General features: G+C 71.8%; 52 protein-coding genes and 1 riboswitch (2 of these 53 running past the window's edge). Of the genes, 29 read left to right on the top strand and 23 right to left on the bottom strand.

Features of this window, described 5'->3' with window-relative positions:
• A protein-coding gene (locus ACTVAJ_RS21555; RefSeq protein ID WP_470390023.1) for a L,D-transpeptidase crosses the window boundary here: on the top strand, nucleotides 1-925 show its 3' portion. It extends 389 nt beyond the left edge of the window; 925 of the gene's 1,314 nt are visible here — the last part of the coding sequence; its start codon lies off the left edge, out of view; the stop codon is at nucleotides 923-925.
• 46 nt (nucleotides 926-971) lie between these two features.
• Here ACTVAJ_RS21555 and ACTVAJ_RS21550 read toward each other — a convergent pair whose 3' ends face one another.
• From ACTVAJ_RS21550 to ACTVAJ_RS21530, 5 genes are all read right to left on the bottom strand, one after another.
• Complete coding sequence (locus ACTVAJ_RS21550) at nucleotides 972-2,111, bottom strand: glycosyltransferase family 4 protein (protein WP_470390022.1); 1,140 nt, start codon at nucleotides 2,109-2,111, stop codon at nucleotides 972-974.
• Between the two features lie 48 nt (nucleotides 2,112-2,159).
• Nucleotides 2,160-3,224: a C40 family peptidase gene (locus ACTVAJ_RS21545; RefSeq protein WP_470390021.1), complete on the bottom strand. Its 1,065-nt coding sequence runs from the start codon at nucleotides 3,222-3,224 to the stop codon at nucleotides 2,160-2,162.
• Nucleotides 3,225-3,560: 336 nt separating this feature from the next.
• A complete protein-coding gene (locus ACTVAJ_RS21540; RefSeq protein WP_470390020.1) occupies nucleotides 3,561-4,562 on the bottom strand; it encodes a C40 family peptidase in 1,002 nt (333 codons plus the stop codon).
• 341 nt (nucleotides 4,563-4,903) lie between these two features.
• Nucleotides 4,904-6,304, bottom strand: a complete 1,401-nt coding sequence (locus ACTVAJ_RS21535; RefSeq protein WP_470390019.1) for an NYN domain-containing protein — start codon at nucleotides 6,302-6,304, stop codon at nucleotides 4,904-4,906.
• The gene (locus ACTVAJ_RS21530) at nucleotides 6,301-6,582 is read right to left on the bottom strand and encodes a hypothetical protein (protein ID WP_470390018.1); all 282 of its coding nucleotides are present in this window, start codon (nucleotides 6,580-6,582) and stop codon (nucleotides 6,301-6,303) included. The genes ACTVAJ_RS21535 and ACTVAJ_RS21530 overlap by 4 nt, the downstream gene beginning before the upstream one ends.
• 133 nt (nucleotides 6,583-6,715) lie before the next feature.
• Here ACTVAJ_RS21530 and ACTVAJ_RS21525 point away from each other — a divergent pair, with 133 nt between their 5' ends.
• Genes ACTVAJ_RS21525 through ACTVAJ_RS21515 form a run of 3 tightly spaced genes read left to right on the top strand, consistent with a single transcriptional unit; the run spans nucleotide 6,716 to nucleotide 9,547 of the window.
• A complete protein-coding gene (locus ACTVAJ_RS21525) occupies nucleotides 6,716-8,476 on the top strand; it encodes a DEDD exonuclease domain-containing protein (RefSeq protein ID WP_470390017.1) in 1,761 nt (586 codons plus the stop codon).
• A complete protein-coding gene (locus ACTVAJ_RS21520) occupies nucleotides 8,454-9,218 on the top strand; it encodes a rhomboid family intramembrane serine protease (RefSeq protein WP_470390016.1) in 765 nt (254 codons plus the stop codon). The genes ACTVAJ_RS21525 and ACTVAJ_RS21520 overlap by 23 nt, the downstream gene beginning before the upstream one ends.
• A gap of 53 nt (nucleotides 9,219-9,271) precedes the next feature.
• Nucleotides 9,272-9,547 carry an Lrp/AsnC family transcriptional regulator gene (locus ACTVAJ_RS21515; protein WP_017600027.1) on the top strand — a complete coding sequence of 92 codons (276 nt, stop codon included), beginning with the start codon at nucleotides 9,272-9,274 and terminating at the stop codon, nucleotides 9,545-9,547.
• Between the two features lie 317 nt (nucleotides 9,548-9,864).
• Here the strand turns inward: ACTVAJ_RS21515 and trpD are convergent, their stop codons facing one another.
• A complete protein-coding gene (trpD, locus tag ACTVAJ_RS21510) occupies nucleotides 9,865-10,953 on the bottom strand; it encodes an anthranilate phosphoribosyltransferase (protein ID WP_470390015.1) in 1,089 nt (362 codons plus the stop codon).
• Between the two features lie 226 nt (nucleotides 10,954-11,179).
• Nucleotides 11,180-11,617, bottom strand: coding sequence for a hypothetical protein (locus ACTVAJ_RS21505; protein ID WP_470390014.1), 438 nt, complete (start codon nucleotides 11,615-11,617; stop codon nucleotides 11,180-11,182).
• 482 nt (nucleotides 11,618-12,099) lie between these two features.
• Between ACTVAJ_RS21505 and ctaE the strand changes: the two genes are divergently transcribed.
• The 4 genes from ctaE to qcrB are packed head-to-tail and all read left to right on the top strand — an operon-like array spanning nucleotide 12,100 to nucleotide 16,542.
• Nucleotides 12,100-12,726, top strand: a complete 627-nt coding sequence (gene ctaE / locus ACTVAJ_RS21500; RefSeq protein ID WP_470390013.1) for an aa3-type cytochrome oxidase subunit III — start codon at nucleotides 12,100-12,102, stop codon at nucleotides 12,724-12,726.
• A gap of 17 nt (nucleotides 12,727-12,743) precedes the next feature.
• Complete coding sequence (locus ACTVAJ_RS21495; RefSeq protein ID WP_470390012.1) at nucleotides 12,744-13,715, top strand: cytochrome c; 972 nt, start codon at nucleotides 12,744-12,746, stop codon at nucleotides 13,713-13,715.
• A complete protein-coding gene (qcrA, locus tag ACTVAJ_RS21490) occupies nucleotides 13,708-14,895 on the top strand; it encodes a cytochrome bc1 complex Rieske iron-sulfur subunit (RefSeq protein ID WP_470390011.1) in 1,188 nt (395 codons plus the stop codon). Before ACTVAJ_RS21495 ends, qcrA begins: the two co-directional genes overlap by 8 nt.
• A gap of 3 nt (nucleotides 14,896-14,898) precedes the next feature.
• Nucleotides 14,899-16,542 carry a cytochrome bc1 complex cytochrome b subunit gene (gene qcrB, locus ACTVAJ_RS21485; RefSeq protein ID WP_470390010.1) on the top strand — a complete coding sequence of 548 codons (1,644 nt, stop codon included), beginning with the start codon at nucleotides 14,899-14,901 and terminating at the stop codon, nucleotides 16,540-16,542.
• A 314-nt stretch (nucleotides 16,543-16,856) separates the two neighbouring features.
• Here the strand turns inward: qcrB and ACTVAJ_RS21480 are convergent, their stop codons facing one another.
• The gene (locus tag ACTVAJ_RS21480; protein WP_470390009.1) at nucleotides 16,857-18,656 is read right to left on the bottom strand and encodes an AMP-dependent synthetase/ligase; all 1,800 of its coding nucleotides are present in this window, start codon (nucleotides 18,654-18,656) and stop codon (nucleotides 16,857-16,859) included.
• Nucleotides 18,657-19,049: 393 nt separating this feature from the next.
• Here ACTVAJ_RS21480 and ACTVAJ_RS21475 point away from each other — a divergent pair, with 393 nt between their 5' ends.
• Both ACTVAJ_RS21475 and ACTVAJ_RS21470 read left to right on the top strand, forming a co-directional pair.
• Complete coding sequence (locus ACTVAJ_RS21475; protein ID WP_470390008.1) at nucleotides 19,050-19,481, top strand: hypothetical protein; 432 nt, start codon at nucleotides 19,050-19,052, stop codon at nucleotides 19,479-19,481.
• A gap of 142 nt (nucleotides 19,482-19,623) precedes the next feature.
• Complete coding sequence (locus tag ACTVAJ_RS21470) at nucleotides 19,624-20,571, top strand: ROK family glucokinase (RefSeq protein ID WP_470390007.1); 948 nt, start codon at nucleotides 19,624-19,626, stop codon at nucleotides 20,569-20,571.
• A 240-nt stretch (nucleotides 20,572-20,811) separates the two neighbouring features.
• Here the strand turns inward: ACTVAJ_RS21470 and ACTVAJ_RS21465 are convergent, their stop codons facing one another.
• On the bottom strand, nucleotides 20,812-21,663 hold the full coding sequence (locus ACTVAJ_RS21465; RefSeq protein ID WP_470390030.1) for a lysophospholipid acyltransferase family protein: 852 nt from the start codon (nucleotides 21,661-21,663) through the stop codon (nucleotides 20,812-20,814).
• 384 nt (nucleotides 21,664-22,047) lie between these two features.
• On the opposite strand from ACTVAJ_RS21465, the gene ACTVAJ_RS21460 reads away from it, so the two are divergent.
• The 3 genes from ACTVAJ_RS21460 to macS are packed head-to-tail and all read left to right on the top strand — an operon-like array spanning nucleotide 22,048 to nucleotide 24,914.
• Nucleotides 22,048-22,845, top strand: coding sequence for an alpha/beta hydrolase (locus ACTVAJ_RS21460; protein WP_470390006.1), 798 nt, complete (start codon nucleotides 22,048-22,050; stop codon nucleotides 22,843-22,845).
• The gene (locus tag ACTVAJ_RS21455; protein ID WP_470390005.1) at nucleotides 22,842-23,702 is read left to right on the top strand and encodes a hypothetical protein; all 861 of its coding nucleotides are present in this window, start codon (nucleotides 22,842-22,844) and stop codon (nucleotides 23,700-23,702) included. The genes ACTVAJ_RS21460 and ACTVAJ_RS21455 overlap by 4 nt, the downstream gene beginning before the upstream one ends.
• A gap of 3 nt (nucleotides 23,703-23,705) precedes the next feature.
• Nucleotides 23,706-24,914 (top strand): MacS family sensor histidine kinase, encoded by a 1,209-nt coding sequence (gene macS, locus ACTVAJ_RS21450; RefSeq protein ID WP_470390029.1) that lies wholly within the window; start codon nucleotides 23,706-23,708, stop codon nucleotides 24,912-24,914.
• Between the two features lie 12 nt (nucleotides 24,915-24,926).
• Here macS and ACTVAJ_RS21445 read toward each other — a convergent pair whose 3' ends face one another.
• Entirely contained in the window at nucleotides 24,927-25,562 is a 636-nt protein-coding gene (locus tag ACTVAJ_RS21445) for a molybdopterin-dependent oxidoreductase (RefSeq protein WP_470390004.1), read from the bottom strand.
• Nucleotides 25,563-25,950: 388 nt separating this feature from the next.
• Between ACTVAJ_RS21445 and aroF the strand changes: the two genes are divergently transcribed.
• Nucleotides 25,951-26,997 (top strand): 3-deoxy-7-phosphoheptulonate synthase, encoded by a 1,047-nt coding sequence (gene aroF / locus ACTVAJ_RS21440; protein ID WP_470390003.1) that lies wholly within the window; start codon nucleotides 25,951-25,953, stop codon nucleotides 26,995-26,997.
• A gap of 118 nt (nucleotides 26,998-27,115) precedes the next feature.
• On the opposite strand, the gene thiI is transcribed toward aroF, so the two are convergent.
• From thiI to thiO, 7 genes are all read right to left on the bottom strand, one after another.
• On the bottom strand, nucleotides 27,116-28,399 hold the full coding sequence (gene thiI / locus ACTVAJ_RS21435; protein WP_470390002.1) for a tRNA uracil 4-sulfurtransferase ThiI: 1,284 nt from the start codon (nucleotides 28,397-28,399) through the stop codon (nucleotides 27,116-27,118).
• 213 nt (nucleotides 28,400-28,612) lie between these two features.
• Nucleotides 28,613-29,638 (bottom strand): 6-phosphofructokinase, encoded by a 1,026-nt coding sequence (locus ACTVAJ_RS21430; RefSeq protein ID WP_470390001.1) that lies wholly within the window; start codon nucleotides 29,636-29,638, stop codon nucleotides 28,613-28,615.
• Between the two features lie 112 nt (nucleotides 29,639-29,750).
• A complete protein-coding gene (locus ACTVAJ_RS21425) occupies nucleotides 29,751-30,413 on the bottom strand; it encodes a response regulator (protein WP_470390000.1) in 663 nt (220 codons plus the stop codon).
• Between the two features lie 90 nt (nucleotides 30,414-30,503).
• The gene (pknB, locus tag ACTVAJ_RS21420) at nucleotides 30,504-32,498 is read right to left on the bottom strand and encodes a Stk1 family PASTA domain-containing Ser/Thr kinase (protein ID WP_470389999.1); all 1,995 of its coding nucleotides are present in this window, start codon (nucleotides 32,496-32,498) and stop codon (nucleotides 30,504-30,506) included.
• A gap of 264 nt (nucleotides 32,499-32,762) precedes the next feature.
• A complete protein-coding gene (locus ACTVAJ_RS21415; protein WP_470389998.1) occupies nucleotides 32,763-33,533 on the bottom strand; it encodes a thiazole synthase in 771 nt (256 codons plus the stop codon).
• A gap of 2 nt (nucleotides 33,534-33,535) precedes the next feature.
• Complete coding sequence (thiS, locus tag ACTVAJ_RS21410) at nucleotides 33,536-33,751, bottom strand: sulfur carrier protein ThiS (RefSeq protein ID WP_470389997.1); 216 nt, start codon at nucleotides 33,749-33,751, stop codon at nucleotides 33,536-33,538.
• A complete protein-coding gene (gene thiO, locus ACTVAJ_RS21405; protein ID WP_470389996.1) occupies nucleotides 33,742-34,977 on the bottom strand; it encodes a glycine oxidase ThiO in 1,236 nt (411 codons plus the stop codon). Before thiO ends, thiS begins: the two co-directional genes overlap by 10 nt.
• A riboswitch (TPP riboswitch) is annotated at nucleotides 34,976-35,088 on the bottom strand. It overlaps the preceding gene by 2 nt.
• Before the next feature lie 101 nt (nucleotides 35,089-35,189).
• Here thiO and ACTVAJ_RS21400 point away from each other — a divergent pair.
• Together ACTVAJ_RS21400 and thiE are read left to right on the top strand one after the other, a co-directional pair.
• Nucleotides 35,190-35,567, top strand: coding sequence for an Rv2175c family DNA-binding protein (locus ACTVAJ_RS21400; RefSeq protein WP_470389995.1), 378 nt, complete (start codon nucleotides 35,190-35,192; stop codon nucleotides 35,565-35,567).
• A gap of 176 nt (nucleotides 35,568-35,743) precedes the next feature.
• Nucleotides 35,744-36,436: a thiamine phosphate synthase gene (thiE, locus tag ACTVAJ_RS21395; RefSeq protein ID WP_470389994.1), complete on the top strand. Its 693-nt coding sequence runs from the start codon at nucleotides 35,744-35,746 to the stop codon at nucleotides 36,434-36,436.
• A gap of 23 nt (nucleotides 36,437-36,459) precedes the next feature.
• On the opposite strand, the gene ACTVAJ_RS21390 is transcribed toward thiE, so the two are convergent.
• From ACTVAJ_RS21390 to ACTVAJ_RS21375, 4 genes are all read right to left on the bottom strand, one after another.
• Nucleotides 36,460-37,353 carry an SDR family oxidoreductase gene (locus tag ACTVAJ_RS21390; RefSeq protein WP_470389993.1) on the bottom strand — a complete coding sequence of 298 codons (894 nt, stop codon included), beginning with the start codon at nucleotides 37,351-37,353 and terminating at the stop codon, nucleotides 36,460-36,462.
• Between the two features lie 68 nt (nucleotides 37,354-37,421).
• Nucleotides 37,422-38,693: a DUF418 domain-containing protein gene (locus ACTVAJ_RS21385; protein WP_470389992.1), complete on the bottom strand. Its 1,272-nt coding sequence runs from the start codon at nucleotides 38,691-38,693 to the stop codon at nucleotides 37,422-37,424.
• 123 nt (nucleotides 38,694-38,816) lie between these two features.
• Nucleotides 38,817-39,905, bottom strand: a complete 1,089-nt coding sequence (locus tag ACTVAJ_RS21380; RefSeq protein WP_470389991.1) for a polyprenyl synthetase family protein — start codon at nucleotides 39,903-39,905, stop codon at nucleotides 38,817-38,819.
• Between the two features lie 67 nt (nucleotides 39,906-39,972).
• Nucleotides 39,973-40,776 (bottom strand): DUF817 domain-containing protein, encoded by an 804-nt coding sequence (locus ACTVAJ_RS21375; RefSeq protein ID WP_470389990.1) that lies wholly within the window; start codon nucleotides 40,774-40,776, stop codon nucleotides 39,973-39,975.
• Nucleotides 40,777-41,004: 228 nt separating this feature from the next.
• Here ACTVAJ_RS21375 and metF point away from each other — a divergent pair, with 228 nt between their 5' ends.
• Nucleotides 41,005-41,865, top strand: a complete 861-nt coding sequence (gene metF / locus ACTVAJ_RS21370; protein ID WP_470390028.1) for a methylenetetrahydrofolate reductase [NAD(P)H] — start codon at nucleotides 41,005-41,007, stop codon at nucleotides 41,863-41,865.
• Here metF and ACTVAJ_RS21365 read toward each other — a convergent pair.
• Together ACTVAJ_RS21365 and bldD are read right to left on the bottom strand one after the other, a co-directional pair.
• On the bottom strand, nucleotides 41,786-42,391 hold the full coding sequence (locus tag ACTVAJ_RS21365) for a GNAT family N-acetyltransferase (protein ID WP_470389989.1): 606 nt from the start codon (nucleotides 42,389-42,391) through the stop codon (nucleotides 41,786-41,788). The genes metF and ACTVAJ_RS21365 overlap by 80 nt on opposite strands.
• A 280-nt stretch (nucleotides 42,392-42,671) precedes the next feature.
• Nucleotides 42,672-43,166: a transcriptional regulator BldD gene (bldD, locus tag ACTVAJ_RS21360; protein ID WP_017576791.1), complete on the bottom strand. Its 495-nt coding sequence runs from the start codon at nucleotides 43,164-43,166 to the stop codon at nucleotides 42,672-42,674.
• A gap of 499 nt (nucleotides 43,167-43,665) precedes the next feature.
• Between bldD and pyrR the strand changes: the two genes are divergently transcribed.
• The 12 genes from pyrR to coaBC form a co-directional block, all read left to right on the top strand.
• Nucleotides 43,666-44,316 carry a bifunctional pyr operon transcriptional regulator/uracil phosphoribosyltransferase PyrR gene (gene pyrR / locus ACTVAJ_RS21355; protein WP_470389988.1) on the top strand — a complete coding sequence of 217 codons (651 nt, stop codon included), beginning with the start codon at nucleotides 43,666-43,668 and terminating at the stop codon, nucleotides 44,314-44,316.
• Entirely contained in the window at nucleotides 44,316-45,224 is a 909-nt protein-coding gene (locus ACTVAJ_RS21350) for an aspartate carbamoyltransferase catalytic subunit (RefSeq protein ID WP_470389987.1), read from the top strand. Before pyrR ends, ACTVAJ_RS21350 begins: the two co-directional genes overlap by 1 nt.
• 125 nt (nucleotides 45,225-45,349) lie before the next feature.
• The gene (locus tag ACTVAJ_RS21345) at nucleotides 45,350-46,651 is read left to right on the top strand and encodes a dihydroorotase (protein WP_470389986.1); all 1,302 of its coding nucleotides are present in this window, start codon (nucleotides 45,350-45,352) and stop codon (nucleotides 46,649-46,651) included.
• A 50-nt stretch (nucleotides 46,652-46,701) separates the two neighbouring features.
• Nucleotides 46,702-47,847, top strand: a complete 1,146-nt coding sequence (gene carA / locus ACTVAJ_RS21340; RefSeq protein ID WP_470389985.1) for a glutamine-hydrolyzing carbamoyl-phosphate synthase small subunit — start codon at nucleotides 46,702-46,704, stop codon at nucleotides 47,845-47,847.
• Nucleotides 47,848-47,859: 12 nt separating this feature from the next.
• Nucleotides 47,860-51,162 (top strand): carbamoyl-phosphate synthase large subunit, encoded by a 3,303-nt coding sequence (gene carB / locus ACTVAJ_RS21335; protein ID WP_470389984.1) that lies wholly within the window; start codon nucleotides 47,860-47,862, stop codon nucleotides 51,160-51,162.
• Nucleotides 51,163-51,261: 99 nt separating this feature from the next.
• Nucleotides 51,262-52,161: a dihydroorotate dehydrogenase electron transfer subunit gene (locus tag ACTVAJ_RS21330; protein ID WP_470389983.1), complete on the top strand. Its 900-nt coding sequence runs from the start codon at nucleotides 51,262-51,264 to the stop codon at nucleotides 52,159-52,161.
• Between the two features lie 26 nt (nucleotides 52,162-52,187).
• Complete coding sequence (locus tag ACTVAJ_RS21325) at nucleotides 52,188-53,129, top strand: dihydroorotate dehydrogenase (RefSeq protein ID WP_470389982.1); 942 nt, start codon at nucleotides 52,188-52,190, stop codon at nucleotides 53,127-53,129.
• A gap of 316 nt (nucleotides 53,130-53,445) precedes the next feature.
• On the top strand, nucleotides 53,446-54,159 hold the full coding sequence (pyrF, locus tag ACTVAJ_RS21320) for an orotidine-5'-phosphate decarboxylase (RefSeq protein ID WP_470389981.1): 714 nt from the start codon (nucleotides 53,446-53,448) through the stop codon (nucleotides 54,157-54,159).
• 351 nt (nucleotides 54,160-54,510) lie between these two features.
• The gene (gene mihF / locus ACTVAJ_RS21315) at nucleotides 54,511-54,834 is read left to right on the top strand and encodes an integration host factor, actinobacterial type (protein ID WP_470389980.1); all 324 of its coding nucleotides are present in this window, start codon (nucleotides 54,511-54,513) and stop codon (nucleotides 54,832-54,834) included.
• A 239-nt stretch (nucleotides 54,835-55,073) separates the two neighbouring features.
• Entirely contained in the window at nucleotides 55,074-55,664 is a 591-nt protein-coding gene (gene gmk / locus ACTVAJ_RS21310) for a guanylate kinase (protein ID WP_470389979.1), read from the top strand.
• Nucleotides 55,665-55,744: 80 nt separating this feature from the next.
• Nucleotides 55,745-56,011, top strand: a complete 267-nt coding sequence (gene rpoZ / locus ACTVAJ_RS21305) for a DNA-directed RNA polymerase subunit omega (protein ID WP_116244364.1) — start codon at nucleotides 55,745-55,747, stop codon at nucleotides 56,009-56,011.
• 100 nt (nucleotides 56,012-56,111) lie between these two features.
• Nucleotides 56,112-56,268, top strand: the 5' end (the start) of a protein-coding gene (coaBC, locus tag ACTVAJ_RS21300; RefSeq protein WP_470390027.1) for a bifunctional phosphopantothenoylcysteine decarboxylase/phosphopantothenate--cysteine ligase CoaBC. Its footprint extends 1,028 nt past the window's final position; 157 of the gene's 1,185 nt are visible here — the first part of the coding sequence; the start codon lies at nucleotides 56,112-56,114; the stop codon falls past the right edge of the window.

Raw genomic sequence — 56,268 nt, 5'->3', positions numbered from 1 at the left:
GTACGCCACGGCCGAGGACGGGACGGGCCGCGAGACCGAGGTGGTCTCCCAGTTCGCCACCGCCGACGTGGGCGGCGAGCACCGGCTCGCACTGGCCGCGAACCTTCCCCGGACGGGCGACGTCGTGGGTGTGGGCATGCCCGTGGTCGTCACCTTCGACCAGCCGGTCGAGTACAAGCGCCAGGTGGAGAACTCCATGGAGGTCACCTCGGAGAAGGTGACCGAGGGCGCCTGGAACTGGATCGACGACGAGACCGCGGTGTTCCGGCCCAGCGGCTACTGGGAGCCCTACCAACGCGTCCGCGTCGACCTGCGGCTGGCCGGTGTGGAGGCCGCGGAGGGCGTGTACGGGACGCGGGACCGGCGGATCGACTTCGAGGTCGGCCGTGAGCTCGTGGCCACCATGCACGTTCCCGACCACCGCATGGAGGTGGCGGTGGACGGTGAGACCGTGCGCACCATCCCGGTGAGCAACGGCAAGGGCCTGCGCCGTTTCAACACCACGACCTCCGGGATCCACGTGACCATGGAGAAGTACGCGACGCTGGTGATGGACTCGGCCACGGTCGGCATCCCCCAGGGGTCGCCCGGCTACTACCGCCTCGACGTCGACTGGGCGGTGCGCACGTCCAACAGCGGTGAGTTCACCCACGCCGCCCCGTGGAACGCGGGCAACCTGGGCCGCGCCAACGCCTCCAACGGCTGTACGAACATGTCGGTGACCGACGCCCGGTGGTTCTACGAGCGCTCCCTCATGGGTGACCTGCTCGTGACCACGGGTACCTCCCGTGAGCTGGAGTGGGACAACGGCTGGGGGTTCCACCAGCGCTCGTGGGAGGAGTGGCTGGAGCACAGCGTCACCGGAGAGCCGCAGACGACCGACGGATCCGGTACCCCCGGCTCCGTGCACGGTGACGATCTGTAGCGGTGCGCTGTGCGGCCCGCGGCGCGGCCACACCCGCCCCGTGCGCTCAGGGGGCGCTCAGAAGCTCGTCGAGGTGCTGTGAGACCCGCTCCCAGCTCCACTCCCGCGACACCCACTCCCGGCCGCGTGCGCCCATCCGGGCGGCCCGTCCGGGGTCCCGCAGCAGGCGGATGAGCGCCCGTGCGGTGGGCCCGGGCAGGGAGCCGTCGACGACGTACCCGGTCTCGTCCGCCAACACCGCGTCCGGGGCTCCGCCGGAGTCACCGGCGACCACGGGCAGCCCGGTGGCCGACGCCTCCAGGTAGACGATGCCGAGGCCCTCCACGTCCAGCCCGCCCCGCCGGGTCCGGCACGGCATGGCGAACACGTCCCCCGCGTCGTAGTGTGCGGGCAGCTCCTCCGCGGGCACCGCTCCGGTGAGGACCACCGAGTCCGTGCCGCGCGCGGCCGCGCGCAGCCCGTCCGCCTCGGGGCCGTCCCCGACGATGAGCAGCGCCGCGTCGGGCACGTCCGCCAGGACGCGCGGCCAGGCGCGCAGCAGGGTGTCCTGCCCCTTGCGCCGTACGAGCCGGGACACGCACACCACCACCGGGCGCCCGCCCAACCCGTGGCGGGCGCGGACCGCCTCGCCCCCGGCGCCGGGGCGGAAGCGTCCGGTGTCCACACCTGGAGCGAGGCGGCGCATGCGGTCGGCGGCCTCCGGGGACAGGGCGCGGGCCAGTCGGCGGCGGGTGTACTCGCCCAGGTAGGTGACGGTGTCGGTGGTGTCGCCGATCCGCCTGAGCGCCCCGCGGGCCCCCGGCAGCGCGGACCAGCCGGTCTCGTGGCCGTGGGTGAGGGCCACCTGGCGCCGAACGGTGCCGTGGCCGCGCAGGGTGCTGGCCACCAGGCCCAGGGGTGCGGCCGCGCCGTACAGGACCGCGTCGCACCCCTCCAGGTCGGCGATGGCCCGGGCCCGTGCCGCCACCCGGGGGGTGGGCAGCAGGACGCGTGCGGTGTCGCGCACGACGGGGAAGGGCTGGCGCAGGTCGAAGTCGGGATCGGCCCGGGCGTCGCTCTCGGAGGGGGAGGAGCAGTACACGACGACCGAGCCCTCCGGGCGGCGCAGGGCCAGTTCGTGGACGAAGGACTCGATCCCCCCGGGGCGCGGCGGGAAGTCGTTGGTGATGATCAGGGTTCGCGGCACGGACGCGAGTCTAGGGTCGAGGCCCGGCCCGTGCCGCGCGGAACCGCGCTAGGGGCGCACGGCGATGTAGAAGTTCTGCCGGTAGTAGCTGTTGAGGGTCACCGTGCCGATCGGCTTGCTCGACGTCGAGGCGTGGACCATGACGTTGTCGCCCGCGTACAGGCCGACGTGGCTGGGGCTGGACCCGTAGAAGAACATCAGGTCGCCGGGCCGCATGTTGTCCCAGGACACGCGGGTCCCCGCGTTGACCTGGTCGTAGGTGGTGCGGGGGAGGTTCACGCCCGCGGCGGCCCAGGCGGCCTGGGTCAGGCCGGAGCAGTCGTAGCCGTTGGGGCCGGTGCCGCCCCAGACGTAGGGCTTGCCGATCTGGTCGTAGGCGAACTGGAGGGCCACCTGGGCGTTGCCGGAGGCCGGTCCGGTGTACTCGACGCCGCCGTTCCCGGACGACCCGGTGTCGCCCGCGTCGCCGCCGCCCCCGCCGCCGGCGGTCGTGCCGCCGTCGGTGTTGGCGACGTTCTCGGTGGCCGCGGCGCGCTCCTCCTCGGTGAGCTCCTCAAGGAGCGCCTCCTGCTCGGCGATGGCCTCCTCGGCCTCCTCGGTGGCCTCCTCCGCCTCCTCCAGGGCCTGCGCGGCCTCCTCCTCGACCTCGGCGGCCTCCGCCTCCAGCGACTCCAGGTACTCCAGTTCCTCGGAGTAGCGCGCGAGGTCGTGGTCGTTCTGCTCGGAGAGGTAGGTCAGGTCGGCCTCGTGCGCCAGGACCTCCTCGGGGCCGGTGGCGCCGAAGAGCTGGGCGGGGGAGGTCAGGTCGACGCCGGTGTAGGTGAGGTTGGCCAGCGCGCGCACGCTCAGGCCGAGCTCGGCGACGGTGTCGCGGGTGTTCTCGAGGTCGGTCGTGATCTCGTCGAGCCGTTCCTCGGCGGCCTCGTGCGCCTCCTCCGCCTCGTTGTAGTCGGCGTTGAGCTGGCTGAACTCCTCCTCCAGGGACTCGATCTCCGCGCGGACGTCCTCGGCGGTCGGTTCGGCGAGGGCGGCGGAGGGGGCGAGGAGGGCGGCGGAGGCGAGGGAGGCGACCACCGCGGCGTGGCGGCCGCGGGCGCGACGGGATCCGGACACGATGGGGTAACACCTTTCCCCCCTCGGTCCGGTCCTGCTGGGGAACCGAGGGGCTGCACCGGGGGTGGGTCTGGGGCGTCCGACGGCTGGACCGAAACGGTGTGGGGGTGCGCCCGACCCGGGCGGGGCCGTCACCACCAGGGGAGTGGTGAAGAGGAGCGACCACGCTCGGCGATGAACACTAGTGCATCCGTCGCTCCGCTCTCAACTGTTTCGTTACCTTCGCTTGGATTGCTCCAAGTGTCCGAAAAGACCATTGATGGCCCTAATCCGGCACGGCACGGGGGCCGCCACCCGTTCTCGGGTGACGGCCCCCAATGGCGGCCTGACGCGGGGTCAGGGGCGCACGGCGAACTGGAACTGGCTCGCCCAGTAGGCGGCCAGGCCCACGACCTCGATGTTGCGGCCGGTGCGCGGGGCGTGCACCATCTGCCCGTTCCCGGCGTAGAGCCCGTCGTGGCCCAGGTTGCTGAAGAACATGATGTCGCCCGGCTGGAGCGCGTTCATGTCGTAGATGCGCTGGCCCACCTCGGCCTGCGCGTAGGTGGTCCGCGGCAGGTTCACCCCGCCCGCGCGCCAGGCGGCCTGGACCAGGCCGGAGCAGTCGTAGCCGCTGGGGCCGGTGCCGCCGTAGATGTAGGGCTTGCCGACCTGGGCGTAGGCGAAGTCCAGCGCGGCGCCCGCGCTGCCCGAGGCGCCGCCGGTGTAGGAGGCGCCCCCCGTGTCGTTGGCGTCGGCGTCGGCGGTGGGGTCGGCGTCGGGGAACTGGGCCAGCAGTTCCTCCTGCTCGGCGATGGCCTCCTCGACCTCGGTCTTGGCCTCCTCGGCCTCCTCCAGCCGCTCCTCGGCCTCCTCCAGGGCCTGCTCAGCCTCGTCCTTGAGCGAGAACAGGCGCTCGGAGGACTCGCCGAACTCGTCCAACTGGGCGAGCTGCTGCTCCGACAGGTAGTTCAGGTCGTCGTTCTGCTCCAGGAGGGCCTCGGGGCCCTCGGAGGTCAGGATGTTGGCCGTGGAGTCCAGGTCGCCCGACTGGTAGGCGGCGCTGGCGAACTGCTGGACGCGCTCGCGCAGCTCGTTGTAGCGCTCCTCCTCGTCCCCGACCTGCTCGTCCAGCTCCTCGTACTGGGTCTTGGCGGTCTCGTGGTCCTCCTCGGCCTCGTTGTAGGCCTGGACCGCCGTGTCGGCCTCCTGGTTGAGCTCCTCGATGCGGTCCTCGACCTCCTCCTGGGTCGGCTCCGCGTGGGCGGTTCCGGGGGAGATGAGGGTTCCGGCGACGACCACACCGAGACCGGTCGTCGCGAGTCGGCGAGCCGTACGCCGACCACCGGCGTTCTTCATGGCGGTCCACGCTCCTTGGGGTAGGGACATCCGCACGGGGGTGCTGGGGAGACAACGGGGAGGTCGTCCGCGCGGGGGCGCGGACGCGCGTGAGCGGGGGGATCCGGCCGGGCGGTGGGCACAGGTGTCGCGTTCTACCCGGTAGAGCACTCACGCTCCGGGAAGAACCTAGCGGACCGTGCCGCCCCCCTCAACCAGGGGGCCCGACACACACACGGCCGCGCGCGCGGTCCACCGGATCCCACCAGCGGTGTTGTTCCAGGCAGACGCACGCGCGCGAGTCATGGTCACGAAGAGGCAACGAACCTGTGCGACTGCCGGTCGCCGCCGTGCCCGGCCGCTCAGCCCTGCCGCTCCAGTCTGCGCAGGAAGATCGGCGACGGCACCGCCCGCGCCCCGGCCGCACGCACGGCCGTCACGATCTCCCGGTCCGAGGTCACGACCGCGATCGGCCGCCCCGGGGGTTCGGCGCGCACCAGCCGGACGATCAGTTCGTCGGCGGTCTCCCCGGGCGCGCTGAACAGCAGCCGGACCCGGCGCGGCCGGGCGACCACCGGAGGTGTGTCGACGTCCGCACCGTCGAAGACGCACGTGATCTCGGCCTTGGTCCGGCTCGCCAACCCCTCCAGCGAGCCCAGCAGCCGGGTGCGCTGGTCGGCCAGCGGCAGCGTTCCGTAGCCGGTCTTGGTGACGTTGTAGCCGTCCACCAACAGGTGCACGCGCGGAACGGTCAGGAGGTGCTCCAACAGTCCCGGGTCGTCGTCGGGCAGTCCGCCCAACGGCACCCGGCGCTGCTCCCGCGCGGCCGCGGCGACGTGGTCGGCGGGGCTGTCCAGGGACGTGGGCAGGGCCAGTTCGCGGCGCAGTCCGTGTGAGGCCTCCACCAGCACGTCCAGGAGCACGCGCAGCCGCGCCTCGTCGGCGTTGCGCTCCGAGCGCACCGCGCGGCGGGCGCTCTCCACCTGGGCCTCGGCCTCCGCCAGTCTGGAGCGCAGCCGCCGGTTCTCCGACTCCAGGGCGCCGACCTGGGTCGCCGACTCACTCTCCCGGTCCGCGGTCTCGGTCAGGGCGCGTTCGGCCCTGACCCTGGCCTCCTTGGCGCGCTGGCGCTCGGTGTGGACCTTGCGCCGCAGCTCGGAGATCTCGGCCCGCTGCTCCCGGAGCTGGCCGCGCAGCCGTTCCAGGTCGGCCTGGTGGCTGTGCCTGGTCTCGTCCAGCTGCCGACGCACCGAGTCCAGCGCCTCGGCGGCCTCGTCGGCCTCCTTGGCGCTGCTCTGGCGCTCCAGTTCGGCGTGGACGCCCTCGATGATCCCCGGCCACCCCCGGGGGCGGAGCAGGTAGGCGCAGGCCGCCACCGCCACCGGATCGGCGGCGGGCGGGACGACACCCGAGCGCAACCCCTCCGCCAGCTCGGGCCAGACCTGGTCCACGCGTGCGGCCACCCGCTCCCGGAAGCCGTCGTCGGTCTCCAACTGCGCGGCGATCTGCGGTCCGGCCAGCCTGGCGCGGCGGCGCGGTTCGAACCGCGCCACCCGTCGCAGCAACGGGGGCAGTTCGCTCGTGGGCATGCCGCCCAGCACGTCGGAGCCGTACTCGACCACTCTCGCCCGCACCTGCTCGGGCAGGGGCCTGCGCAGCCGCTCGTCCTCGGCGTCGTCCCGACCGTCGCGGTCCGACCCCTCGTCCCGGCCGAGCGGCTCCGTGCCGTCGGAGTCGCCGCCCGCCTCCGGGCGGGCGCTCATGCCCGACCCGTCGTGCTCTCAGCCGAGGTGTCGGCGGCCGAGCTGTCGGCGTCCGGGCGGGGGACGATCTCCACGCTGTCCGTGGCGCCGCACCAGCGGCACCGGACCCGTTCCACCGTCTCGGTGAGCACCGACCGCTCCTCGACCAGGCCGCGACCGGCCAGGTCCTGGTGGACGAAGTCCTCGGAGCGGACCGTGCGGGTCACGTCGAACCGCGTGAGATTGCCGCACCCGGTGCACCGCCACCGCTCACTGTCACCCGGCATCGCGATCCCCACGGTTTCCTCCTTCGATCGTGCTCATCCCGGGGCGCAGGGAAACTTCCGCCCCTTCACCCCCATCTTTCCATGTCGGGCAGGTCAGCCCGTATTCGTCTGCCGTTCGGTCGCCGGCGCCGACTACCCTGACCGCGTGGGTCCACAGTCCTCCCCGTCCACCGGCGTCCAGACGAGCATCGTCGACCTCGGCACCCCGCTGGCCGCGACGACGTTCGTCGTGGTGGACCTGGAGACCACCGGGACCAGCGCGAGAAGGTCCCGCATCACCGAGATCGGCGCGGTCAGGACGCGCGGCGGAGAGGTCCTGGACGAGTTCTCCACGCTGGTCGACCCCGGCACGCCCATCCCGGCCAACGTCACCCTCCTGACGGGTATCACCCAGTCCATGGTGGCCACGGCCCCCTCCCTGGAGGAGGTCCTGCCCGACCTGCTGGCCCTGCTGACCGCCGACCCCGACACCGCGCTCGTCGCGCACAACGCCGCCTTCGACACCGGATTCCTCCGGGCCGCCTGCGAACGGCTGGGACAGCGCTGGCCCGACCCTCCGGTCGTGGACACCCTGCGCCTGGCCCGCGCCGTGCTCGACCGCGGCCAGGTCCGCAACCACCGGCTCGGCACGCTCGCCGCGCACCTGGGCGTGGCCACCACCCCCACCCACCGCGCCCTGGACGACGCCCGGGCCACGGTCGGCGTCCTGCACGGACTCATCGACCGCCTCGCCCCCGCCGGAGTGCGGAGCCTGGAGGAGCTGCGCACGGTCACCAAGCCCGCCAGCCGAGCCCAGCGGGCCCGGCGCCACCTGGCCGAGGACCTGCCCGAGGAACCGGGGGTGTACGTCTTCACCGACGCGCGCGGCGCCACCCTCTACGTCGGCAAGAGCGCCAACCTGCGCCGCCGTGTGCGGTCGTACTTCACCGCGGCCGAGAACCGCCAGCGCATACGCGAGATGACCGCGCTCGTGGAGGGCCTCACCCCCATCGTCTGCACGACCGAACTGGAGGCCTCGGTCCGGGAGCTGCGGATCATCGCCGAGCGCAAACCGCCCTACAACCGCAGGTCGCGCAACCCCGAACGGGTCTTCTGGGTCAAGCTCACCACCGACGCCTACCCCCGGCTCTCGGTGGTGCGCGCCGTCCGCGACGACGGCGCACCCCACCTGGGCCCCTACTCCTCGGCCAAGGAGGCCGAACGCGCCAGGGAGGCGCTCCTGCACGCGTTCCCGCTGCGCCAGTGCACGCACACGTTCACCCCCGTCCCCGGCGGACGCCCCCTGGCCTCCCGAACGGGGGACCGGCTGGTCGAGCCCTGCGTCCTCGCCCAGCTCGGCCGGTGCGGAGCCCCGTGCGACGGCACCGAGAGCCACCCCTCCTACACCGTCCACGCCGACGCCGCCCGCTCGGCGATGACCGGTGACCCGGAGGCCGTCGTGACCGCCCACACCGACCGCATCGCCGAGCTCGCCGCCGACCTGCGCTACGAGGAGGCGGCCACGCACCGCGACCGGCTCGTGGCGTTCCTGCGCGGCGCCCGGCGCGCCCAGCGCCTGTCCGCCATCGCCGCCGTCCCGCACCTGGTCGCCTCGCGTCCCGGCGGCACCGGATGGGAGACCTGCGTCGTCCGCCACGGCCGCCTGGCCGCCAGCGCCGTCCTGCGCCCCGGTACCGACCCGGGGGCCTTCCTGGCCTCGCTCACGGCCACCGCCGAACGGGTCCCGGCCGGTGTCGGACCCACACCGCGGGCCACGGCCGAGGAGACCGAACTGATCCTCGACTGGCTCGTCCACCCCACCACCAGGCTGGTCGAGATCGAGGGCGAGTGGACCTGCCCGTTGCGCGGAGCGGAAGCCCACACCGGGATGACACACTGGGCGCATGGCCGCGCTTCCGCTGAATGACGACTACCCGGTCCGCCGCGCCCCCGTGGTCGCCTACACGCTGATCGCGGTCAACGTGCTCGTGTACCTGGCCTCGCCGCTGGCGATGACCGCCGTCTGGTACCCGGTCGAACTCGCGGAGCGTTTCTGCGCGATCGACCACTACTTCATGCGCTGGGGCGCGGTCCCCGACGAGATGCTCGGCCGCACCGACCTCGCGCCCCCCATGACCCCCGAGTGCGGCGGGCTCGACGGCAAGTCCGTCTGGCTCTCCGTGTTCACCTCGATGTTCGTCCACGGCGGCGCGGCGCACCTACTGGGCAACATGGTGTACCTGTTCGTCTTCGGCCCGGTCGTGGAGGACCGGATCGGACGCGTCCGCTTCCTCGCCCTCTACCTGCTCACCGGCCTGGCCGCCGCCTACGGGCACGCGCTGGCCGACAGCGAGGGCGTCATCCCCATGGTCGGGGCCTCCGGGGCGATCTCCGGTGTGCTCGGCGCCTACCTCGTCGTGCAGTTCCGCAGCAGGGTGACCACGCTGGTGTTCGTCGCCATCCCGATGCGACTGCCCGGGTGGGCCCTGGTGGGCAGCTACTTCGCGGTTCAGTATCTTCTCTACGTCACCACTTCCACCACCCCGGGAGGCGGGTCCAACGTCGCCTACGCGGCGCACGTGTACGGATTCCTCGCCGGAGTGGCCGCGGGAGTGGTGGTCTACCGGTTGCGATGGCGCTCCGGGACGCGGCTGTCCGACGTCTACTGACGGTGCGCCCTTCGCCCGGGGCCCGTCCCGCGCCGACCCGCCATGGAGGCACCGTGATCACCGCGATCGTCATGATCAAGGCCGACGTCCACCGCATCCCCGAGGTCGCCGAGGCGATCGCCGACATCGACGGTGTCAGCGAGGTCTACTCGGTCACCGGCGGCGTCGACCTCATCGCCATGGTGCGGGTGCGCCGCCACGAGGACCTGGCGGAGGTGATCCCGGGGCGGGTGAACAAGGTGCCCGGCGTCATCTCCTCCGACACCCACATCTCCTTCCAGGCCTACTCCAAGCACGACCTGGAGTCCGCCTTCGCCCTGGGCTGGTAACCCGGGAGACGCTCGGGGGCGCGGAACCGGCAGCGACCGGTCCCGCGCTCCTGTTCATGCGGCCTCGCGGGCTCGGCCGGGGTTCGGGGCGCGGGGTACGGGGGTGTTCGTCCTCGGCGGCGCCTGTCGCTCGTTCCTCGCTTCGCGGCTGGCCTCGTCCTGCACACCCCCGTGCGCCTCTCGCTGTGTTCATGCGGCCTCGCGGGCTCGGCCGGGGTTCGGGGCGCGGGGTACCGGGCTCTTCGTCGTCGCTTTCGCCTGGCTCGTTCCTCGCTGGCGGCTCGGCTCCTCCTGCAGAGCCCGGTGCGCCCCTCGCGTCAGGCCTGCTTGGCGAGGCCCTGGCTGGTCTCCACCCACGTGGCCAGCGTCCGCTCGGCGGCCCCGCTGTCCACGGCCGCGGCGGCGCGCTCGTAGCCGGCGCGCACGGACTCCACCAGGGATTCCCCCACGCCGTCCACCGCCGCCAGTGCCGCACCCGCGTTGAGCAGAACCGCGTCGCGCACCGGCCCCCGCCGACCCGCCAGCAGGTCACGCACGGCCTGGGCGTTGAACTCCACGTCGCCTCCGCGCAGCGCGTCCGGCCCGGAGCGCTCGATCCCCAGGTCCGCCGGGTCCAGCCGCTCCCGGCGTGCCTCGCCGTCGCCGACCACCCACACCGTCGACGAGGTCGACGTGGTCAGTTCGTCCAGGCCGTCGTCCCCGCGGAACACCAGAGCCGAGGCGCCGCGCCCGGCGAACACGCCCGCGATCACCTCGCACATGCGCTCGTCGAACACCCCGATCGCCGAGGTGGTGGGCTGCGCGGGGTTGGTCAGCGGCCCCAGGAAGTTGAACACCGTGGGCACGGCCAGCTCGCGGCGCGGCTTGGCGGCGTAGCGCAGGGACGGGTGGAACAGCGGCGCGAAGCAGAAGGTGATGCCCGCCTCCTCCGCGACCCGGGCGGTCAGCTTCGGCGGCAGGTCCAGCACCACGCCCAGGCGCTCCAGCACGTCCGCCGTCCCGCACGAGGAGGACGCGGCGCGGTTGCCGTGCTTGACCACGCGCGCGCCCGCGGCCGACGCCACGATCGCGGCCATCGTCGACACGTTCACGGTGTGCGCGCGGTCGCCACCGGTACCGACGATGTCCAGGGTCGGTCCGGGGACGCCGATGCGGACGGCGTTGTCGAGCATGCCCCGGGCCAGGCCGGTCACCTCGGACACGCTCTCGCCCTTGGCGCGCAGCGCGACGGCGAACCCGGCGATCTGGGCGTCGGTCGCCGAACCGGACATGATCTCGTTCATCGCCCAGGTCGTGTCGGCGGCGCTGAGCGTCACCCCGCCCAGCAGGGCGGTGATCAGGTTCGACCAGGTCCGCTCGGTGACGGCGGACTGGTCGTCGGAGGGGTTGGGTGGGACGGTGTTCATCTTCGCTTCGACTCCACGGTGCGCGTTCGGACATGGGGCGTACGGAGACGGTGGCGCGCGACGGCGGCCGACCGGTGCTCAGCGCCCCAGGGGACGGGACGGGGCACAGCCACGCCATCGCCCGGTGTCCGCACCGTGGTTGAGTGCTCCGTGCACGACGGAACGCCGACGCATCTCCCTGTCGGCGTTCTCGCGGTCGCTCAGAGTCGTGGGGGTGCCCACCGGGTCACCCGCTGAGGGCTGCGGCGCGCTGACGCATCAGCTCCGCCAGCGACTCGGCCAGCGCGACGGGGTCGATCGGGTGGCTGACCACCTGCTCGGCCTGGGACCAGGTCGCGAGCCAACCGTCGTCGCGGCGGCCCACCAGGAGCAGGACCGGCGGGCAGCGGAAGATCTCGTCCTTGAGCTGGCGGCACAGGCCCATGCCGCCGACCGGGGAGGCCTCGCCGTCGAGGATCGCCACGTCGACGCGCTCGGCGGGGTCGGTCGACTCCAGCCTGCGGATCACGACGGGCGCGGTCGCGCACTCGACCAGCTCCACGCGGGGCACGTCGGCGGCCGGTCGGCGGCCGACGGCCATGCGCACCTGCTCCCGGGTCTGCGCATTGTCGCTGTAGACCAGCACGCGCATCCGGGCACCCGTGTCCGTACCGCTGACCACCATCGCGCAACCGTCCCATCACGTCGGTCCTCGGCCGCCGTCGAGGGGGTACGGCCGGGCGTTCGTTGGTTCTCTCGTCGTCGACTCTATTGCCTCACGGTCCCGGTGCCCAGAGCCTCCGTGCGACGGGGACCCGGGCTTGAGACCTTCGACACCTCCAGGATGCCAGCACTCCCCGGGGGCGTGCTCACCCGTCCCACGCGTGCCGTTGTGCAACGGTGATCGTTTCGATACCTGCGCGTTGGCGGGGGTGGGTTGGGGCGGTCTCCAGCGGGGTACGGATCGCCTCAGCCGCCCAGGATCACGCCGGTCGGCGGCTGTGGGCGGGTCGCTGACGCGCGTCCGGCGGCCGAGTGGGTACAGTAACGCCCGAGTCACGGTGAACGCCCCGGTCCGGGGCGCCTGGATGGTCGAAACCGGTACTGATCCGCCCCCTTACGGGGGGTCGAGTACGGGTCTCCGCGAGATGCCGTAATAATGCTCCCGTGGCGACAGCAACCGCGAACCTCAAAACAACACCGACACCAGAGCATGGTGCGGCAAAGCGTCCTGACCTGGTGAGCGTTGGCACCATCGTGTGGTTGGCCAACGAGCTCATGTTCTTCGCAGCGCTGTTCGCGATGTACTTCACCATCCGATCGGTGACCAACGGGAACCCCGAACTCGGGCCGTGGCCGGCCACGCACCTCAACGTGCCGTGGGCGTCCACCATCACCATCGTGCTCGTGGCTTCGAGCTTCACCGCGCAGGCCGGCGTCTGGGCCGCCGAGCGCGGCGACGTCAAGAAGCTGCGCGCGTGGTTCTTCCTGACGTTCTCCATGGGTCTGTTCTTCATCCTGGGGCAGGCCTACGAGTACTACGAGCTCATCGTGCACGAGGGCCTGACTCTCCAGTCCAGTGCCTACGGGTCGATGTTCTACCTGACCACGGGCTTCCACGGGCTTCACGTCACCGGTGGGCTGATCGCGTTCCTCATCATGCTGGGACGCACGTACGCCGCGAAGCGCTTCACCCACCAGCAGGCGACCAGCGCGATCGTCGTGTCCTACTACTGGCACTTCGTCGACGTCGTCTGGATTGCTTTGTTCTTCACCATCTACTTCATCCAGTAACCCGAAACGGGGAAACCGTGAAATGGATTACCGCGCGGCGACGGCATCCCCTGGCGGGGTATGTCGTCGTCATCCTCGCGCTAGCCCTGTTCGGGGTGGGGTACGCCGCAGTGGCCCCCACCACCGACCAGGCGCAGGCGCAGACCCTCGCCGCTGACGCGCCGTCCCCCGAGGACGTCGACGTCGCCGAGGGCCGGGAGATCTTCGACCAGACGTGCGCCACGTGCCACAACTACGACGGTTCGGGGAGCGAGACCGGCCCCGACCTGCGTGAGGTCGGCCCTGCGGCGATCGACTTCCAGGTCAGCACCGGCCGTATGCCGTCGATGAACCCGGACGCGCAGATGCCGCGCAAGCCCATGGCCATGTCCGAGGAGGACCTGGTCAACCTGATCGCGTACTACAACGCGGAGATCAGGGAGGGCCGGAGCGGCGCGGACGTGCCCTACCACGTCCCGGACGCCGCGCCCCAGCAGGACGACTTCCGGGTCAACCGCGCCGACTTCGACTCCGACGAGGAGTACGAGGAGGCCGTGGAGGCCGCCGAGGCGGAGTACGAGGCCGCGCTCGAGGAGTTCGAGGCCGAGTACGAGGCCTACATCGCCGGTGCCGAGGACACCGAGATGGGCATGAAGCTGTACCTGACCAACTGTGCGCACTGCCACAGCTGGTCCGGTGGCGGCGGCGCCCTCACCGACGGCCGCTGGGCCCCCGAGATCCGCGACGCCACCGCGCGCGAGATCTACGAGGCCATGGTCACCGGCCCCGGCGCCATGCCGATGTTCTCCGACATGGTCATCACGTCCGACGAGAAGCAGGAGCTGATCTCGTACGTGAAGACCCTGCAGGACGAGCCGAACGCCGGCGGCGTCTTCGACCTGGCGCGTGTCGGCCAGGTCGCCGAGGGCTTCATCTCGTGGACCATCGGCCTGGCACTGATCATCGCCTGCGCGATCTGGATCACCGCGAAGCAGCGTGCACATGACTGAGAACAACAAGAACGACAACACCGAGGCCGGAGCCGAGGGTCCCGAGCGCGTGCTCGGCACCCCGTCCTCCGAGGCCGAGGAGAGCGTGGTCTCCACCACCGCCGCCGCCGAGGCCGAGCACGAGGGGCCCTACCCGGCCTCCGAGACCCACGCGCAGCCGGAGGAGGTCCAGCGCCGGGGTGAGAAGATCGCCTCGCTGTGGTTCGTCATCGCCTTCCTGGGCGGTATCGGCTTCCTGGTCTCCTACTTCCTGTTCCCGCCGAACGCGGAGGACGTCCCGGCGATCGCGGACCCGCAGATCGGCCAGTACTCGAACATGTTCCTCGGTGCCACGCTCACCGTCGCGCTGTTCGGTATCGGTGCCGGTATGACGGTGTGGGCGCGCAGGGTGATGCCCCACTACGAGGTCTCCTCGCCCTACGACGACCTGCCCTCCAGCGACGAGGAGAAGAGCTCCTTCGGCGACTTCTTCATGAAGAGCGCCGACGAGAGCGGCTTCACCAAGCGCCCGCTGATGCGGCGGACGCTCATCGCGGCCATGCTGCCGCTGGGCCTGGCCCCGATCGTGCTGCTGCGCGACACGGGTCCGCTGCCCGGCGACAAGCTGAGGGACACCCCGTGGGCGGACGGCGTCCGCATGGTGGTCGAGGGCACCGACAGGTTCATCAAGGCGGAGGACCTGGAGAACTCGCCCAACGGCATGATCTCGGCGCTGCCCTACGCCCCGCACGAGGGCGAGCACGGCGAGGGCGGTCACGGCGAGGGCGAGTCCTCGGAGTACGCTGAGAACTACCACCTGAGCCTGAACGACAAGGCCAAGTCCGTCATCCTCCTGATCAAGATCCCGGAGGGCGACTACAAGTCGGGCATGACCGACACGGTGGAGGGCCAGGACGAGCCGCGGATCAACTGGACGCACAACGGAATCGTCGCCTACTCCAAGATCTGCACCCACGTGGGCTGCCCGGCGGCGCTGTACGAGCGCACGACGCACCGCATCCTGTGCCCGTGCCACCAGTCGACCTTCGACGCGGCCAACGCCGCCAGGGTCGTGTTCGGTCCGGCGCACCGTCCCCTTCCGCAATTGCCGATCGGCGTCGACGACGAGGGCTACCTCGTCGCGACGGGCGACTTCACCGAGCCGCCCGGGCCGACGTTCTGGGACTACGCGAAGGACTAGTCGATGAGTAAGACCACGCAAGCACCCAAGGCGCTGCGCGGCGTCGGCAACTTCATCGACGACCGCTTCCACCTCGCCAAGACCGGTGAGAAGAACCTGCGCAAGGTTTTCCCGAACCACTGGTCGTTCATGCTGGGCGAGATCGCGCTGTACTCGTTCATCATCCTGCTCATCACGGGTGTCTTCCTGACCCTGTGGTTCAAGCCGAGCATGGCGGAGATCGTCTACGACGGCTCCTACGAGCGCCTCCAGGGCGTCGAGATGAGTGAGGCCTACGCCTCCACCCTGCACATCGACTTCGATGTGCGCGGCGGGTTCCTCGTCCGGCAGATCCACCACTGGGCCGCGCTGATCTTCGTGGCCTCGCTGGTGGTGCACATGCTCCGTGTGTTCTTCACCGGCGCGTTCCGCAAGCCGCGCGAGATCAACTGGCTGATCGGCGTCGGTATCTTCACGATCGCCATCGTCGAGGGCCTCTTCGGCTACTCGCTGCCGGACGACCTGCCCTCCGGCATGGGCGTGCGCATCCTCCAGGGTGTGATCATGGCCCTCCCGCTGGTCGGGAGCTACGTCTCGATGTTCCTCTTCGGCGGGGAGTTCCCCGGCGATCTGATCATCCCGCGCCTGTACATGCTGCACATCCTGCTGCTGCCGGCCCTGCTGCTCGCGCTGATCGTGGCGCACTTCATGATCCTGTGGCACCAGAAGCACACGCAGTACCCCGGGACGGGCAAGACGAACAAGACCGTGGTGGGAACGCCCATGTTCCCCGGGTTCGCGGTCAAGGCGGGCGGGTTCTTCTTCTTCACGTTCGCGGTGGCCGCAGGCCTGGCCGCGTTCGTCCAGGTCAACCCGATCCACCTGTTCGGTCCGTTCACCCCGACCTCCATCACCTCCGGCCTCCAGCCGGACTGGTACATGGGCTTCCTGGAGGGCGCGCTGCGGATCTTCCCGAACCTGATCGACTTCCAGATCTTCGGGTACGCGGTCCCCATGGCGGTCCTCGTCCCGGGTCTGGGCCTCATGGGGCTGCTGTTCGGCGGTCTGGCCGCCTGGCCGTTCCTGGAGGCGTGGATCACCGGGGACAGGCGGCCGCACAACGTGGCCGACCGGCCGCGCAACGCCCCGGCCCGCACGGGGCTGGGCGTCGCGGGCGTCACCGCCTACGGCATCCTCTGGCTCGCCGGATCCAACGACATCCTGTCGGAGACGTTCTCGATCGAGCTGTACGTGACCACGTACATCTTCCGTGCGGCGATCATCGTCGGCCCGGTCATCGCGTTCATCGTCACCAAGCGGATCTGCCTGGGTCTGCAGCGGCGCGACCGCGAGACCCTGGAGCACGGGTACGAGAGCGGTGTCATCCAGCAGCTGCCCAGCGGTGAGTTCATCGAGGTGCACAAGGAGAGCTCGCAGGACACCGTGGACGCTCTCCTGAGCAAGCCGACGATCACCTCCACCGCTCTGGGGGAGGAGACCGACGACAAGGGCGTGGAGAGCCCCCAGAAGCGCAAGGCCATGGGGAGGCTCCGCCGCGCCCTGGCGCACTGGTACACGAAGGACAGCGTGTCCTTCGAGGGTGTGGAGCCGCACAGCGGCCACCACCTGCACCACTCCGCCGAGGACAAGGAGTCCGCCGTCCACTAGGACGAGCGTCTGGAGGGCGACGGGCCCGGCCGTGTCTCGGCCGGGCCCGTCGCGTGTGTCCGGGGCCGCCGGCGCGGGAGGCGAACGCGTACGGAGCCCGGGCACGGGCGGTGCGTGCTCCCTGGGGCCCGTGACGCGCCGGGGGAGGACGGCCGCGGGTCGCCACGGGGCCGCCGCCCGAACGGGCCGGAGGGGACCTCCCGCGTCGTCAGGGGGTGCTCCCCGGGGCCCGGACACCGGGGGCGCCCGCACACGAGGGAGCCGGCCGCCCCCGCGCTCGGGGACGGCCGGCTCCCGGGGGAACGGCGGCGGGATCACACGTTGTAGATCTCGTCGATCTCCCTGCTCCAGTTCTTGTTCACCACGTGCCGCTTGACCTTCATGGAGGCGGTGAGCTGGCCGCTCTCCTCGGTGAAGTCGCTGGGCAGGATACGGAACTTCTTGATGCCCTCCGCCTTGGACACGGCCTTGTTGGCGTTGTCCACGGCCTCCTGGATGGCGGCGTTGAGGTCGGGGTCCTCGGTGAGGTCGGCGATCCCGCCGGTCTTGCCCTTGTCGGACCTCCACTGCTCGAACGACTCGGGGTCGATCGTGACCAGGGCGGCGATGAACTTGCGGTTGTCGCCGACGACCATGCACTGGCTGACCAGGGTGTGGGCCCGGATGCGGTCCTCCAGGACCGCCGGGGCGACGTTCTTGCCGCCCGCGGTGACGATGATCTCCTTCTTGCGGCCGGTGACGCTGAGGAAGCCGTCGTCGTCGAGGGCGCCGAGGTCACCGGTGCGGTAGAAGCCGTCCTCGGTGTAGGCCTCCTTGGTGGCCTTCTCGTTGTCCCAGTAGCCGACCATGATGTGGTCGCCCTTGACGAGGATCTCGCCGTCGTCGCCGATCCGCGCGCTGGTGCCCGGCAGGGGCTGGCCGACCGTGCCGATCTTGTTGAAGGAGGGGCTGTTGACCGTGGTGGGCGCGGTGGTCTCGGTGAGGCCGTAGCCCTCGATGATGGTCAGACCCGCGCCCCGGAAGAAGTGGCCGAGCCGGTCGCCCAGAGCCGAGCCGCCGGAGACGGCGTACTCGCACTGGCCGCCCAGACGGTCCATGAGCTTGCTGTAGACGAGCTTCTTGAACACGGCGTGCTTGAGCTTGAGCCCGAAGGGCACCTGGCCGGTGGCGAGCGCCCTGCTGTACTCGATGGCGGTGTTCGCGGCGGCGCCGAAGATCTTCCCCTTGCCCTCGGCGGTGGCCTTCTGCTCGGCCTTGGTGAAGACCTTCTCGAAGACGCGCGGGACGGCGAGGATGAAGGTCGGCTTGAAGACGGAGAACTGGTCGATCAGCTCGGGGCCGGCCGACGAGAAGTGGCCCAGGACCGCCTTGCCCTCGATCACCATCACCTGGACGAAGCGTGCGAACACGTGTGCCAGGGGGAGGAAGAGCAGCGTGGAGGGGTTGGTCGTCCCCTTGAGGATCTGCCTGGCCGGGCCCTCCAGCGCCGAGTGCGCGATGAAGAGGAAGTTCCGGTGGGTCAGCTTGCAGCCCTTGGGGCGGCCCGTGGTGCCCGAGGTGTAGATGAGGGTGGCGGTGTCGTCGACCTTGACCGCGGTGCGGCGCTTGTCGAGGGTCTCCTCGTCGACGTCGGAGCCGGTGGAGCGAAGGGAGGCCAGGTCGTCGCCCTCGAAACGCCACACGGGACCCAGGTCGGGGGCCTTCTCGCGGACCGACTCGACGCGTTCGGCGTGCGCGTCGGTCTCCACGAAGGCGGCCTTGGCCCCGGAGTTGGAGAGGATCCACTCGACCTGCTCGGTGGAGGAGGTCTCGTAGATCGGGACGGTGATGCCGCCGACGGACCAGATCGCGTAGTCGACGACCGTCCACTCGTAGCGGGTGCGCGACATCAGGGCGACCCGGTCACCGTGTTCGATACCCGCGCTGATCAGCGCCCTGGCGTACGCGGTGACGTCGCCGTGCAGTTCGGCGACGGTGACGTCGCGCCACTGTCCGGACTCCAGTCGACGGGCGGCGACGGCGTTGGGCTCACTGGCCGCGCGCGCGTAGAGCGTGTCGGTCAGTCGCGCGTCGTCGGAGATCTCAGCTTTCGCGGGAGAGCTGTATTCGCGCACGGTGTGGCTCCTGGGCATGTACGGGGTTTCGATGTGTGGGGACGTGACGACCGTAACAACATCATGCTACTCGTGAGTAGGACGGGATGTCGTTCGGTATCCAACGGTGACCGAACCCGGTGTCTGACGTGGGTGGACGTGTGAGGTGGACGGTTCGCCCCGGCCCCCCTCCGCGCACGCGACACTATCGCCTGCGTGATGTTTGTGCATCTGACGTTAACAACGGGTGAAATGTCGCTTTTTTGGAGTCGGGGGGCGTGGGGAGGACGTGGGACCCGGCCCCCGGCGGGGTGTCCCTGGTTCCCCCCTGATTCGGCCCCGGGGAGCCTGTGGGGCGGCTCCGGGGCCGGTTAACGTGAAGCCAACGGCAAGCCGGCCCCTGGGAGGTCTGACATGACGGAGAACAACGGTCGGGACGAGGCTGCTCCCGGCGGGCGCCCGCCCGCCTCCGACCTCGTCGACGACGCGCTGCGACTGGTCGACGGCCTCCAGCGCACGCTGCTGGCCGCCGGCGTCCGGCGCGGGGTCAGCGCGTTCACCGCGCCGCCCGCCCGTGAGGACGTGTGGTCGGAGGCGATCCGGCTGGAGGCGGAGCCGGAGCGCCGGCCGCTCGGCGAGGTCCTCGACATCGTACGGACGAGCGCGCCGGAGCTCGCCGGGCACCTGGGCCGGGCGGGTCTGGTCATGGCCGGTGCCCTCGGGCGTACCTGGGGTGTGGTCGAGCGCTCCCTGGAGCAGACGCGCAACGACGCCCCGGGGGCGGAGCGTGGCGGCGCCGACGCGCCGGGTGCGGACACGCAGGTCACGGGGGGCGGACCGGCCTAGAACCGCCGGTTTCACCGAAGGGGTGTTCTCGGGGGTTGCGGGCTGGTTTAATCGAATGGTTTGTACCCCATGTGCAAGATCTCTGTCATGAACCTTGTTACTTATGTCAGAGTTCGGGCGTAAGTACGGAGGAGTCGCCCCCATGCTCACCATCGGCGTAGACATCGGTGGGACCAAGGTCGCCGCCGGGGTCGTCGACCTCGACGGGAAGATCCTGGACAAGGTCAAGTACCCCACCCCGGCCGATGACCCCGAGGCCCTCGCCGAGGTCGTCGCCCGCGCCGTGCGCGAACTGCGGGACCGGCGCCCCGAGGCGGACTGCGGGGCGGTCGGCGTGGGTGTGGCCGGGTTCGTCGACGAGGACCGCGCCACGGTCCAGATCGCCGTCAACCTCGGCCTGCGCGACCATCCCCTCCGCGACCGGATCCAGGAGCGGGTCGGCCTGCCCGTCGTGGTCGAGAACGACGCCAACGCCGCCGCCTGGGCCGAGGCGCGCTTCGGTGCGGGGCGCGGCCGCGGCCACATCGTCTGCGTGACCCTGGGCACCGGCATCGGCGGCGGACTGGTCCTGGACGGCACCCTGTACCGGGGCCGCTTCGGTGTCGCCGCTGAGGTGGGCCACTACCGGATGGTGCCCTTCGGCCGCCGGTGCCCCTGCGGCAACCACGGGTGCTGGGAGCAGTACGCCAGCGGACGCGCCCTGGTCGCCGAGGCCCAGGACCGCGCCCGCACCGACCCCCGGAGGGCGGAGCGCATGCTCAAGCTCGCCGACGGGGACGTGGAGCGCGTCCAGGGCCCGGTCGTCGCCCAGGCCGCACTGGAGGGCGACGCGACCGCCCTGGAGTGCTTCGCCGCGGTCGGTGAGTGGGCTGGGCTGGGACTGGCCGATCTCGCCGCCATCCTCGACCCGGAGTGCTTCGTCCTCGGCGGCGGTGTGTCCGACGCGGGGGCGATCCTGCTGGACCCGGTCCGCGACTCGTTCGCCCGCCACGTGTCCGGGCGCCCCCACCGACGCCTGGCCGAGGTGCGCCTGGCCGAGCTCGGCGGCGAGGCGGGAATCGTCGGCGCCGGAGACCTGGCCCGACACTGAGCCCGGCCGCTGCCCGGGGCGGTTGCCCGAGGGGGTTGTCGTTCGGGCGTCGGCGGGGCGCCGCACGAGGAGGCGGGCCGCGTGGCGGGGTAGGAGCGTCAGGCGCGGCCGGGGAGGAAGCATCCCTGCCCTGGGCGGCGTCCGAACCCGGGCCGAAGCCAAGCGGAGGCCCCGCACGAGCACGGGGCGCGGCTCCGGTGATCGCACCGGAGCCGCGCCCCGCTCGTGTGTGGGACGGGCTCAGCCCTCGGAGTCCGGGTCCCCTCCGCCGTCCCGAGCGCCCTCCTTGGCGGCTCTGCGCTCGGCTCGCTTCTCCTCCCTGCGGGTGCGGCGCTCCTCCTTGCGCCTGGTGCGCTCGGCGCGCCTGCGGTCCTTGTCGCTGGCGTGCTGTTCGCGGCGGGCCTCCTTGGCCTCGGCCTCCAGCTCCGCCTTGACCGACTGGGCGTACCGGTCCACGTACTCCTGGCCGGACAGCGACATCAGCGCGTACATGATCTCGTCGGTGACGGCGCGCAGCACCCGGGGGTCGCGCTCCATCCCGTGGTAGCGGGAGAAGTCCAGCGGCCCGCCGAACACCACCTTGGGGCGCACTCCCAGCTTCGGGACGGTCCGGCCGGGGGGCATGATCTTCTCCAGGTTGATCATCGCCATCGGCACCACCGGGACCTTGGCCTCCAGGGCCAGCCGCGCGACGCCCGTACGGCCGCGGTAGAGGCGGCCGTCGGGGGAGCGGGTGCCCTCCGGGTAGATCCCCAGCAGGTCGCCGCGCTTGAGTACGCGCAGGCCCGTGCGCAGCGCCGCCTCACTGGCCTTCCCGCCGGAGCGGTCGATCGGGATCTGCCCCACACCGGTGAAGAACGCCCGGCTGACCAGACCCTTGACCCCGGTTCCGGTGAAGTACTCGGACTTGGCGAGGAAGGTGATCTTGCGCGGCAGCGGCAGGGGTCCGAAGAAGTGGTCGGAGAAGGACAGGTGGTTGCTCACCATGATCGCCGCGCCCCGCCGTGGCACGTTCTCCACACCCTCGGCGCGCGGCTGCCACAGAACGGCCAGGACCGGCCCCAGGATCGCCTTGACCACCCAGTAGAACATCGTTGAGATCACCCCTGCACACGCGGGGAGTCCTGGGCAGGGTCTGCCACGGTTCACTGTCCCGCTCGGCCAACAAGGTCGTGGACGCCTCCGCCCGACGAGTGTGGGGGAGCGTTCCCTGACGTGCGCCATCCTCCCATCGCACGGGGGCGACTGCCAAAGCGCCGCCAATCGGACGGCCGCGCCCGGCCTGGTAAAGGATACCGTTCCCGTGGCGATCGGCTGGTGTCGGCCCAAACACGCGAAACCGGACCCCCGACGGGACACGGTGCGGCGGGTCGGACCCTCGATGGCGAACAGAACTCCGAACGACTAACCTCACGCCTGAAGCCGGGGGCCTGCCGTCACCCGCGCCCGTACCGCACGAGCCCCTGGAGCCGCTCCATGAGACCGAACGCCGCCATCCCCCTGCTGCCTGGCGCGGAGCCGTACAGCCACCGGGGGTCCGGGGTCGGCGTCCTCCTCTGCCACGGCTTCACCGGATCCCCCTACTCCATGCGTCCCTGGGCGGAGCACCTGGCGGCCGCCGGGCACAGCGTGGAGGTGCCGCTGCTGCCGGGGCACGGCACCACCTGGCAGGACATGAACCGCACCACCAGCGACGACTGGTACTCCGCGGTCGAACGGGCGCTCCTGGACCTGGCGGCCCGGTGTGACGAGGTGTTCGTCATGGGGCTCTCGATGGGCGGTGCCCTGACCCTCCGCCTGGCCCAGGAACACCCCGACACCGTGCGCGGCGCCGTGCTCGTCAACCCCTCCCTCGTGGTGGAGGATCCCCGGCTCCCGCTCATCGCCCCGTTCCGCGGGCTGGTCACGCGTGTCATGCCCTCCATACCGGGGCTGACGAGCGACGTCGCCAAGCCGGGGCAGAGGGAGGGCGGCTACACCCGCACGCCCACGGGCGCCGCCGCGACACTCCCGAAGCTGTGGCGCGCGGTTCAGGAGGGCATGTCCGCTTTGCGAGCGCCGATCCTGGCCTACCGCAGCCCCCAGGACCATGTCGTCGGGCCGCGGAGTCTGCGTATGCTCGCCAGGAGGGCGGTCAACACGTCACTGACGATCCACCTGCTCCACGACAGCTACCACGTGGCGACGCTCGACCACGACGCCGCCGAGATCTTCGACGGAAGCCTCGCCTTCGTGCGAGAGCAGAGGAGAAGCGGGGAAGGAGCCGTCCGATGACACAACGTCGGGGCAACGGCCTGCTCGCCGATGCCTACGTTCCTCTGGTCCTGCTCGCGCCCTCCCACGCCGACCGGATGCTGGAGGCGCTGCGCCGCAGCGGTATCGCCGCCTACGCCGTGCCCCTGGAGGAGGACGTCCTCGAACCGGGAGGCGGTGGAGAGACCGAGGATCCGCCCACGGACCACCTGTACGTGGACGCCGAGGAGCGTGCCGCGGCCGAGCGCGTGCTCGGGTCGGAGCTGCCCGACGTCGGCGGCCGGAGCGGCGGCGTGCCCACCACCGAGGTCACCGACCCCCCGGGCGGCGGGGACCTCCTGGAGGGGCCGCCCGCCCACGGCGACCCGGACGCGCCCCCCGTGGACCCTCCGAACGAGGACGAGGTCTGGAACGACCTGGTCGCCCGGTTCTACGAGGGCGAGGGAGACACCGCCGCGGCCCGGCGCCGGGCCGCCTGGCCCGACGCGGAGAACCTGAGCGTCCCCGACGAACGCGAGGAGCCCCAGCTCGGTGACCTGCTCGCGGACGGACCGCCCTTCGACCGCGGTGACGCGCTGGCCCGTGAGGCCGCCGAGGAGGAGGCGCGCCGCCGGGCCGAGGCCGACCGCGAGGGCCACTACGAGCCGCCGCCCCCGCCGCCGCTGCTCCAGGGCGACCGCGTGGGCATCGCCGCCTGGTTCGGCCTCCTGGGCGGACCGACCCTGCTCTTCGGGGCCGCCTTCGTCGGGATCACGCTGCCCAACTGGCTGATGTTCGTGGCGATCTCCGCCTTCCTCGTCAGCTTCGTCGTGCTCATCCTGCGGATGACCGACAGCAGACCCGGCGGCGACGGCCCCGACGACGGGGCGGTGGTCTGAGCCCTGGGTTTCGACGTCCCCCTCTGGCGGGCGATCGCCGTCTTCCGCGCCGCCTCCCTCGGCTACTCCGCCGTCCTCGCCGTGCAGCACCACGCGTACCTGAGCCGTCCCTGGCTGGCCTGGTCGGTGCTCGCCCTCATGGTCGTGTGGACCGCGGTGACCACCCGCGCCTACGCCCGCCCCGCGCGGCGCACGCGCCGACTCCTGGCCGCCGACCTCACCGTGGCCTTCGCCTGTCTCTTCGCCACCGCCCCCGCGGCCACCGCCTACTACCTGACCCAGGCACCGCCGCTGAGCGGTTACTGGTTCGCCGGAGCCGCGCTGTCGGTCAGCGTCATCCGGGGCCGTCGCGGTGCGGCCGCGGTGGCCCTCCTCTACGGCTTCGCCGACATCACCCTGCGCGTCGTCATGGGCGCCGCCGTCACCGACGCGACCGTCCGGGGCGTGGTGCTGCTCCTCCTCACCGGATTGGCCGTCGGCTACATGGCGCAGGTGGCCGAACGCGCGGAGGAGCGCTTCGCCGGGGCGGTGGCCCTGGAGGCGCGTATCCGCGAGCGCGAGCAGTTGGCCCGGTCGGTCCACGACTCGGTGCTCCAGGTGCTGGCCCTGGTGAGCAGGCGCGGCGCGGAGGCCGGGGGAGAGGCGGCCGAACTGGGCCGGATGGCCGGAGAACAGGAGGTGCTGCTGCGCTCCCTGTTCACCGACGGGCTCGTCGACGGCGGGGACCAGGGGGGCGCGGCCGGATCCGCCGCGCTCCGGGCGTCCGCGCCCGACGGCCCCGGAACCGGGAGCGCCGACGGATCCGGCGTACTCGACCTGCGCGACCTCGTGCGCCGGTCGGAGTCGGTGCACGTGGCCGTGTCCGCGCCAGCCACACCGGTCCTCCTCCCGGCCCGGGCGGCACGCGAACTCGCCGCGGCCGTGGCCGCCGCCCTGGACAACGTGGAACGGCACTGTCCCGAGGGCACGCCCGCCTGGGTTCTGGTGGAGGACGAGGACGACGCGGTGACCGTGTCGGTCAGGGACGAGGGTCCCGGCATCGCCCCCGGCCGACTGGAGGAGGCGCGCCGGGACGGTCGCCTGGGCGTGGCGCAGTCGGTCCTGGGGCGGCTGCGCGACCTGGGAGGGACGGCCGAGGTCGTGAGCGAGCCCGGTGAGGGGACCGAGGTCGAGGTGCGGCTCCCCCGCGAACGCGTGCGGGGGAGCGCCTGACCGCAGGAGGACCTACAGCGGTGGGCCGTGCCCGGCTTCCTCCTGGTAGGAGAACCGCTGCTCACTCCAGGGGTCGGCGCGGTTGTGGTAGCCGCGCTCCTCCCAGAAGCCCCGCCGGTCCCTCGTCATGTACTCCACGGCGCGTAGCCACTTCACGCTCTTCCACCCGTACAGGCTGGGCACCACCAGGCGTAGCGGGAACCCGTGTTCCGGGGCCAGCGGCGCACCGCCCCGGTGCGTGGCGAGGACGACGTCCTCACCCAGGAAGACGTCCAGCGGCAGGTTGGCGCTGTAGCCGTACTCGCCCCAGGCCATCACGTGCGTGACCTCGGGTCCTGGCGGCGCCACCCGGACCAGGTCCACCGCGCGGACGCCCCGCCAGCGCACACCGGGGACGCTGAAGCGCATGACGCAGTGGAAGTCGCTCACCGCGTCGGTCACGGGCAGCCGCCCGAACTCCTCCCACGTCCACCGGTGGCTGCCGAGTGTCTCGGTGGCCCCCATCACCCGAAAATCCCACCTGTGCGGCCGGAAGGTCGGTACGGGCCCGTAGTGCAGTGCCTTGTGCTCGCCCCGCAGCGCCTGGCCCGGCGGCAGCCGGGCCGCCCGCGTGTCCCCCCGGTCACCGTCCCCCGTGCCGTCGGACAATCCGTCCTCCGTTCGTCTGGTTCCGGCCTGTCGGCCCCGCTTTCGTGCCCGCTCCTGGTGGGCGGGTCCTCCCGTCCTGTGGGGAAAGGTCGACATCTGGCCATCCTGCCAGGCCGACACGAGAGCTAGGTCACTCCCCCCGGTTGTGTGGCGGATCGCCGACCGTGCGCTATAGTCGCTTCCATGCAGCGGAACTTCTGGCGCTTTTATGGCTACCGGCCCGATCCTCGGACGGTCGCCTGTCAAGCGCTGCGCTGACAGACAAGACCTCACAAGGAGCCCCGGGCCGGACGGTCCGGGGCTCCTTGGCGTTCCGGACCGGCCCACCCGGTGAAGCGCACTCATCGCGCGTGCTCAGCCACCCATACGACTAGCAGGGACAACGCACATGGTCATCGTGATGGCACCGGACGCCACTTCCGACAACATCGACGATCTCGTCGAACTCGTCTCCTCCGCCGGGGGCGAGGCCTACGTGACACGCGGCGTGAGCCGCACGATCATCGGCCTGGTCGGCGACGTCGAGCGCTTCCAGGACCTGGGACTGGCCGCCAAACCCGGCGTGAGCGACGTTCTTCGTATTTCTGCTCCGTACAAGCTGGTCAGCCGCGAGAACCACAGCAGCCGATCCGTGGTGACCGTGCGCGGCGTGCCGATCGGCGGCGACCACATGACGGTCATCGCGGGTCCGTGCGCCGTCGAGACGCCCGAGCAGACCCTGGAGGCGGCGCGCATGGCGCTGACCGCGGGTGCGTCCCTGCTCCGGGGCGGCGCCTACAAGCCGCGCACCTCGCCGTACGCCTTCCAGGGACTGGGCGAGGACGGGCTGCGGATCCTGGCCGACGTGCGCGAGGAGACCGGGCTGCCGATCGTGACGGAGGTCGTCGACGCCGCCGACGTCGAACTCGTCGCCTCCTACGCCGACATGCTCCAGATCGGCACCCGCAACATGCAGAACTTCGCCCTGCTCCAGGCGGCGGGCGACGCGGGCAAGCCGGTTCTGCTCAAGCGCGGCATGAGCGCCACCATCGAGGAGTGGCTGATGGCCGCCGAGTACATCGCCCAGCGCGGCAACCTCGACATCGTCCTGTGCGAGCGCGGCATCCGCACCTTCGAGAAGGCCACCCGCAACACCCTGGACATCAGCGCGGTCCCGGTCGCGCAGAACCTGTCCCACCTGCCGGTGATCGTGGACCCGTCGCACTCGGGGGGCAGGCGCGAACTGGTCCTGCCGCTCTCGCGCGCGGCCATCGCGATCGGCGCCGACGGCGTCATCGTGGACGTGCACCCCGACCCGGAGAACGCGCTGTGCGACGGTCCCCAGGCGCTCCTGGAGGAGGACCTGGCCGAGCTGCGCGACGTGGCGGGCACCCTGGCGACCCTCGGCGGCCGTGAGCTGACCCCGGCCCCGGGCCGTCAGCTCGCCGCCCTCTGAGCCTTCACGGAGAGGGAACCCGCGTCTTCGCGACGGCCCGCGTCCGGGGCTGCGCGGAGCGCGGGCCCGGAAAGGTGCCGCCCCGTCCCTGCCCCCGGCACGGACGGGGCGGCACCGGTCAGGCGATGGTGGCGGCCGCCCGGCCCTCCACACGCGAGGGGGCCTCCTGGCCCAGGAAGCTGGGCTTGTGGACCTGGGCGGTGCCGACCAGGTACTCGGCCAGCTCCTCGGCGTCGAGCCGCTTCTCGATCTGCCGCAGGTCCGGGATCTTGGCCGCGGTCTCCACCTGGCGGGGCGTCAGCATGGTGCAGCAGTCCTCGTCCGGGAGCTCCGAGATGGCCAGGGTGCCGATCCGGCGGGCCTGCTCCATGATCTCGGTCTTGTCCATCCCGATGAGCGGACGCAGGATCGGCAGGTCCACGGCGTCGTCCAGGGCGGTGAGGTTGGTCATCGTCTGGCTGGACACCTGTCCCAGCGCGTCCCCGGTGACCAGGCACTGCGCGCCCAGGTCGTCGGCGAGGGCCTCGGCGGTCTTGAGCATCAGCCGCCGCTGGGCGACGATCTGGAGCCGCTCGACCCCCGAACTCTTCAGCTGCTGCTGGGCCTTGCCGAAGGGGACCACGAACAGCCGCGACCCCACCTGGAACCGGTCGAGTTGGCGCACGAGGCTGTAGGCCTTGTAGATGGACTCGGGGCCGGTGAACGGCATCCCGGAGAAGTGCAGGAAGTCGACCTTGAGTCCGCGCCGGATCATCCGGTGCGCGGCGACGGGGGAGTCGATGCCGCCGGACATCAGGACCAGACCGCGTCCGCTCATCCCCGCGGGCAGGCCGCCCTGACCGGGGACGCCGTCGGTGAACACGAACGCCTCGTCCTTGTCCACCTCGACGTACAGGGTGTTGTCGGGGTGCTTGAGGTTGACGGGGTACCCGTGCGCCTCGATGATCTTCGAGCCGAGGTAGCCCGCCAACTCGGCGGAGGTCAGCTCGAAGCGCTTGTCGCGGCGGCGGGCCCGCACGGCGAAGGTCCCGCGGCGGTCGGCCATGGAACGCACCGCGACGTCGGTGATGACGTCCATGTCCTTGGCGACCCGGCGCACCAGGTGCACCCACACGACCCCCATGACGTTGGCCATGCGGTCGGCGATCTCGGCGACCTCGATGTCGGAGGCGTCGGGCTTGCGGACGATGATCACCCCGGAGCCGCGCTGGGAGAGCCGGATCTCGCCGAGGTCGCGCACGGAGTTGCGGATGTTGTTGTGCAGCCGCCGCTCGAACAGCTTGCGGTTGGAGCCCTTGAGGACGATCTCCCCGAGCTTCATCAGAACGCAGAGCTCGCCCAGTCCGGCGTCGGCTCCGGCCGGGTTTGCGGGGAGCGGCGCGGACTCAAGCGACGCGGACATGGTGCTACCTCCGGTGGATGCGCCCGGGTGCGAGGTGGATGCGACGGCGGCGGGACCGGGCACACCCGCCGTCCCCTTCCAGTATCGAACACCGCGCCCACCGCTCCGGACGTTTTTCGGGGGGTACCGGACACACGGGGACGAACGCCCACGCCCGCCGCGCCACGGGGGCGACGGCGGGCGTCAGTGCGCGGTGGCGGGTGGCCGAGGGGGTCAGCCGAAGAAGGTCTCGGCCTCCTGGTACCGCTCGGCCGGGACGGTCTTGAGGGTGTCGGTGGCCTCGGCCAGGTCGACGCGGACGACGGAGGTGCCCTGGAGGCCGACCATCTTCCCGAAGTCGCCGGCGGCGACGGCGTCGATCGCGTGCAGACCCAGGCGGGTGGCCAGGACGCGGTCGAAGGCGGTGGGGGTGCCGCCGCGCTGCACGTGGCCGAGCACGACCGAGCGCGCCTCCTTGCCGGTGCGGCGTTCGATCTCGTCGGCCAGGCGCTGGCCGATGCCGCCCAGGCGCACGTGGCCGAAGGAGTCCTTCTCGCCGGTGGCCAGTTCCATCTGGCCCTCCTTGGGGTGGGCGCCCTCGGCGACGACGATGATCGGCGCGTACTGGGTGCGGAACCGGCTCTCCACGTGCTTGACGACCTCGTCCATGTCGAACGGTCGCTCCGGGACGAGGATGACGTTGGCGCCCGCGGCCATGCCCGAGTGCAGCGCGATCCAGCCGGCGTGCCGGCCCATCACCTCGACCACGAGCGCCCGGTGGTGGGACTCCGCCGTCGTGTGCAGGCGGTCGATCGCCTCCATGGCGATGTTCACGGCGGTGTCGAAACCGAACGTGTAGTCGGTCGCGTTGAGGTCGTTGTCGATGGTCTTGGGCACGCCGACCACGTTGACACCGCGCTCGTGCAGCTGCCGGGCCACGCCCAGGGTGTCCTCACCGCCGATGGCGACCAGCGCGTCCACGCCCAGACCGGCCATGTTGTCCTTGACCCGCTCGACACCGCCCTCGATCTTCATCAGGTTGGTGCGGGAGGAGCCCAGGATGGTTCCGCCGCGGGGCAGGATGCCGCGCACGGCCTCCACGTCCAAAGTCATGGTGTCGCCCTCGAGAGGGCCGCGCCATCCGTCCCGGAAGCCGACGAACTCGTAGCCGTGGTCCTTGATGCCCTTGCGCACCACGGCGCGGATGACCGCGTTGAGACCGGGGCAGTCTCCACCACCGGTCAGAACACCGACTCGCATGCGACTTCTCCTCGACGTTGTGGGTCTGCGGGCGGCACCCGCCGCCATATGGTCTAGACCATAGTGTCCGGGTGCGACCCAGGCCAACCCCGCGGGGGAATTCACCGGCGGTTCACTCGTCGAGGCCCTGGTCGATGGCGTATCGGACCAGTTCGACCCGGTTGTGCAGGTGCAGTTTGGTGAGGGTGTTCTGGACGTGGTTCTGGACCGTCCGATGGGAGATGGACAGCCGCCGCGCGATCTGCTTGTAGGCCAGCCCCTTCGCCACCAGCCGCAGGACCTCGGTCTCCCGGGGGGTCAGCACCGGAGGGTCCGCCTCGGCGGCACCGGGGGAGCCCGCGGACGACAGGCGCCGGTACTCGCCCAGGACCAGGCCCGCCAGGCCCGGGGTGTAGACCGCCGCACCGGTGTTCACGCGGCGCACCGCGTCCAGCAGCTCCTCCCGGCCCGCCGACTTGACCAGGTATCCCGTCGCCCCCGCCTTGACCGCGGCCAGGACGTCGTCGCTGGCACCGCTGGCCGACAGCACCAGTACCCGGGGCGGTTCGGCCAGTGCCACCAGGCCCGAGGTGAGCTCCACCCCGGTCATGTCGGGCAGGTTGAGGTCCACGACGGCCAACGTGGGCCGGACGGCCGGGGCGATCCGCAGCGCCTTGGCGCCGTCGCCCGCCGTCCCCACCACCTCGACGCCCGCCTCGTGGAGATCGCGCGCCACGGCGTCGCGCCACATCGGGTGGTCGTCCACCACCAGTACCCGGATCGCCTCGCTCTCCATGCGGGCGAGCCTATCCCGGGAGGAGGACGGCGCACGCGGGAGGGGGCGGGCGGGGTGCGCGCACCCCGCCCGCCCCCTCCGGGGACGGCCTCAGTCGTCGTCCTGGTCGTCTCCGCCGCCGAAGTCACCGAAGTCGATACCGCCGGGCGTCGCGATGATCTCGATCTCCGTGCCCTCCGGGGCCTCGCCCGTCTGGGACTGCCTGGCCACGACGTTGCCGCCCGCGATGCGTTCGACCTTGACCTTGAACCCGGCGTCCTTGAGCGCCTCACGGGCCTCGTTGATGCGCATGCCCCGCACGTCGGGGATCTCGATACCGGGCGGTCCGGTGGAGACGGTGAGCGTGACGGTGCCGCTGGCGCCCACCGTGCTGCCGTTGTCGGGGTCCTGGGTGATCACCAGGCCCTCGTCGACGTCCGAGCTCTCCTCCTCGACGACGTCGACGGTCAGGCCCAGGTCCTCCAGGGTCCGCTGCGCCTCCTCCAACTCCTGGCCGACCACCCCGGGCACCTGGATGCCCCGGCTGATCGTGATGGTGACCTCCTCCTCGCGGTCGGCGTCCTCGCCCTGGGGCGGGTCGGTGGAGATCACCTCACCCGGGGCCACACCCTCGGCGTCCACGGGGTTCTCCACGAGACGGTCCGGAGCGAAGCCGAGCTCCTCCATCATCGCCATCGCGTTGGCGATGTCCTCGCCCTCCAGGTCGGGCATCGGCACGAGCTGCGGACCCATGGACACGTACGCCGTGACCTCGTCCCCGGGTGACAGCCGTTCCCCGGCCTCCGGTTCGGTCCGGGCGACCGCGCCGGCCTCGACCTCGCTGTAGACCGGCTCCGACGCCTCCACCAGGATCAGGCCCTCGGTGCGGACCGCGTCGCGGGCCACGTCGATGCTGTCCCCGGTCACGTCCGGAACGCTCTCGAAGCGGCCGAGGAAGAGCCACCACCCGGCGACGAAGACGACGATCGCCACGATCGCCGCGCCGATCCCGAGGAGGAGCCTGCGCCGCCTGCGCAGGGCGTCGGCGTCGTCCTCGGCGTAGTCGTCCCCGTAACCGTCGTCGCCGTACCCGCCGCCGTCCAGCTCCGCGCCGCTCATGTCGACGACCATCGTGGCGTTCTCGGTGCCCGGACCGGCGCCGCCCGCGATGAGCTGCGGGGCGGTCACGACGGCCGTTCCGGCACCCGGCTGCGCGACCGGAGCCATCGGTCCTGCCTCGGACTCCCCGTCCTCGGGCAGCCGGTTGAGGACCTCCAGGACCTTGGCCAGGTACTGTCCGGCGTTGCTGGGCCGGTAGCGGGGGTCGCGCTCGGTGGCCTTGGTGACCAGGTCGTCGACCTCCGGCGGCAGCCCCGGCAGGAAGTGCGAGGGACGCGGGACGTCCTCGGTCACGTGCTGGTAGGCGATGGCGATCGGCGTCTCACCGGTGTGCGGCTGTCCGCCGGTGAGCAGCTCGTAGAGCATGATGCCCGCGGCGTAGACATCCGTGCGCGCGTCGGCCACGCCCTGCTCGATCTGCTCGGGCGCGAGGTAGGCGGCGGTACCCATGAGGGTGCCGGTGCGGGTGAGGCCCTGGTTGGACTGCTCCACGGCCCGGGCCAGACCGAAGTCGGCCACCTTGACCCGGCCGTCCTCGGTGATGAGGACGTTCTCCGGCTTGACGTCCCGGTGGATCATGCCCGCCTGGTGGGCGGCGCCCAGCGCGGCCAGCACGGGGGCCATCGCCTGGAGCGCCTGGCGCGGCCCCAGCCGCCCGGCGGCCTTCAGCCGGTCACGCAGGGTCAGGCCCGGCACGTATTCCATGGCCAGGAAGACGTGGCCCTGGTCCTCGCCCTGGTCGAAGACCTGGACCACGTTGGGATGGGAGAGTTTGGCGACGGAGTGGGCCTCGTTGATGAAGCGCTGGACGAACGTGGGGTCCTGCGCGAGCGACGGGTGCATCACCTTCAGCGCCAGTCGCCGGTCGAGCCTCAGGTCGTGGGCGACGTAGACGGTCGCCATCCCGCCACCGGCGATCCTGGACTCGACGAAGTAGCGTCGGTCCAGCGTCGAGCCTACGAGGGGATCGGAAGTCGTCATGTCCACGGCGGAGTAGTGTCCTTGCTGCGGGGAGCGCGGGCGTTCGCGGCCGGTGGCGCGTACCCGACACCGGGTGTCGAACCGACACGATAGCGGAAGCTCGTGCCCGGGCCGCCCCGCGGATCGCGGTGGCGCCGTGCCGCACCGCCTGTGCGGGAGGCGTTCGCGCCTGGGTCGTCGTCGGTCGTGCGGTGCCGCTCCGGGAGCACCGCGTGCTCCCCACCGTACGTGACGCCGCCGGCGGCTCCGGCGGCGTCCGTCACACACGCCCTAGTCGGCCGCCGGGGACGACGCCCGGGCGTGTCGGCGGACGGGGATCCGCCCCGCCAGCCGTGCCCCGCGCCCCGCGCGTACGGCGTCGCGCATGGCCGACGCCATCCGCACCGGGTCCTGGGCGCGGGTCACGGCCGTGGCGAGCAGGACGGCGTCACAGCCGAGCTCCATGGCCAGGGCGGCGTCGCTGGCGGTGCCGATCCCCGCGTCCACGATCACCGGGACCCCGGCCTGTTCGACGATCAGCTCCAGGTTGTGCGGGTTGCGGATGCCCAGGCCGGAGCCGATCGGCGCGGCCAGCGGCATGACCGCCGCGCACCCCAGCTGTTCCAGGCGGCGGGCCAGGACGGGGTCGTCGTTGGTGTACGGGAGCACGGTGAAGCCCTCGTCGACCAGCCGCTCCGCCGCGTCCAGCAGCTCCACCGGGTCGGGGAGGAGCGTGTGCTCGTCCGCGACGACCTCCAGCTTCACCCAGTCGGTGCCCAGGGCCTCCCGGCCGAGCCTGGCGGTGCGCACGGCGTCGGCGGCGGTGAAGCAGCCCGCCGTGTTGGGCAGGGGGCGGATCTTGTTGCGGGTCAGGACGTCCCACACCGACCCCCGGGTGCCGGGCGCGACCCGGCGCATCGCCACGGTGGTCAGTTCGGTCCCGGATGTGACGAGCGCCTCCTCCAGCACCTCCAGCGAGGGGGCGCCGCCGGTACCGGTGATGAGCCGGGAACCGAAGGAGGCGCCGGCGATCACCAGCGGGTCGTCGAGGATGTCGGTCATGGTCAGCCTCCCTGGACGGCGGTCAGGACGTCCACACGGTCGTCGGGGTTCAGGCGGGTGTCCGCCCAGGCGGTCCGTCGCACCACCTCGTCGTTGACGGCCACCGCGATACCGCCGGGAACCTCGCCGTCCCCGGCGGCGGTCAGGTCGCGCACGACCGCGGCCACGGTGGTGTCCTCGGTGACCTCGCGCCGGTCGCCGTTGATGATCAGTTCCACTGCTTCTCCCACGTGCTCGTGTGGCCGACGCCCGACTCGCGGTCGGCGGCGAAGGGGCGCGCGTACTCCGGCAGCGCGCCGCCGGCCAGGACCTCGCCCATGACCTCGCCGGTGACCGGGGTCAACAGGACGCCGTGCCGGTAGTGTCCGCCGGCCAGGTGCACCCCCGGAATCCGGGTGGGGCCCAGGAGCGGTTCGTTGTCGGGCGAACCCGGGCGCAGGCCGACGCAGGTCTCGGTGATCTCCAGTTCGGTCACCCCCGGGACGAGTTCGCGCGCGTCGCGCAGGACCTGCCAGAGCCCTCCGGCGGTCAGCGCGGTGTCGTACCCCAGCTCCTCCTGGGTGGCGCCGACGACGACCTCGCCGTCCTCGCGGGGCACGAGGTAGACGGGGAACCCCCGGACCAGGCCGCGGACCGTGCGGGAGACGATCGGCGGTTCGCCGGAGGGCGGGCGCATCCGCAGCAGTTGGCCCTTGACGGGGCGCAGGTGCGGCACGACCGGCTCGGGGAGCGCGATCCGCTCGTTCCAGCAGCCCGCGGCCAGGACCACCTGGTCGGTGGGCAGGACGCGGCCGCCCGCCAGACGCACACCCAGGGGGGCGCCCCCGGATCCGGTGTCCGTGACCTCCTCGGCCCGGTCGGCCACCGTGGCCACCCCCGTCCGTTCACCCGCCGCGGCCAGGGCCCGCAGCAGCAGTCTGGGGTCCACCGAGTGGTCGTCGGGGGCGTGCAGGCCGCCGCGTACGGACGGCGCGAGCATGGGCTCCAGGCGTCGGCACTCGCGGCTGGTGAGGCGTTCGCCGACGATGCCGACGCGCCGTTGGAGGTCCTGGAGGTCGGTGAGGACGGCCAGGTCGTCGCGGTCGAAGGCGACCAGGAGGGTGCCGGTGGTGCGGTACCCCACCCGCACGCCGCTGGCCCGCTCCAGCTCGGCGACGAAGTCGGCGTACAGGCCCGTCGACCGGACACCGAGTCCGACGAGCCGCTCCTCCCCGAACACCGCCTCGGTGGCGGGGGTGAGCATGCCCGCCGCGACCGCGGAGGAGGCCCGGGCGCGCCGGGGTTCCTCGACGGGGTCGGGTTCGACCAGGGTGACGGACAGTCCGCGCTGGGCGGCGCGCCAGGCGGTGACCCGTCCGATGACGCCCCCGCCGATCACGACCACCCGGTCGCCGACATTGGTAGGACGACTGGCCGCAGGGTGGGGCTCGTTCGATGTGCGCATGGCGCCGTGCTCCACTCCCTTCGCCGGTATGACCCGGATCAGGTTCGTGCGGTCGGAGGCCGGAGCAGCCTCCCTCTCAGCCGGGTCCACCCGGCTCCCGCGGGACGTTCACTTCCGCGTTCATCCTAGATGACCCCGGTCGGGAGGCGGTGACGGGGATCTCCCCGGCGGCTCCCGGAGCGGGGGCGCGAGGGTGTCGGCTGCCTCCGCCGATGTGGCAGATTGGGAACGTGACACAACGCGAACCCGACATCGACGCACTGGTCGGCGAGTGGCTGACCCTCAGGGAAGCCGCGGCGCCGCTGGGCGTGAGCCCGAACCGGATCAAGCAGCTGATCCGGGAGAACCGCATGATGGGCGTCGTCCGCTCCGGAGAGCTGTCCATCCCGGCCGCCTTCCTCGACGGTGACGACCTCGTCAAGGGCCTGCCGGGGACCCTGGTGCTGCTCACCGACGCGGGGTTCTCCACCGAGGAGGCCCTGCGCTGGCTGTTCACGCCCGACGACTCCCTGCCGGGGACGCCGATCCAGGCGATGCGGGAGAACAGGGGCACCGAGGTCCGCCGCCGGGCCCAGGGGATGGCCTTCTAGCCGCACCCCTCCGGGGTCCGTGCCGAGCTCCGGCCCGTGTCCGGGTGCCCCGGAGCGGGGATCCCGCCCGCCCCTCGCCCGCCACCGCCCCGACGGACGCCCGCGGCGCGCCCATCTCGAGGCACCCCGGCGGCGCCCCTTGGGTGGCCCACGGCACAGGCCCTAGGGTGGGCAGCGTGAGGACCAGCCACGGAACCAGCCTGCGCAAGCACCTGGACGCATCCCTTCTGTACCTGTGCACCGACGCCCGGCGCGGGCGCGGCGATCTCGCCGAGTTCGCGGACGCCGCCCTCGCCGGGGGCGTGGACATCATCCAACTCCGGGACAAGGGCCTGGAGGCCCGTGAGGAGATCGCGGCCCTGGAGGTGCTGCGTGAGGCCTGCGAGCGGCACGGCGCGCTGCTCGCCGTGAACGACCGCGCCGACATCGCGCGCGCGGTACGCGCCGACATCCTGCACCTGGGCCAGCGGGACCTGCCCGTCCCGATGGCCCGGGACATCATCGGGGCGGACCCGGTCATCGGCCGCTCCAACAACGACATCGAGGCCGCGGCCGCCTCAGCCGCCGAGATCGGCAGCGACTACTTCTGCGTGGGTCCGACCTGGGCCACCCCGACCAAGCCGGGACGGCCCGCGGCCGGGCTGGAACTGGTCGAGGCGGCCGCCGCGCTGGACACCGACAAGCCGTGGTTCGCCATCGGCGGGATCGACCTGTCCACCATCGACCGGGTCCTGGACGCCGGGGCCCGCCGGGTCGTGGTCGTCCGGGCGGTCACGGAGGCGGAGGACCCCAGGGCGGCCGCCGCCGAACTGCGCGCCCGGCTGGTCGCCCGCGCCTCCGGAGAGGTCCGGGGCGAACGGGCCGGGTAACCGGCCCCGCACCTCCTGCGGCGTCACACGGCCACGTGCGCCAGCGCGCTCGGGTGGCGCCGCAGGAACCCCTCGATGGACTGGGCCGGGTGCCCGGTCAGCTTCGGCACGGTGGGCGCGACCACGTCCATCTCACCGGTGGCGACCGCCGCGTACGACGACGCCCAGCCCTCCACCGCCCACTCGGGCGCTCCGCTGGTGCGGCGCGACTCCAGCGCCTCGTCCCAGGTCTCCGGCACGTACCGGATGGTGCGGCCGGTGAGCGAGGACAGCTTGTCCACCGTGGCGCCCAGGGTCAGCGCCTCCGGGCCGGTCACGTCGTAGGTCGCCTTCGAGGCCACCGCGACCACCGCCGGGTCGGTCAGCACGGCGGTCGCCACGTCCGCCACGTCGTCGCGTGACACCCAGGCCACACGCCCGTCACCGGCGGGACCGCGGACCACACCGTGCTCGTCCGCCCAACGCGGCAACAGGTCCAGGTACAGGCTGGGTCTCAGGAACGTGTGGTCCACACCGGACAGCCGGATGTGCGCCTCGGTGAAGAAGTGGGTCCGCGCGAAGGTGAAGGTGGCCGCGGGACCGGCGTTCAGGAAGGACAGGTAGACGATCCGCGACACCCCCGCCGCCACCGCCGCGTCCACCGCGCTCGTGTGCGCGTCGATCCGGTCCTGGGACTCGGTCGCCGACACGAGGAACAGCGTGTCCACCCCGCGGCAGGCCCGTTCGAAGCCCGCGGTGTCCTCGTAGGCCGCCATGGCGGCGCTGCTGCCCGGGTACTCGGGGGCCCGGTTGATGTCGCGGACGATGAGCCGCTGCGTCAGCCCGAGCCGTGCGATCCGGGCCGCGACGCGTCCACCGACCGCCCCGGTCGCCCCCGTCACCCCTATGGTGTGGTTTGTCATGTGATCGTCGCCCATGACACCCCATCCTGAGGGATCAGGGCGGGTCGGACGCCGAACGGCACGCGCGTTTTTGCGGCTTCCGGTCAGCGGGTGGTGCGCTCTTGGTCCGTGCCGTCGGCGGACACCGCGGGCCGCCCGCCCAGAGGGCGCCGGTAGGACAGGCGGCGCAGCAGGACCTCGGCCGGACCGCGTCGGCCCGCGCGCTCCAGCGCGTAGGCGGCCGCGACCGTCACCAGCCACACCCCGACCGCGAAGAGCAGCATGCTCCACGACGTCATGCGCGCGCCCAGACCCAGACCCCAGGCGGACAGCAGCGGCGCGCACAGCACCGACTGGCCGAGGTAGCACGAGAGCGAACGCCGTCCGGTGGCGGTCAGCGCGGTCAGCACGACGCCGGGCCCGCGCCCGCGCCGCTGGACGCGGCGGGCGATCAGCGCGATCAGCGCCACGTACCCCAGGCCGCACGCCATCCCGGTGGAGGCGTCCAGCAGGGCGAACGCGTCACCCGGGGACACGTCCCAGAGGCCGGTCTGGACCAGCGCCGTCGGGAGTCCGCCCAGCCAGCCGACGGCGATCCCGCCGAAGGCGAACCAGCGGAGCAGGGCGAGGTGGCGTTCGGGCTCCTCCAGGATCCGGCGGCGCGCGGCCCAGAACCCCAGGAGGATCGCCGTGGGCACCACCATCCCCAGCAGACCCTGGCCGAACACGATCAGTGGCCAGACCAGGATCCGGTCCAGGGCCGCGCCCAGCGGGGACGTGTTCTCGATGTTGTCGGCCAGCGGGTCCATGAGGTTCGTGGCCGAGGGCTCCGCCCCGGTCTGCGGCAGCGCGAGCGTCAGCAGGCCGGCGGCGGAGAGCAGGACGAGCAGGCCGGTGAGGGACCCGGCCCACACCAGGAGGGTGGTGTCCCTGCGCCGGAGGAACAGCCAGCACAGCAGCAGGCCGGCCAGGCCGTAGGCGCCCAGGACGTCGCCCATCCACAGCAGGAGGGCGTGGACGAACCCGAACACCAGCAGCCACAGGTTGCGCCGCCGCAGCAGGGCGGAGACGTCCCTCGGGTCGGCCCCGGCCGCCTCCTGCCGTGTGGCCAGCTGCACGATGCCGTAGCCGAACAGGAACGCGAACATCGGGTAGCTGCGCGCGTCCACGGCCACGACGGTGAGGAACTGTGCGGCGGCGTCCAGCGCGCCCCCGGGCTCGGGGTGGCCCACCAGGTCCCCCATCGGTACCGCCCACAGGTACCAGACCGTGTTGGCGATCGCGATGAACAACAGCATGAACCCGCGGGCCAGGTCCGGCGCGAGCGCGCGTTCCCCCGCCCCGCTCGGTCCCCGTGACGCGGTTCGCCCCGGCATGCGGCAGACCCCCCGTATTCGCGACGTGACTGCCGTCGATTCAACCGGGCGGGTTCGGGGGCGGACAACCCACTTTCGTCCAGTCCGTCCCCGACATCCCTCTCGGGGTGGTCCGCCGGGCGGTCAGTGCGTCCGCGAGGTGGCCGCCACCACCAGCCGGCGGAGCGGTTCGCGGGCGGCGGCGTCCAGCTCGGGGCTCTCCAGCGCCGCCACCGCCTGCGCGGCGTACTCCTCGATGAGGGCCTCGCACGCCTTGAGCGCTCCGCAGTCCGCGATCAACCCGCACATCCACTCGACCGACTCCGCCGACAGGTCCGGCGTTCCCAGCAGGGCGCGGAACCGGTCGGCGTCGGCCCGGTCGGCGCGGGCGAGGGTCTCGGCCACGACCAGGGTGCGCTTCCCCTCGCGCAGGTCGTCCCCGGCGGGCTTGCCCGTGGTGCCCGGGTCGCCGAACACCCCCAGGACGTCGTCGCGCAGCTGGAAGGCCACACCCAGGGGCAGGCCGTAGTCGGTGTAGACGCCCTCCAGCGCGTCGAGGCGCCCGGCCAGCGCCGCGCCCAGGTGCAGCGGGCGCTCGATCGTGTACTTGGCGGACTTGAAGCGCATCACGCGCAGCGCGGCCTCACGCGTCCCGGTCCCGCGCACCTGCTCCAGGGTGTCCAGGTACTGTCCCGCCATCACCTCGGTGCGCATCGCGTCGAAGGGCCGCCGCCCGGCCTGGAGCGTCTCCAGGGCGAACCCGCTCGCCTGGTACATCTCGTCGGACCAGGCCAGGCAGATGTCGCCGATGAGGATCGCCGCCCCCTGCCCGAACCCCTCGCTGTCGCCGCTCCACCCGTGCTCGGCGTGCAGGGCCTCCAGCCGCTTGTGCGTGGCGGGCAGCCCCCGCCGCGTGTCGCTGCGGTCGATCACGTCGTCGTGGATCAGCGCGCAGGCCTGGAGGAACTCCAGGGACGCCGCGGCGCGCGCGATCCGCTCGTCGTCCTCGCCGCCGCCCGCGCCGCGCCACCCCCAGTAGCAGAAGGTGGGGCGCAGGCGCTTGCCGCCGGAGAGCATCGCCTCCAGGGCGTCCATGGCCGGGGCCAGTTCGGTGCCGATCTCCAGGAGCCGTACCCGGTGCGTGGCGCAGAACGCGGCCAGCTCGCCGTCCACTGCGGAGCGGATCACGGAGACGGGTGAGACGGATGCGGCTGAGGAAGGGGAAGCGACCATACCCAGCACACTAGTGGCTGGTGGGAACGGGTGGTTCGGTTTGCGCGGACCGCCCGCCGACTTTCGCTCAACGGACGTCCGGGGCGTGTCCCTCCCCGCCGCCGCGGGTCTGGCGCCAGCTGGCGACCAGGACGAAGGACACTGTCACCAGGAGCGCCCACGAGCCGAGCTTGGCGACGTGCACGAAGCTCCACCCGTCCGCCTGGTGCGGGTACCGCCAGGCGTCGAACAGGGTGGACACGTTCTCCGCCACCCACAGGAACACCCCGATCAACAGGAACGACAGGGACAGCGGCATCCGGTAACGCGCCTCACCCACGGTGAAGGACACCCAGGTCCCCCACGTCACCACGATGAGCACGACCGCCAGCAGCGCACGCAGGTCGGGGAGCCAGTGGTGGGTGAGGAAGTTGAGGTAGATCGCGACCGCCACGATGGTGGTGGCCCGGGCCCGGTAGCCCACCAGCGACAGCTCCAACAGCCGCCAGGCCCGCACGATGTAGGAGCCCACCGCCGCGTACATGAACCCGCTGTACAGGGGCACGCCCCACAGCACCGCCCACGCCTGCTCGGGGTAGGACCACGATCCCAGCCCTACCTTGGCCAGTTCGAAGGCCAGCCCCACCACGTGGAAGCCCGCGATCGCGGCGATCTCCCGTCCGCTCTCCAGCCCCAGCCCCCAGAACACCGCCGTCACGGCCACGGCGTACAGCAGGAGCGCGTCGTAACGGGGGAGCGGCAGGGGCACCACCGTGGACGCCGCCATGCCGGCGAACATGCACACCGCGAAGGCGCACGCCCGCGCCTGGAGCCAGGCGAATCTCAGGAGCTGCGGCAGGACGTACGGGGAGCGGGGGGAGCGCGTTGTCATCGGCCGATGGTCGCAGGCGGTCCCGCTCCGACGCACCCGGCCCCGGGAGGGTGTGTCCGGACACATTTGGCGTCCGCGGTCTCACGGAGTGGGACGTCCCTTCCGAGGGGTGAGGGGGGCTTGCCTAAGGTTGTGTGCATGCTGGCAGCACCGACACGCCCCGCGGGGCTCCGAAACCCGGCCGCGCGGCCGCGTCAGATCAGGGAACTCCTCGACTCGGGCGAACCGATGTTCTCCTTCGAGTTCTTCCCCCCGCGCGGGCCCAAGTCCCAGGCGCGGCTCTGGCGTACGATCCGTGAGATCGAGGCGCTGGGCCCCTCCTTCGTCTCGGTCACCTACGGCGCGGGCGGCGGCACGCGCGACCTCACCGTGGAGACCACCGAGCGTATCGCGACCGACACCACCCTCCTGCCGGTCGCGCACATGACGCTGGTCGACCACTCGGTGGCGGAGCTGCGGCACCTGATCGGACGGCTGTCCGCCGCGGGAGTGTCCAACATGCTGGCCGTGCGCGGCGACCCGCCCGGCGATCCGACGGGCGAGTGGGTCCGGCACCCGGAGGGGCTGACCTACGCCGAGGAGCTGGTCCGGCTGCTCAAGGAGAGCGGCGACTTCAGCGTCGGCGTGGCGGCCTTCCCCTACAAGCACCCGCGCTCGGCCGACGTCGGGACCGACACCGACCACTTCGTGCGCAAGTGCGAGGCCGGCGCCGACTACGCCATCACACAGATGTTCTTCGACGTGGAGGACTACCTGCGACTGCGCGACCGCGTGGCCGCACGCGGCTGTGAGGTGCCGATCATCCCCGAGGTGTTCCCCGTGGTGAAGCTGGCCTCGATCCCGCACTCGGAGAAGCTGTCCGGGGCTCCCTTCCCGGCCGAGCTGGCTCGGCGGTACGAGGGCCTCGGCGACGACCCCGAGGCCGTGCGGGCCTTCGGTATCGAGTACGCCCAGCGCATGTGCGAGCGGCTGCTCGCGGAGGGCGCGCCGGGCATCCACTTCATCACCTTCAACCAGTCCACCGCCACCAGGGAGATCTACCGGGAGGTCGCCCCCCGGAGTTCCGCAGGGGCAGCCGCGCGGCCATGATCGAGAAGGGCTGGTCCGGGCTGCCCGGGAAGGAGAAGTCCTCCAGCACCTCGGTGAACCCGCACGAGCGGTACAGGTGGCGCGCCGCGGTCGGCCCCCCGCGGGTGGACAGCACCGCGGTGCGCTCGGCCCTGCCCTCGCACAGGGCGTGCAGCATCCCCCTGCCGATCCCCCGGTTCTGCGCGTCCGGGTGGACGTGGACCTCGGCGATCTCCAGGGGGTCGGACAGGTAGCGGCGCGCCAGGCGGGCCCGGCCGCGTTCGCGCAGCGCCTCGGTGACGATGTCGTGCCACCACTGGCCGCAGTGGCCGTGGAACCCGTAGGCGAAGCCGACCGGTCTGTCCTCGCGCACCGCCACCACCGAGCGGAAGCCGCGGTGGTGGGCGTGGCCGTTCATGATGGCGGCCCGGCCGGGCAGTTGTTCGGGCGGAGGGCGCATGGCCGCCTCGTACACCCGGAGGAGGGCGGGGACGGCGTGCGCGAAGGCCGCGGGGGCGAGTTCGCGCAGTTCGGTGTCTGCTACCACTCCGCAAGCCTAGACCGGCCGCGACCGCCGCGCTTGACGCGTTCCCCGGGCTGGGGTTAACTGGTGTCCAGTCGAACTGGTGTTCGATTGCGGTCCGGCGGGTCGCCCCGGCGGACGGCGGCGCGGTCGGGTTGGGGAGGGGAAGCCCCACGTCCGGCCGCGCCGTTCCCGTGTCCGGGCCCCCGGGGGCGGCCCCGTCGGCCCCCGGACACACAAGAAACCGGCGTCCAGTGGATCGCCGGTTCTCGTGGCTGCCCGTCCGGGGCGGTGTGTCGGCTCCCTAGAAGGCGTCGACCGCGCGGCGCGCCTCGGGGTCGAGGACGCCCCAGTTGATCAGCTCCTCGGTCAGGTCCGACGGCGACTTGTCGTAGATGACCGCGAGTGAGCGCAGGTCCTCCTGGCGGATGGACAGCACGCGGCCGTTGTAGTCGCCGCGCTGGCTCTGGATGGTGGCCACGTAGCGGGAGAGCGGGCCGGCCTTCTCCTGCGGGAGCTGCTGCATCCGCTCCAGGTCGATGACCAGCTTGGGCGTCGGGCCGAGGGGGGTGGGGGCGGCGCCGCCGGGCAGCAGCTCCGACATGGGGACGCCGTAGAAGTCGGCCAGCTCGGCGAGCTTCTGGACGGTGACGGCGCGGTCGCCACGCTCGTAGGAGCCGACCACGACGGCCTTCCAGCGACCGTGGGACTTCTCCTCCACGCCGTGCAGGGACAGGCCCTGCTGGGTGCGGATGGCACGCAGCCGCGCACCGAGGGACTTCGCGTATTCGGATGGCATCTTCTTGTCGCTCCCGGCCGTGACGGTGGCTGGCGTGGTGGGGGAGACGTCCGCTCGTCCTCGGCGGGCCGCCGAGGCGGTCCATCGGTGGTCACGGGGTGCAACCCCACCCGGCAATGGTTACAGACAGTGACGCTAGGGGGGTCTGGCTTCCAGGTCAAGCCGTTGGTGTGAAACGCGACGAATCAGTGGCCAAACCGTGCGTAAGTGAGACACCTCTCATGTATGTACTGATCGGGGCGAGTGGGGCGGATCAGATGGGCGAAAAGCCCGTTCTGGCAGGCGTTTTCATGTTTTGCCTACTCGTGGGGCCAATCCGGCCAGTCATGAAACGGTCACCCTTGAGTGACTAAGCGCCCACTCTTCATGTGACGAGAGTCACATTTGTGACGGGCTGGCGTCGCCCGCCTCTGGAGGGTTCCGGGTCGTCGCTGGTAGCGTGGGCTCGATCGACATCCTTTAACGACCTGTCCCGTGAGGCAGGGAAGGGGTCACTACTTTGCGTGCGCAGAACCAGACGAGGGGTGACACCGGGTCCACCGACCCCGCGGCGTCACCCGACACACCCGAGGACGGCCGGGCCGTCCTCGACGGTCCCGAGATCGACCGGGCCCTCACCCGCATCGCCCACGAGGTGCTCGAACGCACCAAGGGCGGCCAACACGTCACCCTGCTGGGCATCCCCTCACGCGGCGTCCCCCTCGCCCAGCGCCTGGCCCGGCGGATCGAACGCGTCGAGGAGCTGAAGGTCCCCACGGGCTCCCTCGACATCACCATGTACCGCGACGACCTGCGGATGGCCCCCGCGCGTGCGCTCGGCAGGACGGAGATCCCCGCGGGCGGACTCGACGACCGGGTCGTCGTCCTGGTCGACGACGTCCTCTTCTCCGGACGCACCGTGCGCGCCGCCCTGGACGCCCTGGGCGACCTCGGCCGCCCCCGTGCCGTCCAGCTCGCCGTCCTCGTCGACCGCGGCCACCGGGAACTGCCCGTCCGCGCGGACTACGTCGGCAAGAACCTGCCCACCTCCCTGCGCGAGAGCGTCACCGTCCGCCTGACCGAGACCGACGGCCACGACGCGGTCCTGCTCGGGCCCGCCACCACCCTCAAGGGGGGCCTGCGGCCCGGTACGACGGAGGGGAACTCCTGATGCGCCACCTGCTCTCCACCGGTGACCTCACCCGTGACGAGGCCACGCTCGTCCTGGACACCGCCGAGGAGCTCGCCCGGGTCAGCGACCGCTCCGTCAAGAAGCTGCCGACCCTGCGCGGACGCACCGTCGTCAACCTCTTCTACGAGGACTCCACGCGCACCCGGACCTCCTTCGAGCTGGCGGCCAAGCGCCTGTCCGCCGACGTCATCAACTTCTCCGCCAAGGGGTCGAGCGTCTCCAAGGGCGAGAGCCTCAAGGACACCGCCCTGACCCTCCAGGCGATGGGCGCCGACGGCGTCGTCATCCGCCACAGCGCCTCCGGCGCCGCCCACCGCCTCGCCAACTGGGTCGACGGCTCCGTGCTCAACGCGGGCGACGGCACCCACGAGCACCCCACCCAGGCCCTCCTGGACGCCTTCACCATGCGCTCCCGGCTGGGCCGCCTGGAGGGGCTGCGGGTGGCCGTCGTCGGCGACATCCTGCACAGCCGCGTCGCCCGCTCCAACGTGCTCCTGCTGACCACCCTCGGCGCGCACGTCACCCTGGTCGCGCCGCCCACCCTGCTGCCGGTCTCGGTGCACACCTGGTCCTGCGAGGTCTCCTACGACCTCGACGAGGTCCTGCCCAAGTCCGACGTGGTGATGATGCTGCGGGTGCAGGCCGAGCGCATGACCGAGTCCTACTTCCCGTCCGTGCGCGAGTACAGCCGCAACTACGGACTGGACGGCGAGCGCCTGGCGCGCATGCCCCAGGACGCCATCGTCATGCACCCGGGCCCGATGGTCCGCGGCATGGAGATCTCCGCCGAGGTCGCCGACTCCCCGCGCTGCACCGTGACCGAACAGGTCGCCAACGGCGTGAGCCTGCGCATGGCCGTTCTCTACCTGCTGCTCGGCGGGTCCTGACCGCCGACGACGGCCCGACCGGCCTCCGCCGGGCGCGCGTCCGCCACCCCCGGGTCGCGCGCCCGCGCTCAGCCGCGCCCGCGCACCCGCCTTCCGCACACGAACACGAGGAAACCCACACAGCGATGCCCGACACCCACGGACCGCACCTGATCCGCCGCGCCCGCGCGCTCGGCGGCGACCCCGTCGACATCCTGATCACCGACGGCAGGATCGCCGCCGTCGGTCCCGACCTGGACGCCCCCGAGGGTACCGAGACGACCGACGCCGACGGCCTCATCGCCCTGCCCGGCCTGGTCGACCTCCACACCCACCTGCGCGAGCCCGGCCGCGAGGACGCCGAGACCGTCGCCACCGGCTCCCGCTCCGCCGCGATGGGCGGCTACACCGCGGTCCACGCCATGGCCAACACCGACCCCGTCGCCGACACCGCCGGGGTCGTCGAGCAGGTCTGGCGACTGGGCCGCGAGGCCGGGTACTGCGACGTGCGCCCCGTCGGGGCCGTCACCGTCGGCCTGGCCGGTGAGCGCCTCGCCGAGATCGGCGCCATGGCCGACTCCGCCGCCCGGGTCCGCGTCTTCTCCGACGACGGCATCTGCGTCTCCGACGCCCTGCTCATGCGCCGCGCACTGGAGTACGTCAAGGCCTTCGACGGCGTCGTCGCCCAGCACGCCCAGGAGCCCCGTCTGACCGAGGGCGCCCAGATGAACGAGGGCTGTGTCTCCGACCGCCTGGGCCTGCCCGGCTGGCCCGCGGTCGCCGAGGAGGCCATCATCGCCCGCGACTGCCTCCTGGCCCAGCACGTCGGCTCCCGCCTGCACGTGTGCCACGTCTCCACCAAGGGGTCCGTCGACATCATCCGCTGGGCCAAGGCCCGCGGCTGCGACGTCACCGCCGAGGTCACCCCCCACCACCTGCTGCTCACCGACGACCTGGTCGAGAGCTACGATCCGATCTACAAGGTCAACCCGCCCCTGCGCACCGCCGAGGACGTCCAGGCGCTGCGCGAGGGGCTGGCCGACGGCACGATCGACATCGTGGCCACCGACCACGCGCCCCACCCCGTGGAGGCCAAGGAGACCGAGTGGTCCACCGCGGCCATGGGCATGGTCGGTCTGGAGACCGCCCTCGCGGTCGTCCAGCGCGCGATGGTCGACACCGGCCTGCTCACCTGGGCCCAGGTCGCCGACCGGATGTCCACCGCGCCCGCCCGCATCGGCAGGGTCTCCGGACACGGCCGCGAGCTCGCCGCCGGTGAGCCCGCCAACGTCGTCCTGTACGACCCGGCGGCCCCCGTCGGGATCGACGGCGCGGCCATGGTCACCAAGAGCAGCAACACCCCCTTCCGGGGCATGACCCTGCCCGGCCGGGTCCGCGCGACCTTCCTGCGCGGGGTTCCCACGGTCCTGGAGGGGAAGATCAGTTGAACACGACAGCGAACACCCAGGTCAGTGCTGGTGCGGTAGAGGGGGAGAACGTGTCCGAGGAAACCGGCGGACCGGCGATTCTGGTGCTTGAGGACGGCCGCGTGTTCCACGGCCGCTCCTTCGGCGCCACCGGGGAGACCTTCGGCGAGGCCGTCTTCAACACCGGCATGACCGGTTACCAGGAGACCCTCACCGACCCCTCCTACCACCGCCAGATCGTCGCCATGACCGCGCCGCACATCGGCAACACCGGCGTCAACGACGACGACCCCGAGTCCGGCCGGGTCTGGGTCGCCGGGTACGTCGTCCGCGAGCCCGCGCGCATCCCCTCCAACTGGCGCGCCCAGCGCACCCTCGACGAGGAGCTGCGCCGCCAGGGCGTGGTCGGCATCGCGATCAGGGGCACCCGCGCCCTGACCCGCCACCTGCGCGACCGCGGCGCCATGCGGGCCGCGATCAGCACGGTCGAGACCGACCCGGAGCGGCTGCGGGCCCGCATCCTGGAGCAGCCGCCCATGGCCGGGTCCGCCCTGGCCGCCGAGGTCAGCACCGACGCGGCCTACGAGGTCCTGCCGCCCGAGGGCGTCCGGACCCGCTTCCACGTGGCCGCCGTCGACCTCGGCATCAAGGCCATGACGCCCCAGCGCCTGGCCGAGCGCGGCTGCCGCGTCACCGTGCTCCCCGCCGGCGCCACCGCCGAGGACATCCTCGCCCTCGACCCCGACGGCGTGTTCTTCAGCAACGGCCCCGGCGACCCCGCCACCGCCGACGGCCCCGTCGCCGCCATGCGCGGCGTCCTGGACGCGGGCAGGCCGCTCTTCGGCATCTGCTTCGGCAACCAGATCCTGGGCCGCGCCCTGGGCCTGGGCACCTACAAGCTGACCTTCGGCCACCGGGGCGTCAACCAGCCGGTGCGCGACACCCGCACCGCGAAGGTCGCCATCACCAGCCAGAACCACGGCTTCGCCGTCGACGCGCCGCTCGACACCCCCTTCGACACCCCGTACGGCCGGGCCGAGGTCAGCCACGTCGGCCTCAACGACCAGGTCGTCGAGGGCCTGCGGCTGCTGGACCGCCCCGTGTTCAGCGTCCAGTTCCACCCGGAGGCCGCCGCGGGCCCCCACGACGCCGCCGGGCTCTTCGACGAGTTCTGCGACCTGATGTCCGCCCAGCCCGCACCGGCTGCCAAGCAGTAGTAGAGGAAGAGCATGCCGCGCCGTAGTGACCTTTCATCCGTCCTCGTGATCGGCTCCGGCCCGATCGTGATCGGGCAGGCGGCCGAGTTCGACTACTCGGGTACCCAGGCCTGCCGGGTTCTGCGGGCCGAGGGCCTGCGGGTCATCCTGGTCAACTCCAACCCGGCCACGATCATGACCGACCCGGAGATCGCCGACGCCACCTACGTCGAGCCGATCACCACCGAGATGATCGAGAAGATCATCGCCAAGGAGCGCCCCGACGCCCTGCTCCCGACCCTGGGCGGGCAGACCGCGCTCAACGCCGCCGTCGCCCTGGACGAGGCGGGCATCCTGGAGAAGTACGGCGTCGAGCTCATCGGCGCCAACATCGAGGCCATCCAGTCCGGCGAGGACCGGGAGACCTTCAAGGGGATCGTGGAGCGCATCGGCGGCGAGTCCGCGCGCTCGCGGATCTGCCACACCCTCCAGGAGTGCCTGGACGCCGCCGAGGAGCTGAGCTACCCGGTCGTGGTCCGGCCGTCCTTCACCATGGGCGGCGCCGGTTCCGGTTTCGCCCACGACGCGACCGAGCTGCGCCGCATCGCCGGCCAGGGCCTCGCGCTCTCCCCGACCACCGAGGTGCTCCTGGAGGAGTCCATCCTCGGCTGGAAGGAGTACGAGCTGGAGCTGATGCGCGACACCAACGACAACGTCGTGGTCGTGTGCTCCATCGAGAACCTCGACCCCATGGGCGTGCACACCGGTGACTCCATCACCGTGGCCCCCGCCATGACCCTGACCGACCGCGAGTACCAGAAGCTGCGCGACATCGGCATCGCGGTCATCCGCGAGGTCGGCGTGGACACCGGCGGCTGCAACATCCAGTTCGCCGTCCACCCCACCACCGGCCGGGTCATCGTCATCGAGATGAACCCCCGCGTGTCCCGCTCCTCGGCGCTGGCCTCCAAGGCCACCGGCTTCCCGATCGCCAAGATCGCCGCCAAGCTCGCCGTCGGCTACACACTCGACGAGATCCCCAACGACATCACCCGGGAGACCCCGGCCAGCTTCGAGCCCACGCTCGACTACGTGGTCGTCAAGGTCCCCCGGTTCGCCTTCGAGAAGTTCCCGGGCGCCGACCCGACCCTCACCACCACGATGAAGTCCGTCGGCGAGGCGATGGCCATCGGCCGCTCCTTCCCCGAGGCCCTCCAGAAGGCCATGCGCTCGGTGGAGAAGGCGGGCGTCGGCTTCAGCTGGGCGGGCGGGACCGGCGACAAGGACGACCTCCTGCGCCGGGCCGCCACCCCGACCGAGCACCGCCTGCGCCAGGTCCAGCAGGCCCTGCGCGCCGGAGCGACCGTCGAGGAGCTGTACGAGGCCACCCGGATCGACCCGTGGTTCCTCGACCAGATGCTCCGCCTGGAGGAGACGGCCCGCGCCCTGGCCGGCGCCCCCAAGCTCGACGCCGACCTCCTGCGCGACGCCAAGGGGCTGGGCTTCTCCGACATCCAGATCGGGGAGATCACCGGCAAACGCGAGGACGTGGTCCGCGAACTGCGCCACGCCCTGGGCATCCACCCCGTCTACCTGACCGTGGACACCTGCGCCGCCGAGTTCGCCGCCCGCACGCCCTACCTCTACTCCAGCTACGACGAGGAGACCGAGGTCCCGACCGGGGACAAGCCCAAGATCATCATCCTGGGCTCGGGACCCAACCGCATCGGCCAGGGCGTCGAGTTCGACTACTCCTGCGTCCACGCCTCCTTCGCGCTGTCCGAGGCCGGGTACGAGACCGTGATGGTCAACTGCAACCCCGAGACCGTCTCGACCGACTACGACACCAGCGACCGGCTCTACTTCGAGCCGCTCACCCTGGAGGACGTCCTGGAGGTCGTCCGCGCCGAGCAGGCCACCGGGCCGGTCGCCGGGGTCATCGTGCAGCTGGGCGGCCAGACCCCGCTCGGACTGGCCCGCCGCCTCAAGGCCGCCGGGGTCCCCGTCATCGGCACCAGCCCCGAGGCCATCGACCTGGCCGAGGACCGGGGCGAGTTCGGCAAGGTCCTGGCCGAGGCCGGGCTGCCCGCGCCCAAGCACGGCACCGCCTACTCCTTCGAGGAGGCCAAGGCCGCCGCGGACGAGATCGGCTACCCGGTCATGGTCCGCCCGTCCTACGTGCTCGGCGGCCGGGGCATGGAGATCGTCTACAGCGAGACCATGCTCGCCGACTACATCCGGCGCAACGCCGAGGTCAGTCCCGAGCACCCGGTCCTGATCGACCGCTTCCTCGACGACGCCATCGAGATCGACGTCGACGCCCTGTACGACGGCACCGACCTGTACCTGGGCGGCGTCATGGAGCACATCGAGGAGGCCGGGATCCACTCCGGCGACTCGGCGTGCACCCTGCCGTCGGTCACCCTGGGCAGCGAGGACATCGAGCGCATCCGCTACTCCACCGAGGCCATCGCCCGGGGGACCGGCGTGCGCGGCCTGCTCAACGTCCAGTACGCGCTCGCCTCCGGAGTCCTGTACGTGCTGGAGGCCAACCCGCGCGCCTCCCGCACCGTGCCGTTCGTGTCCAAGGCGACCGCCGTGCCGCTGGCCAAGGCCGCGGCCCGTGTCATGGCCGGCTCCACCATCGCCGAGCTGCGCGCCGAGGGCATGCTGCCCGCCGAGGGCGACGGCGGCGACCTGCCCGCCGACGCGCCGGTCTCGGTCAAGGAGGCCGTGCTGCCCTTCAACCGGTTCATCGACAAGCAGGGCGAGGGCGTCGACACGATCCTCGGCCCGGAGATGCGTTCCACCGGTGAGGTCATGGGCCTGGACGTGCAGTTCGGCTCCGCCTACGCCAAGTCGCAGCTGGCGGTCAACGGGCGGCTCCCCTCCGGCGGCCGGGTGTTCGTGTCCGTGGCCAACCGCGACAAGCGCTCGATGATCTTCCCGGTCAAGCGCCTGGCCGACCTGGGCTTCGAGATCCTGGCCACCGAGGGCACCGCCCTGGTCCTGCGCCGCAACGGGGTGCGCGCCACCGTCGTGCGCAAGCACAGCGAGGGCCCCGGCGCCGACGGCGAGCCGACCATCGTGCAGCTCATCCACGACGGCGGGGTCGACCTCATCGTCAACACCCCCTTCGGCAGTGCCGGTCAGGCCGGACCGCGCCTGGACGGGTACGAGATCCGTACCGCGGCCGTCGTCCGCGGCGTGCCCAGCGTGACCACGGTCCAGGGGCTGGCCGCCGCGGTGCAGGCGATCGAGGCGCGCGTACGCGGCGACGTGGGCGTGCGCTCCCTCCAGGAGCACGCGAGCACCCTCGACGCCAGTCGTGCGTAACCGGGCCGGACACCGGGCCCGGACGCAGTAGAGTGCGTTCGCCGTGGGCCGTGCGCCCACGGCGAACGCACGGCCGAGGCGAGGAAGGCTAACGCGACCATGAGCGACAACGGACCGGTGCAGATCAGGTGCCCCGTGCTGAACGTGCGCAGGGTGGACGCCTACTACGCCATCACCGTGGTCGCACCGGGCATAGCCGAGCGCTTCCGCTCGGGGCAGTTCGTCACGGTGGGGGTGGGCGGAGACCACTCCAGCACCCTGCTGCGCCGTCCCTTCGCCATCCACGACGTCAAGCCCGACTACGGGGGCACCGTCGAGTTCCTGTTCTCCGTGAGGGGGACGGGTACCGCGTGGCTGTCCGAACGAAGGTCGCGCGACCTGCTGGACGTGGTCGGTCCGCTGGGCCGCCCCTTCCCGCTGCCGCGCGACCCGGTCAACTGCGTGCTCGTGGGCGGCGGGTCGGGCAGCGCCCCGCTGTTCCCGCTCGCCCAGGCCCTGCGCAGGCGGGGCTGCCGTGTGGACTTCGTCCTGGGCGCGGCCTCGTCCGACCGCGTGTTCAGCGCCATCACCGCCCGCCGTGTGGCCGAGACGGCCGTCTTCACCACCGACGACGGTTCCTTCGGCACGCGCGGCCGGGTCACCGACGTCCTCGGCCGGGTCATCGAGGAGGCCCGCTCCGACGCGGTGTACGCCTGCGGCCCCATGCCCATGCTGCGCGCGGTCACGGCGGTGGCGGGCACGCACGGGGTGCCGGTCCAGGTGTCGGTGGAGGAGACGATGGCGTGCGGCACGGGCATCTGCATGACCTGTGTGATCCCCGTCGTGGGCGAGGACGGTGTCACCCGGATGGTGCGCTCCTGCGTGGACGGCCCGGTGTTCCGGGGCGAGCGTGTGCGCTTCGACGACGTCGGCTCCATCCCCTTCGACGCCCTGGGCGCGCCGGGGTGGAAGGGCTCCAAGGCGGCCCGCGCGGCCGAGTCCGCGCGCGACATCGCCTGACCGGCACACACCTGGAGGGTGGGAACGTGGACACGGACCTCAGGACCCGGATCGGCGCCGCCGAGCTGCCCAACCCGGTGGTGACGGCCGCCGGCTGCGCCGGGGCCGGACGTGAGCTGGCGCGCTTCTTCGACATCTCCACGATCGGCGCGGTCACCACCAAGTCGGTGATGCTGGAACCGCACGCCGGGCGCCCCGCGCCGCGCATGGCCGAGACACCCAGCGGGATGCTGAGCACCACCGGCATGCAGGGGCCCGGCGTCGACGTCTTCCTCCAACGCGACCTGCCCTGGCTCCTCTCCCGGGGCGGACGGGCGATCGTGTCCATCGCGGGGACGGGCATGGGGGAGTTCGGGGAACTGGCCCGGCGCGTCTCCGCGGCCGACGGCGTCAGCGCCATCGAGGTCAACCTCGCCTGCCCGGACCCGGCCGATCCGGCCGGCCGGTACTTCGTCGACGACCCCGCGAGCGCCGCGGCCGTGGTGAGCACGGTCCGCTCGCACGCCCGTTCCGACCTCCCGGTCCTGGCCAAGCTCTCCGCGGACGTGCCCGACGTCGTGGAACTGGCCACGGCCTGCGTCGAGGCGAGGGCGGACGGGCTGTCGATGATCAACACCGTGCGCGGTATGGCGATCGACACCCGCACCCTGCGTCCGGCCGTGGCGGGCGGGATCGGCGGGCTGTCGGGTCCGGCGATCCGGCCGCTCGCGGTGGGGTGCGTCTACCGGGTGCACGAGGCCCTTCCCGAGGTGCCGATCGTGGGTATGGGCGGGGTGCGCACGGGTGAGGACGTGGTCGAGTTCATGGCGGCCGGCGCGAGCGCCGTCGCGGTGGGCACGACCAACTTCTCCGACCCGTCCGCGTGCGCGCGCGTGCTCCGGCAGTTCACGGAGGCGCTGGAGGCGCGCGGGATGGGGAGCGCCGCCGACCTGGTCGGGGCGGCCCACGGATCGGGGGTGGGGGTCTGAGACCTGGTCCGGACCGGGCGCGAACGCCCAGGTCGGGCTGAACGGCGCTCAGACGGCGTTCTCCGGCCGGGCGCGCGTGTCCGGGATCCCGGGAGTCCGATCCGGGAAAAGGCCCGCTCACGGCCGTCTCGGCAGCCGTTACGGGGAAGTGACATGACGGGGGCGCATGAAGCGCCTCATCCGGGGAATCGCACACCTTGGTGTGTGCACATGACAGTGAACGTGCATCGGCTAGTGCTTTCGTAAGCACATTCGTAAGCACAGGTGCAGGTGCTGACACCGACTGTACGGTGTCGGACGAAGAGGGGAAACCGACATGACCGCGCCCACCGCGCCCGCGCCGATCGCCGTGGCGATCGACGCCGACGACATCGAGACCGCCGCCACCTGGGCCTCCGCCGTGGCACCGCACGTGAGCACGGTGAAGGTGGGGCTGGAGCTGTACCTGAGGTACGGCCCCGAGGTGGTCAGCGCGGTGCGCGGCGCCAACCGGGTCGGGGTCTTCCTCGATCTGAAGCTGCACGACATCCCGGCGACGGTGGCGGGTGCGGCGCGCAGTGTCGCGGGCCTGCGCCCGTCGATCCTCACGGTGCACGCCGGCGGGGGAGCGGACATGGTCCGGGCTGCGGTGGAGGCCGCGCCGGACACCAGGATCGCCGCCGTGACGGTACTCACCTCGATGAGTGAGAAGGATCTGGAGCAGGTGGGGCTGCTCGGTCCGGCTCGCGACGCGGTGCGGCGTCTGGCGGTGATGGCGGTGGGCGCCGGGGCCCGTGCCCTGGTGTGCTCGCCGCAGGAGGTGGCCCTGGTGAGGAACGAGGTGGGCCCGGACGTCACCCTGATCACGCCGGGCGTGCGCCCGGCGGGGGCGGACAGGGGTGACCAGTCCCGGGTGGCCACCCCGGAGGAGGCCGTCGCGGCCGGGGCGGACCTGCTGGTCGTCGGCCGGCCGATCACCAGGGCGGCGGACCCCGGCGCGGCCGCGGCGGCGATCGCCGCCGCGGTGCGGCGCGCCGGGGCCCGTACCTAGCGGAAGGGAGCGGAGGGAGGTGTGGGCGGGATGTCGCAGTGATCCCATCACGCGCAGTTGTGGGTCACTGACGGTCACCAAATACGTGCGTCCGAAAACCGGATTCCGACGCCGAGAGTGACCCGCGTCACCCCTGTGTGACCTGCGCTGGTGGCACGGTTTTCGGTCCCCTCAATCGGGACCAAGGTCCTGATTTTCGTCTCTGACCGCAATTGAATCGTGACCCTCAGTAGTTCCTTCGATGAAATAGCCGCTGAAGGGCCACTTTGCGTTGCCTAAGGGGGGTCGGACCTACTAACTTGCGCAGGCGTCCGCCCTCTACAAACGAGTAGAAATCCGAGGTGACCCGGCGTGGCCCTTCCTCCCCTCACACCCGAGCAGCGCACGGCCGCTCTTGAGAAAGCCGCCAAGGCCAGAAAAGAGCGTGCGGAGGTCAAGAACAAGCTCAAGAACGGCGGCGTCTCGCTGTCCGAGGTCCTCTCCAACGGCCTCAAGGACGACGTCATCGGCAAGATGAAGGTTTCGGCTCTGCTGGAATCCCTGCCCGGTGTCGGCAAGGTTCGTGCCAAGCAGATCATGGAGCGGCTCAACATCGCTGAGTCCCGCCGCGTCCGTGGCCTGGGTACCAACCAGCGCGCGGCCCTCGAGAGCGAGTTCGGGGACCTGACCAAGTAGTTCCCGCAAGTAACGCCGGCCCGTCCGCGTCCCCCACAGTCGCGGCGGAGGCCGTTCCCCGCCCGTGCGGGGGCGGAGGCGCGTGCCACAGCGGTGGCCGAACCCCCGGTGAGGCTTGATCCGCGCCGCGGACGGCGGACGCCCGGCCCCAGGTCGAGGCGTCCTCCGTACCGCGGCGCGGTGGTATAAATGGAGCTTCCCGCGACCGCGGAGACCTCGAAGGGAAGCCCGATCCACCCATGCCAGACGCGCCCGCAGCCCAGTCCAGCCCGCAGGAGAAGCGGCTGACCGTCCTGTCCGGCCCCTCGGGTGTGGGAAAGAGCACGGTGGTCGACGCCATCCGCCGAGACCACCCCGACGTGTGGCTCTCGGTGTCGGTGACCACCCGCGCGCCCCGGCCCGGTGAGCGCGAGGGCGTCCAGTACCACTTCGTCTCCGACGCGGAGTTCGACCGGCTCGTCTCCGACGACGCACTGCTGGAGTGGGCGGAGTTCGCGGGAAACCGCTACGGCACCCCCCGCGCCCCGGTCAGCGAGAGGCTGAGCACCGGCGTTCCCGTCCTGCTGGAGATCGAGCTCCAGGGCGCCCGCCAGGTGCGCGAGTCCATGCCCGACGCCCTGCACGTCTTCCTCGCGCCGCCCTCCTGGGAGGAGCTCGTCCGGCGGCTGACCGGACGCGGTACCGAGTCCGAGGAGGTCGTCCAGCGCAGGCTGGACGCGGCCAGGACCGAACTCGCGGCGGAGAAGGAGTTCGACACCACGCTGGTCAACACGTCCGTACGGGACGTATGCGACGAGCTGCTAGCGTTGATCAGAGCGCCCAAGGCGTGATACCGCGGTCCGCGGGCGCCCACCTGTCAATCACGTCACGGCTTCCGACGAGCCGGAGACCGTCCCTGGGGGGATACGAAGTGGCTGGTACCGAGCCCGTCGCCGAAGGCATCACCAACCCGCCGATCGACGACCTGCTGGAGTGCGTCGACAGCAAGTACAGCCTGGTCACCATGGCGTCCAAGCGGGCCCGCCAGATCAACGCCTACTACGCCCAGCTCGGCGAGGGCCTGCTGGAGTACGTCGGTCCGCTCGTGGAGACCCACGTCCAGGAGAAGTCCCTGTCCATCGCCCTGCGCGAGGTCAAGGCCGGCCTGCTGACCGCCGAGCCCTACGAGGGCAACTGAGCCTGTTTGTGCGGCCTCGCGGGCTCGGCCGCGCCCGTCCGCGACGGCACCTGGTAGAACTCCTTTCGTGAGTGAGAGAGAACCCGCCCGCGCGCCCCAGGTGGTCCTGGGGGTCGGCGGCGGCATCGCCGCGTACAAGATCTGCGAACTGCTCCGACGGCTGACCGAGTCCGGGCACCGGGTCCGGGTCGTGCCCACGGCCGACGCCCTCCGCTTCGTCGGAGAGCCCACCTGGGCGGCCCTGTCCGGGCAGCCGG

It is taken from the genome of Nocardiopsis sp. KDC1DS13DA1, from assembly GCF_055632325.1.
Note: the sequence above shows the minus strand (reverse complement) of the source record. Positions and strands in the feature narration are given on the sequence as shown.

What these genes read in the sequence shown, in the direction of transcription:
- ACTVAJ_RS21460 (WP_470390006.1), top strand. Translation starts at nt 22,048, where the DNA reads ATGAGACCGAACGCCGCCATCCCCCTGCTGCCTGGCGCGGAGCCGTAC.
- gmk (WP_470389979.1), top strand. Translation starts at nt 55,074, where the DNA reads ATGCCAGACGCGCCCGCAGCCCAGTCCAGCCCGCAGGAGAAGCGGCTG.
- ACTVAJ_RS21505 (WP_470390014.1), bottom strand. Translation starts at nt 11,617, where the DNA reads ATGGTGGTCAGCGGTACGGACACGGGTGCCCGGATGCGCGTGCTGGTC.
- ACTVAJ_RS21385 (WP_470389992.1), bottom strand. Translation starts at nt 38,693, where the DNA reads ATGCCGGGGCGAACCGCGTCACGGGGACCGAGCGGGGCGGGGGAACGC.
- bldD (WP_017576791.1), bottom strand. Translation starts at nt 43,166, where the DNA reads ATGCCATCCGAATACGCGAAGTCCCTCGGTGCGCGGCTGCGTGCCATC.
- ACTVAJ_RS21380 (WP_470389991.1), bottom strand. Translation starts at nt 39,905, where the DNA reads ATGGTCGCTTCCCCTTCCTCAGCCGCATCCGTCTCACCCGTCTCCGTG.
- ACTVAJ_RS21475 (WP_470390008.1), top strand. Translation starts at nt 19,050, where the DNA reads ATGACGGAGAACAACGGTCGGGACGAGGCTGCTCCCGGCGGGCGCCCG.
- metF (WP_470390028.1), top strand. Translation starts at nt 41,005, where the DNA reads ATGTTCTCCTTCGAGTTCTTCCCCCCGCGCGGGCCCAAGTCCCAGGCG.
- ACTVAJ_RS21330 (WP_470389983.1), top strand. Translation starts at nt 51,262, where the DNA reads ATGAGCGACAACGGACCGGTGCAGATCAGGTGCCCCGTGCTGAACGTG.
- ACTVAJ_RS21455 (WP_470390005.1), top strand. Translation starts at nt 22,842, where the DNA reads ATGACACAACGTCGGGGCAACGGCCTGCTCGCCGATGCCTACGTTCCT.
- ACTVAJ_RS21400 (WP_470389995.1), top strand. Translation starts at nt 35,190, where the DNA reads ATGTGGCAGATTGGGAACGTGACACAACGCGAACCCGACATCGACGCA.
- ACTVAJ_RS21520 (WP_470390016.1), top strand. Translation starts at nt 8,454, where the DNA reads ATGGCCGCGCTTCCGCTGAATGACGACTACCCGGTCCGCCGCGCCCCC.
- pyrF (WP_470389981.1), top strand. Translation starts at nt 53,446, where the DNA reads ATGACCGCGCCCACCGCGCCCGCGCCGATCGCCGTGGCGATCGACGCC.
- ACTVAJ_RS21465 (WP_470390030.1), bottom strand. Translation starts at nt 21,663, where the DNA reads ATGTTCTACTGGGTGGTCAAGGCGATCCTGGGGCCGGTCCTGGCCGTT.
- ACTVAJ_RS21470 (WP_470390007.1), top strand. Translation starts at nt 19,624, where the DNA reads ATGCTCACCATCGGCGTAGACATCGGTGGGACCAAGGTCGCCGCCGGG.
- ACTVAJ_RS21375 (WP_470389990.1), bottom strand. Translation starts at nt 40,776, where the DNA reads ATGACAACGCGCTCCCCCCGCTCCCCGTACGTCCTGCCGCAGCTCCTG.
- ACTVAJ_RS21430 (WP_470390001.1), bottom strand. Translation starts at nt 29,638, where the DNA reads ATGCGAGTCGGTGTTCTGACCGGTGGTGGAGACTGCCCCGGTCTCAAC.
- carB (WP_470389984.1), top strand. Translation starts at nt 47,860, where the DNA reads ATGCCGCGCCGTAGTGACCTTTCATCCGTCCTCGTGATCGGCTCCGGC.
- aroF (WP_470390003.1), top strand. Translation starts at nt 25,951, where the DNA reads ATGGTCATCGTGATGGCACCGGACGCCACTTCCGACAACATCGACGAT.
- thiI (WP_470390002.1), bottom strand. Translation starts at nt 28,399, where the DNA reads ATGTCCGCGTCGCTTGAGTCCGCGCCGCTCCCCGCAAACCCGGCCGGA.
- ACTVAJ_RS21390 (WP_470389993.1), bottom strand. Translation starts at nt 37,353, where the DNA reads ATGGGCGACGATCACATGACAAACCACACCATAGGGGTGACGGGGGCG.
- thiO (WP_470389996.1), bottom strand. Translation starts at nt 34,977, where the DNA reads ATGCGCACATCGAACGAGCCCCACCCTGCGGCCAGTCGTCCTACCAAT.
- ACTVAJ_RS21540 (WP_470390020.1), bottom strand. Translation starts at nt 4,562, where the DNA reads ATGAAGAACGCCGGTGGTCGGCGTACGGCTCGCCGACTCGCGACGACC.
- qcrB (WP_470390010.1), top strand. Translation starts at nt 14,899, where the DNA reads ATGAGTAAGACCACGCAAGCACCCAAGGCGCTGCGCGGCGTCGGCAAC.
- ACTVAJ_RS21350 (WP_470389987.1), top strand. Translation starts at nt 44,316, where the DNA reads ATGCGCCACCTGCTCTCCACCGGTGACCTCACCCGTGACGAGGCCACG.
- ACTVAJ_RS21415 (WP_470389998.1), bottom strand. Translation starts at nt 33,533, where the DNA reads ATGACCGACATCCTCGACGACCCGCTGGTGATCGCCGGCGCCTCCTTC.
- ACTVAJ_RS21535 (WP_470390019.1), bottom strand. Translation starts at nt 6,304, where the DNA reads ATGAGCGCCCGCCCGGAGGCGGGCGGCGACTCCGACGGCACGGAGCCG.
- ACTVAJ_RS21345 (WP_470389986.1), top strand. Translation starts at nt 45,350, where the DNA reads ATGCCCGACACCCACGGACCGCACCTGATCCGCCGCGCCCGCGCGCTC.
- ACTVAJ_RS21425 (WP_470390000.1), bottom strand. Translation starts at nt 30,413, where the DNA reads ATGGAGAGCGAGGCGATCCGGGTACTGGTGGTGGACGACCACCCGATG.
- qcrA (WP_470390011.1), top strand. Translation starts at nt 13,708, where the DNA reads ATGACTGAGAACAACAAGAACGACAACACCGAGGCCGGAGCCGAGGGT.
- trpD (WP_470390015.1), bottom strand. Translation starts at nt 10,953, where the DNA reads ATGAACACCGTCCCACCCAACCCCTCCGACGACCAGTCCGCCGTCACC.